The organism is Shinella agrisoli (assembly GCF_046557955.1).
GTDB lineage: Bacteria > Pseudomonadota > Alphaproteobacteria > Rhizobiales > Rhizobiaceae > Shinella.
Genome location: NZ_JBJIEP010000014.1, coordinates 1 through 56767, shown reverse-complemented (window position 1 = coordinate 56767; position 56767 = coordinate 1). Strand labels below are relative to the sequence as shown.

Below are 56767 nucleotides of genomic sequence, written 5' to 3'. Positions count from 1 at the left end.
GACCAAAACGACCTTGGCGCCGCGCCCGGCCGCCGAGATCGCCGCCCAGGCACCCGCCGGGCCTCCCCCGATCACGAGAACGTCTGCTTCGAGATCGAGCGAAGCGTGCGGTACCTGCGTTGCGCTGAACGGAATTGCCGAAACCATGGGACCCTCCTTTGAGAGGGTTCAATAGTTCCATCTGATGTCTACATATTCTATAGAAAATATTTTTTTATTGCCCGGCCTTTTGAAATGGCTCACTCCTACGAGAGAAATCGCCGGAAAACCTTTGCGTGCCGCCTCGTCTCCATCGTGAACCGGCTATGGACCAAATCTCTTGCCACTCGCCACCAGCGCGGGCCAGGGACGAGCAAAAGCAGCGGCAACGGCATGCCTTCGTTAGTGTCATACATAGCTATAAGCGGAACCCAAATCCGCGGCCAACCCGTTGGCAGAGACCAGACGACCGTCTCACACCGGTATCTCCTTATAGGGCCGGCTTTCCTCTTGAAGCCATTTGATCAGCGATTTGATGACGGGAAGGTTCTTCCGCTCATTCTTCACGACCAGGTAATGGCCGTCCTTGCTTGGCATCGTGTGAGGCAGGAACCGGACCAACTGTCCCGCGGCGATCCTGTCGCTGACATGCGACTGCCAGCCCATGAGGATGCCGTGGCCGGCGATCGCAGCCACCAGCGCGTCAGTGTAATACGTATAATGATGCGCGATGTTCAGCCGCTCGCCGTGGACGCCGTGATAGGCCATGAACTGCGGCCAGTCCGGCCATTCACCATGGTTGTCGCAGTCGATGATCTTGTGGCGCCAGAGATCCTCCAGCCGGATTTCGCCACCGCACCTGCGCAGATAATCGGGGCTGCAGACCGGGAACAGCCGGTCGTGGAAGAGGTAATGCACCTCGCCGTCCGTCCATCCGCCCTGGCCGTATCGTAGCGCGACATCCACGGAGCTCATCTGCAACTCCGCGCCACGATGCTGGCTCACCGTATGGAAGCTGACATCGGGATGATCTTCCCCGAACCTCATGATCCGCGGCACGAGCCAGAGGCTGGAGAACGAAACGTAGGACGTGATCTTGATCTCGACGGATGTCCGGCTAACGCGGAGGCGCTCGACCGCTCCGGCGATCTCCTCAAGGCTGCGTGTCAAAGTTTGTGCGAGTTCCCTGCCGCGCTCGGTGAGTTCGACCGAGCGGTGAAGCCGATTGAAAAGCGGTGCGCCGATCATGTTCTCGAAGTCGCGGATCTGCCGCGTGACGGCCGGCTGACTGACCCCCAGCTCGTTGGCGGCGCCGGTGAAACTCTTCAACCTGGCGGCGGCCTCGAAGGCGACCAGAGCGGCAAAAGGGGGCAGGCGAGTCCGGAACTTTGTCATAGGAAACTCCACCTCGCTATGTTTTCCGATAATCCACGGTTATGTCAAGGTGATGCGAATTCGCGTTGACGCTTGGCGTTGCGGGCGCTGAAATAAGCCTCACAAGCACGGCAAACATAGGCTGGCAAAGGGGAATGTGATGTCTGATCTGATGCAGCCGGCATCGGGCAATCGTCCTTCGCAGGAGATTTTCCACGTCGTTTCGAGCGAGGCTCTGTCTTGGGGTGATGGCGGCGGTGAGGGGTTCCTGGGAAAGGAACTGCTCAACGCCGAGGACGGGCGGCAAGCCTACATCATCAAGGTCGAGCCGGGCGCCTACGCCGAAAGCCATTCGCATGACCGTATGGAGCACCTCCTCGTGCTGGAGGGAGACTTCTACGACCAGAACCAGACTTACGTGAAAGGCGACTTCGTCGTCCGGGAGCCGGGAACGAACCACATTGCGGGAAGCCGTAACGGCGCGCTCATCTTCCTGATGTTCACGTAAGGCCTGCGCCGCAGGGCAGCACACTCAATTCGCTCCTCCGCCAGGAGGTATGCAAAGCCAAGCCTCGTCGCACCTTGCGCGGGCAATAGCCAAGGACGAGCCATGAACGCGTCCCCCGTCGTCAAGCTGCAAGGCATCTGTAAGAGCTACGGCAGCCATGCCGTGTTGAAAAACGTCGATCTGGAGGTCCGGGCCGGCGAGGTTCTGGCGATCATCGGACCCAGCGGGTCCGGCAAGTCCACGCTCCTGCGCTGCATCAACTACCTGGAAAAGCCGGACTCGGGCATCGTCGCGGTGAACGGGCTCGCCGTGCAAGGCGGTACCGAGCCCAGGCGGCACGAGCTTTTCCAGTTGCGCCGCAGCCTGGGCATGGTCTTCCAGTCCTTCAACCTTTTCCCGCATATGAGCGTGCTGCAGAATGTCAGCCTGCCGCAGCAGCGGGTGCTCCGCCGGCCCCGCACCGAAGCCGACAAGGTTTCGATGCAGCTTCTGGATCGCGTCGGCCTGGCCGACAAGGCGCAGCAGTATCCGGGCCGATGTTCGGGCGGCCAGCAGCAGCGCATCGCCATCGCCCGGGCGCTCGCGCTCGATCCGAAGGTCATGCTCTTTGACGAGCCGACATCGGCGCTCGACCCGGAACTCGGCCTGGAAGTGCTGGCAGTCATGCGCCAGCTCGCCGAAAGCGGCATGACGATGATCGTCGTAACACACGAGATGGGCTTTGCCGAGAACGTATCGGACCACGCGATGATCATGGCCGACGGCCAGGTCATCGAATATGGGCCGAGCCGCGACGTCATCCGGTCGCCGAGATCGGAGCGCGCCATCCGCTTCCTGCGCGCGGTCAACGAACGATGACCTTCGACACCGCGCTCTATGTCCTTGCCGGACTGCCGATTACCATAGCGGTGACGGGGCTGGCGCTTCTCTTCGGGGCGATTATCGGCTTTCCGCTGATGCTCGCCGCGCAGTCGGCCTTTGCGCCGCTTCGTCTCCTGACGGTCGGCATCATCAGCTTCGTGCGGTCGGTCCCGCCGATCCTCTGGCTCTTCCTGATCTTCTTCGGCCTCGGTTCCGGGGTCATCACGCTCAGCGCATTCTCGGCCGCGGTCGTGGCATTCGGCCTCATCGCCGCCGTCAACATGGCTGAGATCTACCGCGGCGGCATGGTCGCGATTCATCACGGACAGTACGAGGCCGCGACCGCGCTCAACTTCAGCACATACCGCCTCTACCACGACATCCTGATCCCGCAGATGGTGCGCGTTTCGATTCCCTCTGCCGCGACCTATGCGATCGGTCTGATGAAGGACTCCGCGATCGCCTCGACGATCGGCGTGGCCGAGCTTGCCTTTCGCGGCAACCAGATCTCGCAGCAAACCTATCGGGGCCTCGAAGTCTACGCGGTTGTCGGCCTCCTCTACATCCTTCTGAGCCTGCCGGTTGCCGCCCTGTCGCGTGAGGCCGAGCGCCACCTTCGTGCAAAGGTATCTCGCTGATGGACGCTTTGCTCATGGGTGTGACCTGGGAAGATGTCCGTAGCTGGCTTCCCTCCTTCTGGAACGGTTTCCTGATCAGCGTGCGCATCACGCTGGTGTCGCTCGCGATCGGCATTCCGCTGGGCTTCCTGTTCGCTCTGGGCGTGCAGGTGAAGAACCGGGCGATCCGCTATCTCTGTCTGGCGCTGGTCGAGATCGGCCGCGGCGCCCCGGCGCTGGTGCTGCTGCAGTTCGTCTATTTCGGCCTGCCCAATGCCGGCCTGTCGGTCGGCGCCTTCGTCGCGGCCTGCATCGCCATCAGTTTCAACACCGGCGCTTATACGAGCGAGATCATCCGTTCGGGCCTGGAAGCGGTACCGGCGGGCCAGAGCGAGGCTGTGATGGCGCTCGGCATGACCCGCTGGGACGGCTTGCGCTTCGTCATCATACCGCAGGGTGTCCGCGTCGCGATCCCGGCGCTGCTCGGCTTCGCCATCTTGGTCTTCCAGGGCACGTCGCTCTGTTTCGCGATCGCCGTGCCTGAACTCATCAGCCGCGCCTACGACATCGGCTCGATGCAGTTCTTCTACTTTCCCGCGCTCGGCGTGGCCGGGATCTTCTACGTGGCCGTCTGTATCCCCGCCTCGTTCATCGTCTCATGGGCGGAACGCAGGGCAGGCGCGTATTCGCAACGATAGCTTCCAGAGGAACATAAAATGCATATGACCAAACTGCTTGCTTGCATACTCGCCACGACTGCCATCATGACCGTTTCGGCCTATGCGCAGGACTGTAAGCCGAAGCACGAGATCACAACGGTCGAGGCCGGCTTCATCACGGTCGGTGCCGTGACCTTTGCACCATTCTCCTACATCGATAGCTCGGGCAACGTGCAGGGCGTGGATGCCGACATCTTGGCGGAGATCGCCAAGATGGAATGCCTTCAGCTCAAGACGTTGCCGACCGATGCCGCAGCCGGCATCCAGACGGTCGTCTCGGGCCGCGCTGACGTCAGCACCGGCGCCTGGTACCGGACCAAGGAGCGCACCCGCGTCGTGAATCTGTCGGCACCGCTCTACCTTGACCAGATGGCAATCTTCTCGAAGGAGGGCCTCACCGAAGTGAGCACGCTGGAAGGCAAGACCGTTGGCTCCGTGCAGGGCAACCTCTGGGTCGCAGACCTTCAGAAGGTGTTCGGCGAGAACCTCAAGCTCTATCCGACCTCGGTCGCCATGCATCAGGATCTCGTTGCCGGCCGCCTGGCGGCTGCCTTCGACGGTTACTCGACCGGCATCAACGCCATCAAGCAGGGCACGCTGAACGGCATCCAGGTGAAGGTCATGGATGCCGACGAGCGCATCGCCGCCTCGCGTGAAGCCGGCCAGGGCACCTTTCCGATGAGCAAGAAGAATGAGGCCTTCTCGGCCGCGATCGACGCCGACATCGCCGAACTGCACAAGAGCGGCAAGATCGCCGAGATCCTCGTGAAGCACGGCCTCGAAGCCTCCGCTGCCGATACCGGCGCGCCGCGCCTCATCGAATAGCGCCCGCTTTAGCGATCAAGGCCTGCAAACGGCTCCGGCAGGCGGGAGATCATCCCGCCTGCGACATCGAACTCGCTCCTTTCTGGACAAGTCACGTGCCCGAACCCACGACAGCCATGCTCGGTATACTTGCCTTCGGCGTCCTGGTCGCCATGGTCAGGGTCGCCATGCTTGCGATGCGCTGGCAGGCGGGCGCCGGTGCCCGGGTGCCTGTTCTTGCCGGTCTCGCCAGCATGCCGCGGCGATACCTGCACGACGTGCACGAAGTCGTGGCGCGTAAGCCGGAAAACGCGCGCATGCACGCCACGCTTGCCGGCGGCCTGCTGCTGGTGCTGGTTCTCGTCGCCGCTCTCGTCTTCCTCAATGGGGCACGCGCCCTGTCCTGGATGATCCTGGCTGCCTGCGCCGTCGCACTCTACGGCCTGTTCCTTCAGGGCCGTCGCCGATTGCCTCGCCGGCCGGCCCACCTTTCCGGCGGCAAGTGGTCGCTGCTGACGCCGGCTTTCGCGCTGGTCATCGCTTCCTTCGCAACCCTTTCCGTCGCCGTGCTCCTTGAGACGCCTGCCGCCGGGACCGTATCCATCGGCATCGCTTTCGCATGCGGCCTGGCCGGTCTCGGGTGGCTGGCCTGGACCGTGGCCGACGGCCCGATGCGTCATGCCATCGCGGGTGCTCTGCACCTTGCCTTCCATCCCCGCCCGGCTCGCTTCGGAGCGAACAAGCCGGAAGCAGCCCTGCGCGCGCTCGACCTCGATGCGCCCGTTCTGGGTGCCGAGACCGCCGGAAGCTTTGCCTGGAACCGGCTGATCGGTTTCGATTCCTGTGTCCAATGCGGCCGCTGCGAAAGCGCCTGTCCGGCCTTCGCCGCCGGCATGCCGCTCAATCCCAAGCGTCTCATCCAGGATATCGCCGGTAATCTTTCCGCGCCCGGCACGCCTCTGAGCTATTCCGGAAGCCCGCATCCCCATATTGATCTGGCGCGCTTTGCCGCCGGGCCGGCCGCGCCGCTGGTTTCGGATCGAGCGGATGCGGTGCTCGGCATCGCGCCCCAAACACTCTGGGCCTGTACGACCTGCCGCGCCTGCGTCCAGGAGTGCCCGATGATGATCGAGCATGTCGACGCGGTCATCGACATCCGCCGCTTCCAGACCCTCGAGGAGGCCGCCGCTCCCGGCAAGGCGGCCGAGGTGCTCGACAATCTCGACAAGACCGACACGGCCTGCGGCCGGGCTCTATCCGAACGTCTCGACTGGGCCGCCGATCTCGCCCTGCCGGCGGCGACGCCGGACTGCGAGGTCGATGTCCTGCTCTGGCTCGGCGAAACGGCCTATGACCGCCGCAACCAGCGTACGCTGCGCGCGCTTGTCACGCTCCTGCGCCAGGCCGGCGTCGACTTCGCCGTTCTGGAAGAGGAGCGCGACTGCGGCGATCTTGCGCGGCGTCTGGGCGACGAGGCGGGCTTCATCCGGCTTGCGTCGGAGAACACGCGCATTCTCTCCGGATTGAGGTTCAGGCGCATCGTCACGATTGATCCGCATGTCCTCCATTCGCTGCGCAACGAGTATCGCCAGTTCGGCACCTCGCTACGCGTCGAGCACCACACCGAAGTGCTGATGCGTCTCGTGGAGGAAGGCAGGCTCAAGCCCGATCGCCTGGAAGACCGGCGCCTGACCTATCACGACCCTTGCTATCTCGGCCGCTACAACGGCGAGACGACCGCGCCGCGCACGCTGCTGTCCGCCATCTCGACGGATTTCGTGGAGATGGAGCGCTCGGGCATGCGCTCGCGCTGTTGCGGAGGTGGCGGCGGTGCGCCGATCACCGATATTGCGGGCGACAGGCGCATTCCCGACATGCGCATGGGCGACGCCAGGGAAACCGGCGCGCAACTCCTGATCACGGCCTGCCCGTACTGCACGCAGATGCTGGAAGGCGTCGCGCAGCCTCGGCTCGAAATCATCGACATCGCCGAGCTTTTGCTTGTGGCGGCGGGCGAGGCCCGGCCATGATGCGCATTCGCAGGCAAAGGCGCGCTCCTTCGCCCCCCGGCGCTATGCCGCGTATCGATCCGCGCCGGCATGAAGGGGATCACGAGGCTAAGGCCGCCGAGCGCTTCGGCGCCAGCGGCCTGCCGCGTCGCGATCCGCACAAGGACAAGGGCCAGCGGCTCCGCCGCGAGCTGCGCACTGGCCGCGCGACGGTCCGGATCGGCCACGCCGAGCGCCTACCCATGGCACCGCAGCGGATCGTGCTGGCGGATGACGTTCCCTGGATCGTCGTCGTCAGCCTTCCGGAAGAGCCGTGGCCGGATGCCGAACGCGAGCTGCTGGGCACGGCGCACAGGGTGGCCGATGAAATGGGCGGCGGCGTCGTCATGGTGCGCGTCGGCCTTCAGGACCCTGAGACGGACTTCGGACAGATCGGCGCCGACCGTGCCGTCGTGCTGCCGCCGGCGACCGACCCGGATGTTCTCGCAGCGCATGTCGTGGCCGTGATGGAGCGCTTCAAGGCACGGCACGTGTTCTTCGGCGAAGGCGGAGCGGATGCCGATGTCGCCCGGCGTACGGCCATCCTGCTTGGAGAGCGGCCGGCCACGTCCGTGCATCTGCTCTCGAACAAGAGAGTCACCTTCCAAGAGGCCGGAGGCCGAACCGAGGTCTCCCGGCCGCTGCCGAGGGTCGCGACGATCGCGCCGGGCCGGTTCGACGCCTACGAGAGTGGCGTTGCGCGTGAAGGCAGGCGGATCGAGATGGAACTCTGCGAGACGCTCCCCGGCGTTCGCGACCTCGGCGTCGTCACCACCCCGCAGCTCGATGCGCCGCTCGGCGAGGCGCGTTTCATCGTCAGCGCCGGCGACGGCGTCACCGACTGGGAGGCGTTTCGCAGCGTCGCGGAAGCGCTTGGCGGAACCATCGCCGGAAGCCGTCAGGTCGTCGATGCCGGGCATCTGCCCCGGCATCGCCAGGTCGGCGCCTCCGGCACGCTGGTGGAGGCGCGTTGCTATCTGGCCTTCGGCATTTCCGGTGCGCCCCAACATCTGCAGGGCGTGCAGCGTTGCCGCTATGTCATCGCCGTCAACACCGACCTGCATGCGGCGATGGTCAAGCGCGCCGATCTTGCCATCATTGCCGACGCCCAGCAGGTCATGCCGGCCTTGGCCCGGCTTGCCGGAGGGCAGACCGATGGATGATCCCAAGGTCGTCGTCCTCCTCTCGGCCGGCATCCATCCGGTCTCGGGCCGGGCACGCATGGCGCCCGGCGATGCGCGCGCACTGGAAATGGCGTTGCGCCTCAGCCCCGATCCCACCGCCCTGCATGTCGGCGATGCATCGAACATAGGCCTGCGAGACTATCTCGGCATGGGCCTTGCCACGATCGAGGTTCTCGGGAGCTGGACCGACGGCGACGACGTCGTGCCCACGCTTCTCGGGCGCCTTGCCGAACTGAATCCTGATCTGGTGCTGACCGGCATGGCCGCCGATGCCGGCGAGGCGAGCGGGATGGTGCCTTATCTCCTCGCGCACGGTCTCGGCATCAGGCACATCTCCAGCATAGCTTCGATCGATGCGATCGATGCCGGCGAGGCGATCGTGGTCCAGGCCTATCGCGGCGCGACGCGTCGCCGCCTGGCGGTCCCGCTTCCGGCGATCGTATCCGCAGGCGAGCTGGCGCCGGCGCCGCGCGCCCGCGCATTTGCCCGTTCGAGGCGCGGCACCTTGCTGGTGACCGCCGGAACTGTTGCGAAGGATCACGAGGCAGCGACCTGGACGCGGGTGCCAGCGCGCCGGAGGCCGAAGAAGATCACGGCCGGTCAGGCGGCCGGCGACAGCGTGCCCCTGGTCGGCCTGACGCCGGACGAGGCGGCGCATCGCATCCTCGGCTTTCTCAAAGACAAGAACATCATTCAGGAAAGAGGACAATGACGGTTAGCGCTTACGACGTCGTCGTCATCGGAGGCGGTATCATCGGGGCTGGCGCCGGCCAGCACCTTGCGGCTGCCGGCTACAGGACCGCGCTGCTTGAGCGTGGCGACTACGGGGCAGCCACCAGTAGTCGTACGTCACGCCTGCAGCATTGCGGTCTGACCTATTTTTCAGCAGCGAACCACTCGATATGGAACTTCATCGGCCGCCCGGCCTACGCGCTGGAATGCATGGAGCTCGCCCGGCGTGCGATGCGCGAGCGCGGCGACTTCGTGAAGACGTCGCCAGAGCGCGTGCGCAAGCTCGAATTCGTGGTTCCTTTCAATGCCCGCAGCGCGATCTCGGGCCTGCGCGCAAGGCTTGCCTTCGGCATCATGTCTCTCTTCGACAAGGGCGTGCCTCTCGACCTCAAGGTCATGTCGGCGAGGCAAGCCCGGCAACATCCCGGCCTGCAGGGCATGGCCGATCTCGACGACGTGCGGGGCGCACTTGCCTTCACCGAATATCAGTATGTCTGGCCCGAGCGGATCGTCGTGGATACGGTCATGAAGGCCCGCGACATCGGATTGGACGCCTTCAACTACGCCGAGGTCGTGGGTATCCGGCGCTCCGGAAGCCAGGGTTGGCAGGTCGATGCGCGCTTTGCCGGCGGATTGGACCGGACCTTCGAGGCAAAGGCGATCGTCAATGCCGCCGGCGCCTGGGTGGACGACGTCACCGGACTCTGCTCGAACGCGGCGCCGCGTCTCAACTCGGGCGCCAAGGGAACGAATGCCGTGGTGCGGCTCCCGGCTTCGATGCGTGGCATCGGCATGGAGACGATCACGCCCGAGGGCGCTCCCTTCTATCTCATCCCCTGGGACGACCTGCACTATGCCGGCCCATGGGACACGCCGTCGCAAGCCGATCACGCGGGTTACCGGGCCGCAGAGCCGGAGGTCGACGGCATCCTGAAGATCATGAACCAGGTCTATCCGGGCCTTCCGCTGCACCGCGACGACATCCTCTATACCTGGGCGGGCGTACGTCCGCGTACTGCCCGCGACGGCGAGCCGATGGGCTCGATGAAGGTCATGGAACACGACCTGACCGACCGGGGCATGACGAACTTCTTTGTTTTCACCGGCGGCCTTCTGATGACCCACCGCGACGCCGGACGCAGGCTGACCGCCGCCGTGGCGCGCCGTCTCCCGCCGTCGGGTCCGAAGCAGCCTCTGGATTATTCCGCCCGGTTGGTGCCGGAGGGCAACCGGGCCACGGAAGCCAGCGTGCGATATGCCGTCGAAGAGGAACAGGCCCGTTCGCTTGAGGACATATTGCGCCGCCGGCTTTCCCTGGGCTGGGACGAGGACCTCGGCCTCGCCCATGTCGAGGACGTCTCCGTCATCGCCGCACCGTTGCTTGGCTGGTCCGAGGACGAACGCCGGGCCAATGTCGCGGCATATGTCCAGGCAACGATTTCCGACTTCAACCCGCGCGACCCGAACCGCTGGACCAGACCCGCATGACCGATACCCAAGCCCTGCTCAAGCCCTTCAAGCTGAAACATCTGACCCTTCGCAACCGCATCATGTCGACGTCGCATGCACCCGGCTATGCGGAAGACGGCATGCCCAAGGACAAATACCAGCTCTACCACGCCGAGAAGGCGAAGGGCGGCATTGCACTCACCTGCTTCGGCGGCTCGTCTTCCGTGTCGAAGGACTCGCCGCTGCCCTTCAACCAGATCGATGTCAGCGACGATCGCGTCATCCCCTATTTCGAGCAGCTTGCCGACCGCGTCCACACGCATGGCGCCGCCCTTATATGTCAGATCACACATCTCGGCCGGCGCGGCTCGTGGGACTCGCGTGATTGGCTGCCGCTGATCGGCCCGAGCACCAATCGCGAGGAGATGCATGGTGCCTATGCCAAGGAGATGGAGGATTTCGACTTCCGCCGCGTGCGCCGCCATTTCGCGGAGGCGGCCGAGCGCATCCAGCGCGGCGGCATCGACGGCTGCGAACTGATCGCGACCGCGCATCACCTGCTCGACTCCTTCCTCTCGCCCGTCGTCAACAAGCGGACCGACAAATACGGCGGGTCGCGCGAGAACCGCATGCGGTTCGTGATCGAGGTCATGGAGGAAATCCGCAATGCCGTCGGCAAGGACTTCATCCTCGGCATGAAGTTCGTGGCCAACGAATTGCAGGAAGGCGGCATGGACGCCGTGGAATGCCTGCACATCACCCGGGCGCTCGCCGCGACCGGCCTGCTCGACTATATCAACGTCCATCAGGGACATGGCGACACGGTGCGCGGCCTGCAGAGCATGCTGCCGGACATGTCCTACGATTCCGGCGCATTCCTCTATCTCGCCTCGGCGGTGAAGACGGAAGTGGATATCCCGGTCTTCCACTCCTCCGCGATCCGCGACCTCGCCACCGCCGCCCGCGCCGTTTCGGAGGGCCATGTCGACATGATCGCGATGACGCGCGCGCACATCGCCGACCCGCATCTCGTTCGCAAGATGATGGAAGGCCGCGATGACGACATCCGCCAGTGCGTCGGCGCCAACTACTGCATTGATCGCGTTTCCGACGGCCACCCGGCAAGCTGTATCCAGAACGTCTCGACAGGGCGCGAGGGCCAGCTGCCGCACGAGGTGAAGAGAGCGCCCGCCCGCAAGAAGGTCGTGATCGTGGGCGGCGGACCGGGCGGCATGGAAGCCGCGCGCGTCGCGGCGCTGCGCGGCCACGAGGTGGTCCTCTTCGAGAGGGAGCCGCAGCTCGGCGGCCAGTTGCGGCTCGCCCGCACCCTGGGTTGGCGCGAGAACATGGGCGGTATCAGCCGATGGCTCGACATGCAGATCCGCAAGCTGCGCGTCGACGTGCGGACGTCGACCCTCGCCACCGCGCAGACCGTGACGGCCGAGGAGCCGGACGTCGTGATCGTCGCTACGGGCGGGCACCCGGCGATCCCCGAGATTCCGGGCCGCGAACATATCACGCCAAGCTGGGACGTCCTGTCCGGCGCCGTGAAGCCAGGCGAGAACGTGCTCCTCTACGATGTGACCGGCGACACGCAAGGCCTCACCGTGGCGGACTTCATGTCCGAGCGCGGCTCGCTGGTGGAGATCGCCGCGCCCGACCAGATGATCGGAGCCCATATGGGCGGTACGGCGCGCATCAATTTCATGAAGCGCCTGCATGAGCGCGATGTGATCATGACGCCCGGTTACTACCTGCGGTCCGTGTATATCGAGGGCAATGCGCTGATTGCGGTGTTGCGCGAGGCCTACAGCGATCGCGACCAGGAACGCGAGGTGACGCAGATCGTCTCGGAGGCGGGTGTCATGCCCATTGACGGTCTCTACCACGAATTGCGGCCCGCCTCGACGAACCTCGGCGAACTCGACCACCAGGCCTTCATCGATCTGGCGCCGCAGGCCGTGGTGAACAACGAGGCGGGACGATACCTGCTTTTCCGCATCGGCGATGCCGTCTACAGCCGCAACATCCATGCCGCCATGCTCGATGCCGCGCGGCTTCTGCGAGCCCTTTGAGGAGCATGCCATGATCCATCTCGACGCCGGACGGATCCGCGAATTGCTGGACTATCCCTATCTGGTCGAGGCGCTGAGGAGCGCCCACGCCGAACAAGGCATGCCGCTGCTCGACCGGCGCATCACCGATGCGGACAGGAACACGTTCGTCAATCTCACGGCCTGGTCTCCGGGACGGGCCATTGCCGTCAAGCTCGTCGGCGTCTTCCCCGAAAATGCCGGGCGCTCACCGCCCGAACCGTCGATCCAGGGCATCGTCGTGCTTTTCGACGGCAGGACGGGCAGGGCGCTGATGACCTCGGACGGCGCCGAGATGACCTATCGCAAGACCGCCGCGGATTCCGCGCTGGGCGCAAGCTTTCTCGCGCGCCGGGATGCACGCGTTCTCCTGGTGATCGGTGCAGGCGGCCTTGCCCCACATATGGTGCGTGCCCACCGCGCTGTGCGGCCAGGGCTCGACAGGTTCCTGATCTGGAACCGAAGCCCCGAAAAGGCGATGGCGGTTGCACGCGAACTCTCGAACGAAGGCATTGCAGTTGAAGTCCAGGCCTCGCTCCACGACGCGCTGGGCATGGCGGATATCGTCTCGTCCGTCACGATGGCGACGGCGCCGCTGATCAAAGGCGCGCTCCTGAGGCCTGGCACCCATGTCGATCTTGTGGGCTCCTATCTTCCGGACATGCTCGAGGCAGACGACGACGTGATGAGCCGCTCGGCGCTGATCTGCATGGATACCCGCGAGGGTCATGATTGCACCGGCGACATAATCCAGCCGATCAAGAGCGGCGTGATCCGCTTCGAGGATATCCGCGCCGATCTCTTCGAGCTGGCAACCGGTGCCCATACGGGGCGCGCATCCGACAGCGACATTACCGTGTTCAAGAATATCGGCGGTGGCCATCTCGATCTCTTTACCGCCATGGCGCTGCACCGGCGCGTCGCGGAGGAATAGATCCGCGGCGAGGTCGCGTTACGACGAATTCAGGCAACCACGGGCCGGCCCGTGAATGCAGCCCAAAGCCGAACAACTCGGCAAGACCCCTGGAGGAGGTAGACGAATGTCATCGAACAACCCGGCTCGGACAATATCCGAGCGCTTCTCGACCGAAGCGAAAAGCTACCGCAACTATATTGGCGGCCGCTTCGCCGAACCATCCGCCTCGCAGATCGATGTTCTCAATCCGGCCACCGGTGCCGTCGTCGGTCGTGTGCCCGAAAGCACCGCGCAGGAGGTTGACGCGGCCGTGCGGGCCGCAAAGGCGGCGCAGCCCTCGTGGGAACAACTGCCGGCGATCGAGCGTGCGGGTCATCTGCGCGCAATCAGCGCCAAGCTGCGCCGGCACCGCACGGAGCTTGCCGACATCATCGTGCGCGAGCAGGGCAAGATCCGCAGCCTCGCCCAGGTCGAGGTCGATTTCACGGCGGACTATATCGACTACATGGCCGAATGGGCGCGACGCCTCGAAGGCGAGGTGCTGACGAGCGACCGGCCGAAGGAGACGATGCTTCTGCTTCGCAAGCCGATCGGGGTCGTGGCGGGCATCCTGCCGTGGAACTTCCCGTTCTTCCTGATCGCGCGGAAGATGGCGCCGGCGCTCGTGACCGGCAATACGATCGTCATCAAGCCGAGCGAGGAGACGCCGATCAATGCCTTCGTCTTTGCCGAGCTCGTCGCCGAAACCGATCTGCCGGCCGGCGTCTTCAATCTTGTCGGCGGCAAGGGCCCTGGTGCCGGCACGGCGCTGGTCAAGCATCCGGATGTCGACCTGGTGACGTTCACCGGAAGCGTCGCCACCGGCACCCGCATCATGCAGATGGCCGCAGAGAACCTGACCCGGGTGAATCTCGAACTCGGCGGCAAGGCGCCGGCGATCGTGCTCGCCGATGCGGACCTCGACCTCGCCGCCAAGGCCATCCATGCCTCCCGCGTGATCAATACCGGTCAGGTCTGCAACTGCGCCGAGCGGCTCTATGTCGAAGAGCCGGTGCACGATGCCTTGATTGCAAAGCTGAAGGTCCTTTTCGAACAGACGCGCTGGGGCGATCCGTCCGAAACGGACGATCTCGACATGGGGCCGCTCATCAATCGCGCCGCCCTCGACAAGGTCGAGGCGGCGGTGCGCAAGGCGACCGAAGAGGGCGCCCGCATTGTGACCGGCGGCAATGTGACCGGTCAGGACAAGGGCCATCATTTCGAGCCGACGCTGATCGTTGGCGCAACCGCTGCCATGGAGATCATGCGCCGCGAGACCTTCGGCCCCGTCCTTCCGGTGCAGGCCGTGAAGAACCTGGACGAGGCAATCGCGCTTGCCAACGATACCGAGTACGGCCTGACATCGTCCATCTATACGAGCAACATCAATTCGGCGCTGCGCGCCTCCCGCGAGCTGAAGTTCGGCGAGACCTACATCAATCGTGAGAATTTCGAGGCGATGCAGGGGTTCCATGCGGGCCGCAGGAAGTCGGGCATCGGCGGTGCAGACGGCAAGCACGGCCTCTACGAGTTCACCGAGACCCATGTAATCTACATCCAGGGTCAATAACGCCCGTAACCGCAGGCCGTCGCGCGAAGCCCCGGCCTGCGGTCGCGCTGAAGGACTGATCCGCCCCGGCGACCAGCGTCGCGGACCGCTCGGAAGACGGCTTTCAGATGAGCGACGGTAGCCTTGAATGTCCGCCATGAGGCATGAATTGGACGCCCGGCGCCGCTGCCCGTGGCCGCCTCCATCGTGCCCGATGCGGGCGGGCGGTGACGGGGGCCTTGCGGCTACTTCACGATGCCCCGACTGATGAGATCGTCGATCTTCGGCTGGCTCAGGCCCAGGATCTCCTGAAGGACGTAGTCGTTGTCGGCGCCGAGGGCCGGGCTTTCGGTGAAGTCTCCCGGCCGTTTCCCTCCCTCCATCCATGGCATGCCGATCGTCCGGCGGGATGGGGACACGCGTGGGAAGACGTCGCGCGACGCGATAAGCGGATCCGCGAGAAGGTCGAGAATGTTGCGCGAGCGGGCCGCGAAAATCCCCGAACGCATCAGGAGCGACTCGGCCACATTCGCGTCCTTGTCCTGCAGCCAGTCCGCGGCAATCCGATCGAGTTCCGCCCTGGCGGCGCATCGCCCGTCCTTCGTCCGAAACGCTGGGTCTTCCGCGAGGTCCCGTCGATCGATGAGCGCGCAGAACTGCTGCCATTCGTCGTCGCTCCGGACGGAAAGCGCCAGCCATTGATCGTCCCCGCCGCACGGGAAACAGCCGGAGGGCGCCGCATCCAGCTCGTGGTTGCCCGTGGTGATGTCCCCGGTCCCGCCCAGGGCCTCGTTCAGCAGGGATTCGGGCAGGAGGGAGACCGTGCTTTCCAGCATGGACTGGTCGATATAGGCGCCTTCGCTCGTCACCTGCCGATGCGCCAGGGCCGACAATATGGCCAGGATCTCCCAGAACGCCGTCACCGGATCCGTCCAGGCCGGCAAGATTCCCATCCGCTCGAGCCGCGGATTGGGTTCGCCCAGCAGGCTTGCCCGTCCGCTATAGGCCTGCAGCAGGGTGCCATAGGCGAGCATTTCTTTCTGCGGTCCCGTGCGGCCGACACCGGAGGCGGAGACATATATTAGGTCCGGCTTGATCCGGCGCATCGACTCGTAGTCCAGTCCGTATTTGCTGAGCACCCGGCCGGAGAAATTCTCCACCACGATGTCACTGATCCTGACGAGATCGCGGATCAGTGCGCGGCCTTCCTCCGTCGTCAGGTTGATGCTGACGCTGCGTTTGGAATTGTTCAGCGCCGGGAACATATGCCCGCGATTCGTGAATTCGGGACGCAGCGAGGATTCGATCTTGATGACTTCGGCGCCCATGCCGGCGAGCATCTTGGTTGCCATCGGCCCGGCGACGACCCAGCTGAGGTCGACGATGCGGATGTTGTTTAACGCCCCACGGGTCATATAGGCAATCTCCTTACTCGACGGCATCAAGCATTCGTTTCAAGGGTTCCGGGATATTCAGGATGCGCCGCTTCTCCAGGGACCGGCCTGCCGACGTTGTCAGATGGAAGGGCAGCCCCGGCACAGGCACATCCCCTTTGTCCGCCGTCGCGATGGCATTGAAAAACCCGCGATGCGCCAGCTGTTCGTTCTTGAGCAGGTCGGATGCCGTGCTCAGGGGAAAACAGGGGACACGCCCGTCCTGTGCCAAGCGGAAGACCTCGGCCTTCGTCCGCGAGCGGGACCATTCCGAAAGGCGCTGCTGGATGTCCTCGGAGTTCTGCCGCCGCACCACCTTGTCGCCGCAAAGCGCCGCGTCGTCCGTCCAGGCCGGATGACCGATGACGTCGACCCATCGCTCCCACTGGTGCTGCTCGCGGGGGGATATCATCGCCCAGCCGTCGCTGCACTGCAGGATCCATATGAGGCCGCCGGCGACCTCGATCCCGGCAGAACTGAGCCGCTTGCGTCCGAACGCGGTTTCCCCGCGCTGTGCGGCGCAGAACGCATCAATGTTCAATTGCGCGGTGAAGTCGAACTTCGAGAAGTCGATATAGGGCGCGGCGCCCGGATCCCGGCGGGCGGCGATCAGGCCGCTGACGCAGGCGGCCGCTGCCGCGATGCCCGCCGCCAGCGGCAGTTCGCGATCGGCGCCGGCGACCGGGGGCTGGTGCGGCGGGTCCTCGACGGGCCGCGCATGCTCATAGGCGAAGCCGCCGCGATGCTGCATGACCATGTCGGACGAGAAACTGCCGATATCGGCCCGCGCATACGTCCGGCCGAAAGGCGATATCTGCGTGACGACCAGTCCCAGATGGCGTTTTCGCAGATCCTCGACGGCCTGCGCAAGCGCATCGGTCATGTCCGCCGACAGGACGAGGATATCCACGCCGGCCGCCAATCGGCGCAGCACCTCGATGTTGTTCGTCCCGCCGTCCACCGCGACGATTTGTTTTCCGGAGTTGAGGTACGAGAACAAGGCGCCCACCTGCCGGCCATCCGGCAGGGTGAGCAGGGGACCATAGGTGCGCAGCGCGTCACCGCCGGGTTCCTCCAGTTTGAGGACTTCACCGTTGAGGTCCGCCAGAAGCCTTGCGCAGAATGCCGCGGTGATGCTGCCGGAATTCCACTCGAGAATACGAACGTTCTTTAACAACATGGATCGTGTGTCTTCCGTTTACACGGCCGCCTTGCGGAGACCGGAAAGGGTCCGGATCTCCGTGTAGCGATGCCTGTCCGGCAGTGATGGATTGCGGATGTCGCCCCGGCGGATCAGATGTCGGCCATCATATCCTTGACCTGGCTCTGACCCCAGGCAAGGACGTCGCTGGCCTTTTCTCCGTTGACCAGGAAGCGCTGGAGCATGGTGGGCAGGAGCGGCCCTTCCGACAGCGCTCCGGCCTTCGGGTTGGGCTTGTGATTTGCCGATTCCTTGTAGAGGTTGCCGCCGATATCGGCCGCGTTGTATAGCGTGGCGAAGATGTCGGGATGCTCCTTGATCATCGGGAAGTCGGCGAAGAGGGGGTCGCTCGCGGCCGACTGGCGGACCGGGAGGTTGTTGCCGGGCGCCGTCAGGAGCCAGTCGATGTGACGCTTGCCGCCGGCCCGGTATTTCAGGATCCAGTCCTTCGCCGCTTCCTTGTTACGGGCGCCGGCAAAGACGAAGGCACCGCGCACGTCGGCAAAGCCGAAGGGCTTGGCCTTGTACGGAAGCCCGACCGCGCCGATGAACGGGGCGATCTCGGGATTGCGGGAGCTTGCACGCTGCAGCATGCGGCCCGAATAGATGCTGCTGGCGACAGCCCCGGTAATATAGGCCGAAAGCATTTCGCCATAGCCGTAGCCCGGGCTTCCCGGCGGGGAATACTGATAGAGTTCCCGGATGAATTCCAATGTCTCATGGTTGGCCTGGCTATCGACGGCCGGCACGAGATCTTCGTCCACGATGTTGCCGTTGTTCTGCCGGAAGAACTCGAACAGGCGCAGGCCCGAGGCGGGGTTCATGCCGCAGGGGATCGCAACGCCGTACATGCCGTCGCGGGTTGTCGCCTTGGCATAGGCCAGATAGTCGTCCCAGGTGACGGGCGGCTTCACGTTCTCCCGTTCGGCGAGATCCTTGCGATACCACAGGACGAAGCTGGTCCGTTCGACAGGAACGCCCATGACTTTTCCGTCAACGGTGTAGAGATCGAGCGTGCTCGGGAAGAAGTCGTCCTTCCCGAGTGCGTCGACGACGTCGTTCAAAGGCTCCAGAACACCGACATTCCAGAAGGAGGAGACCGCCGCGATGCCCTGTCCGCCGAAGACGTCAGGCACGTCGTTGGCGGCAAGCAAGGTGGTGATCTTCTGAAACGAGCTGGCGGAGTTGACGTAGTCGTATTGTACGCGCGTGCCGGGATGGTCTGCCTCGAAATCGGCATTGGCCTGCTTGTACCAGGCGATGTCGACCTCGTCCGTATCGGCGCCCATCACCCGCAGGACCGATTCCTGTGCCCATGCATTGTTATGGCTCAAAAGCGCGGCGGCACTGGCGCCGGCGCCGAGGGCGAGAAAGTCTCGACGTGTCGGCTGCAGAATTGCATTGCCCGTCATCTTACCCTTCATGGTCTTTCCTCCTCCAGTTTTTCGGTCTCTTGCGGTCCGCCTTGTCCTCGCGAAAACTTTGCGCCCGCACGCCGAAGGGCACAATTCCGAATAATTTGTCGATTGTGCAGATCGCGGGTGCAATGCGCCTCCAGCGGCATGGCGCTCAGGTTTCTGCACAATGCGCGAAAACTATGCGCAAGTCAGGCGGCGGAGCCTGTCGTATCGTTGTGTGGATTTCGATGATCCGCCAAAGTTGTGAGGAAAAGCCGTGGAATCTGTAACCATTGTCGATGTCAGCCCAAGAGACGGGTTCCAATCCGTCGTGCCGTTCATCCCCACGGTCCGGAAGATTGAGATCATCCAGGGTCTCGTCGATGCCGGGCTTCGCAGGATAGAGGTCGGTTCCTTCGTCAGCCGGACGGCGCTGCCGCAGATGCGTGATATAGAGGAACTGCTGGCGGGGATGTCGTCGCGCACGGATGCCGAACTCTCCGTGCTCGTCCCGAATTTCAAGGGCGCCGAGCTGGCGATGAAGGCGGGCAACGAAAACCTCGTGACCGTCTTTTCCGCCAGCGAGACCCACAACGCCAACAATGTCCGCAAGACCGTGCAGGATTCGCTCGTGGAGACGAGAAGGATACTTGAGGAACTGCAACCCAAGGGACGGATCCGCATCAATATCGCGACGGCCTTCGACTGCCCGTTTGAAGGCAGGATGCCGCTCGAGCGCGTGTTGCCGCTCGTCGAGCAGGTCATGCCCTGGGCAGGCAATGCGGAAATTGCCCTCTGCGACACGACGGGGCGGGCCTTGCCGGTCGATGTAGCAGTTGCCTTCGACCGCTGCATTGCGCTGTTCGGCCCGAGGAACTGGGCTTACCATGCGCACGATACCTACGGTCTCGGCACCGCCACCAACTGGACGGCCTACGAACATGGCGTTCGGATTTTCGATGCCTCGGCCGCCGGCCTCGGCGGTTGCCCGTTCGCGCCCGGAGCGACCGGGAATGTCGCGACCGAGGACACCGTCTTCCTATTCGAGAATTCGGGGGTCGCGACGGGTGTCGATCTGGACCGGCTGCTGAGCGTGGCGACGTCGGTGACGCAGATCGAGGGCGGCGCCGTGGGCGGCCGGGTGCGTGCCGCGATGGAGGCCCGCTCGCGCCTCGGCCTGTCGGGCGGGGCGCCTGCGAAGGTTTCCGCCAATGGATGAGGGGCGGGCGATGACATTGCTGACAGAGGAAATTCGCGGCTTCATCGGCATGGAGAGTGCCGAGGAACCGTTGAGCGAGCCCGTGGAGCCGGGTGCCGTGCGCCGCTATGTGCAGGCGATCATGGACGACGACCCGATCTACAACCCCGCGAGCGACGCCACGCGGTACGGCGGCCCCGTCGCACCGCTGCTTTTCCCGTCGTTCATGGCCCGGCGGGGTTGGGGCGATCCGGATCCTTTTGCCGGCCGCGACGCGGATTTCGACGGTTTCTCCGGCTTCGGCGGCGAGCGGCTGCCGGAACTGCCGCTGAACCTCGCGCTTCTCAACGGCGGCCTCGACGTCGAGTTTTTCCGCTACGCGAATCACGGCGAGACCGTCACGCAGAAATCTCGCTATGTCAGTATCCACGAACGCGTGTCCAAGGGGCGACCCATCCTCTTCGTCGTCACCGAAACCGAATACCGCGCCGGCGGAGGCGAACTGCTGATGCGCGTCAAGCGAACCATGATCAGGCGGTGAAGCAGATGCACAGGATTTGTTATGACGAGGTCGAGATCGGGCAATCGATCGAACCCCTCGTGAAGGGCCCGCTGACGACCGCTCATCTCATGCGCTGGTCGGCGGCGGTCGAGAACTGGCACAAGATCCATTACGATGCCGCCTTCGCCGTCGAACACGATAGGCTGCCCGGCCTGTTGATCAGCGGGTCGTTGAAGCAGCAGTTCATCGCCAATCTGCTGAAGGACTGGGTCGGCCAGTCCGGCTGGGTCTGGAAAATGAAGTTCCAGTTCCGCGCGATGAACGTCGTCGGGGAGACGTTGTCGACGTGGGCGAAGGTGACCGGCAAGCGCAAGCTCGACGCCTTCGGCCTTATCGACCTCGAAATCGGCATCCTGAACGAGAGGGGCCTGGAATCCGCGCCGGGCGTCGCCGTGGTTGCGCTGCCTTTCGCGAACGGCCCGGCGGTGCCCTATCCGTTTCCCGATCTCCACCGCATGACGCCGGACGGGAGCGTCTTTTCCGCCTGAGGGCTTGGCGGACATTGCCCGGGATCGCGAAATGCCAAAAAAGATCGGTCGCCACCTTCGGTGTTACGCCCGATCTTTTCGATTCTGCGAAACCTGCCGTCCGGCCTGTTCCTACGATGTCAGGAGATCATGTTCAGGGCGCTCGTTTGAAGACGGTGCCTTGGTCCTGATGCTCTCCGCCACGATGACGCGTTTGACGACATTGGCGAGGTGGGCGGCCGTCTTGGACAGTTTCTCGCCGCGCGGGGTCACGATGCCGATCCTGCGGATGATGTTGGGCTCGACGATCCGCAGCGCCTGCACGCTCGGCTTCAGAACGATGGGCAGGGTGTAGCAGGGAACGATCGCCGCGCCGATGCCTGCCTCGGCCATACGGATCAGGGTTTCCGTCTGCGTGAATTCATAACGACATCCGAGCGTCATGTCGTTTTTCTTCATCGCGTCCTCGACAAGGGTGCGCATGGGCGTCGACGAATTCAGCATGACCAGGGGAAGGCGCGAGACATCGGCCAGCGTGATCGTGGTGCCCTGCGTGCTGTAGAGATGGCAGGGAATGACCGCATAAGCGGAATCTTCCAGGAAGACATCGCAGTCCAGTCCCGGATCGCCCTTCGTCTCGCCGACGGCAAAGGCCGACGTTCCATTCCTGACGCCCTCGAGAATTCCCGCCGATCCGACCTCGTCGACATAGACCTCCACATTGGGGAACTGTTGCGCGAAGGTTGCAAGGATCGTCGGCACGTAATGCGCGGCGATGATCGGCGAACAGGAGAACCGTATCCGCCGCCGCCGCATTTCGACGGAATCGCGGATCTGCTTCAACCCCGACTGCAACTCGGCCATCGAGCGTTTGACATGGCCGAGAAGCTGCCGGCCTTCCGCCGTGACCGCCACGCGGCGCGTCGTGCGGTGAAACAGCTGCACACCGATCTGGCTCTCCAACTGCCGGATCTGGGCGCTGACGGCCGATTGAGACCGTCCCGTCGCATCGGCTGCCTCCTTGAAGCTGTTGCTTTCAGCCACAAGAAGAAAAGCCTGAATCAACTTAAGATTGATATTGGTAATCGCCTGTCCGGCGCCGGCATAGATCATCTCCCACCCATCCTTTGTGCAAGCTTATGACTGCTTTGCGCGAACTCCTCCGTCTCGTTCTATAGCGTAAAACGCCGGGGAATTCATGCAAATCTTCGCGAGGAGCGATCCGTCGCCGCCGGTAGCCCGCCACATCCGACGGGCCGCGAAGCCGCTCAACTTTCTGCACAATGGCTGAACTAATCGCGATTGTGCGGGCTTTGCCGCCTGCCGTATCGTGCTCCCACGGCATCTGCAGAAGGCGGATCGCGAGGAGGAGAACCCAGATGAAGATAGCATGGGAGGACGTTCCCTTGGGCGTTCAGTCCGGCGCGGTGACGTTCGTCGTCACCGACGAGATGGTCGACCAGCACTTGGAGGCGGCCGACCTCAGCTCCGATTGGCTGCCCGGCGCCAGCGACGACGAAATGAAGCCCGGCAAAGGCCGCATCGCGCCCGTCGATCTGATTTCGCGTCTGTGGGGAACCGAACTCATCTACAAGTTCCACAACAGCACGATCGGGCAAAGCGTCCGGGCCAAGCACGCCTCGACTTTCTACAAGCCGGCCCGTGTCGGCATGGAGGTCACGGGGACGGGCCACCTGAAATCGAAATACGAGAAGCGCGGCAGGAAGTTCATTACCTATGAACTCAAGTTTTCCGATGCGGACGGCACGCTACTGCTTCTGGATGAACGGGTCCTTATGGTTTTGGACGAAGGTTTCCAAGCCAAGTAGCAGAGGAGGATATCATGCAGTTTCCGATCATAGAAAAGACCATCACGCTCGAGAAGATGCGGGCCTATACCGGCATGCACAACCGGAACATCCACACCGATCCCGAGATGGCCACAGGCTTCGGGTTGGGCGGCGCCGTCGCGCAGGGAAGCCAGCTCACCACGATCCTCAACGAATTGATGGTGCGCACCTTCGGCAAGGACTATTGGGATGGCGGCAGCATTTCCGTCAGCTACATCAAGATGGTGCGGCCGGGAGACACTGTGACACCGCATGCGAAGGTCGTCGAGGCCCGCGAACTGCCTGACGGCCGAACGGCCATAGACCTCAAGGTGTGGATCGAAAACCAGGCGGGAGAGACGACGACGGCCGGAACGGCGAAGGTCACCACGCACCGGTCGGCCGCCGCCTGAAGGCCTCATGCATCGAACTTGGGAGGGGTCGGTGAATTCGACGGAAACAACGCATGAGACGGATGCGGACGGTCGACGGGCCGGGGTCTGGCGTTCGTTCCTCGTCCCGCGGCGCAATGACAATGCCCTGGGCATCGCGCTGATCGCGCCTGCGGCGCTGGTGTTCGCGATCGTCATCCTGGGGCCGATGCTCTGGGGCGTGTCCCTGGCGTTCCAGCGTGTGCAGGAAATCACCCTGAACACCCGGTTCAACGGGATCCGGAATTTTCAAACCATTCTGGAAGCCCCGACCTTTCTCAATGCGCTGATAACCAATTTCAAGTTCGCATTCGGCTCGCTGATCATCGAAACGGTTCTCGGTGTGCTGGTGGCGCTCCTGCTCAACCAGCAGTTCTACGGGCGGGCGGCCGCGCGCAGCCTTGCCATCTTCCCCTATCTCCTGCCGGTCGTCGTGGCCGCGGCGGTCTGGCGGTGGATGTTCAACGACACCTATGGGATCGTCAACCAGATCCTGATCGACATCGGGCTGCTCGAACACAGGATCGCCTGGATTTCAGACCCCAACTATGCCCTGGCCGGCGTCATCGTCGTCAATGCCTGGCGGTGTTTTCCGTTCATCGTGATCGCATCGCTCGGGCGGCTCCAGAACATTCCCCGCCAGCTCTACGAGGCTGCGCGGATCGATGGCGCCAGCCAGTGGTCGATGTTTTGGGACATCACGCTGCCGCAACTGCGATCCGTGCTCATCGTGTCGATTTTCCTTCGCTTCATCTGGGACTTCAACGATTTCAACACGATCGCGCTGATGACGGGGGGCGGGCCGGCCGGCCGGACGCAGACCATTCCCATCATGATTTACCAACTCGCCTTCGGACAGATGCAGTTGGGCGTCGCCGCGGCGGTGGCCGATCTTGGTCTGGCTGCGCTGGCGATCTTCTTCGTCATTTATTTCTGGCTGGCCAAACCGCTGGGGAAGAACGCATGAGCAGAGGCGCGAGAACAAAGAAGATCTGGTTCACCATCCTGGCCTGGAGCGTCATTCTCACGATCAACTTTCCGCTGATCTGGATGATCTCCTCCTCTTTGAAGAACGACCAGGAAAACAACAGCGTCCCGCCGACGCTCCTTCCGCAGGTGCTGGAATTCGGCAACTACGCCCGCCTGTTTAACGGCGATTTCATGATCTGGGTGCGCAACAGCCTCCTCGTCGCCGGCGGAACGGTCGTGATCGTCATCGTCCTGGGAACGCTCGCTGCCTACAGCCTGACCCGTTACCAGTATCGCGGCCGGCAGGCGATCGCGACCATCGTGCTCTTTACCTACCTGTTTCCGCCGGTTCTCATGCTCGTGCCGATCTTCCTCATCATCTCGAAGCTCGGCCTGTCGAACACACCCTTCGCCCTGATCCTGGCGACGACGACCTTCGCCCTGCCGTTCTCGATCTGGCTTCTGCGCTCCTATTTCGAGTCGGTTTCCATGGACACCGAGGAGGCGGCGATGATCGACGGGGCATCGCGTTTTACCGCCTTCATCGAGATCGTCATTCCACAGGTCAGCCCCGGGGTCATTTCCACGGCCATCTTCACCTTCATCCTGGCGTGGGACGAATATCTGTTTGCCTCGGTCCTCATCTCCTCGCCCGAGAGGAAGACCGTTCCGATCGGCATCGCGAGCTACGCGAACGAACTGACATCCGAGTGGGGTGTGCTGATGGCTGCCTCAATTTTGACGACGATCCCCATCCTCGCCTTGTTCTCCCTTCTGCAGCGAAGGCTGCTACCCGACCTGAGCGCCGGCGCCACCAAGAACTGAGCATGCGGGTATTAGAAAAAGGAATTGACGCATGAGAAAGTCGCTCCCTACCCGGGTCACCCTGTCGGCGGTGACGAAGTCCTTTCGCAAGGATGAACAATCCATCCTCATCGAGGACCTGACGATCGAGCCGGGTGAACTCCTGACCCTCGTTGGACCCAGCGGCTGCGGAAAGACCACGACGATGCGCATGATCGCCGGTCTCGAAGAGCCGTCGAGCGGCGACATCCTGTTTGGCGGGCGGAGGATCAACGACGTGCCCGTCCAGAACCGCAATGTCGCGATGGTTTTTCAGAACTATGCGCTCTATCCGCATCTGCGCGTCACCGACAATCTGCAGTACGGCCTCAAGAAGCGCGGCGTCCCCGCAAAACAGCGGCAGGAAAAGGTCGAGTGGGTTTCCAAGCTCCTGCACATCGAATCCCTGCTGGAGCGCAAGCCCCGGCAGATCTCCGGCGGCGAGCAGCAGCGCGTTGCGCTCGGCCGCGCCATTATCCGTGATCCCGACGTGCTGTTGCTCGATGAGCCGCTCAGCAATCTCGATGCAAAGCTGCGGATGATCATGCGCGCCGAGCTGGTGAAGCTTCAACGCCAGATCGGCTGCACCACGGTTTTCGTGACGCATGACCAGCTGGAAGCCATGACCATGTCTGATCGCATTGTCGTCATCGAGAAGGGGCGCGTGCAGCAGATCGGAGCGCCGGCGGAGATCTACAACGCACCCAACAGCGTGTTCGTCGCGACCTTCATGGGAAGCCCGCCGATGAACCTGCTCAAGGGAGATATCGTGATCAGCGGAAGCGAGTTGACGTTCTCCTGCACGGGGATGCGCATCAGGGTTCCGTTGGTAGGCCCGACGCCGCCGGGGGCCGACAACGGCCCCGTGACGCTGGGCGTGCGTCCAGAGCACATCACCTTCGATGCCGAAGAAGGCGACTTTCCGGCGGATGTCGTGCTTGTGGAATTCGTCGGCGCGGAGAAGTTTGTGTTCCTGCAAACGCAGGTCGGCCAGATGATCGCGAGAGTGAACGTGAACTTCCCGGTCGCGCCGAACGACAGGCTGAATTGCACGCTGGATCGCTCGAAACTCAACTTTTTCGCCGAGGAATCGGGGGCGCGACTTGCGCTCGCTGTCTAGGGTGCGTCCGGTGAGGGGCGCAATCCGGGGCGCCAGGCTGTTTGACGCGTTGCCGGTTGGCCGTCTATGCGCTGCCGTTCATGTCGGATTCCGGCTCGGCCTTCGGCGTGGGGTACGGCAAGAGGAATGGCCGGCAGCGTATCGGCCCGTTCCTTTCACTTTCTCCTCCTCCTCCTCCTCCTCCGTCGTTGACTTGGACCATATCATGGACCATCTATGGGATGAGAGATGCGGGAAGGAGCGTGAACGATGCGCGTGTCTGTAAGCGAGGCCAAAGGGCAACTCACCGAGCTGGTGAGGCGGGCCGAAGCGGGCGACGAGGTCATCCTGACCCGTCGTGGCCATGAGATCGTGCGCCTGGTCGCGATGGCGGCGGCGCCCGGTCTCAAGGGTCGGCGCGCGTTGATGGAAAAGTCAGGGCGGCGGCGGCGGCCAAGGCGCTGCCGGGACCGGGCGCCGCACGCAGCCAGGACTTTCTCTATGACGACGATGGGAGGCCTGCGTGATCGCCGTCGACACGTCGGCGCTCATGGCAATCGTTCTGGATGAGCCGCAGAGCCAAGCCTGCATGAGGGCGATCGAACAGGCCGATGGACTGTTGATCTCTGCCGGGACCGTTGCCGAAGCGTTGATCGTTGCCGCGCGGCGCAATGTCGGCGAAGAGGTCGGCGTGTTGATTGCCGGGCTCGGCTTCGAGATCGTATCGGTGACGGCCGCCTCCGCCCGCCGGATCGCCGATGCCCATGGCCGCTGGGGCAAGGGTCTTTACCCGGCCTCGCTGAACTATGGCGACTGCTTTTCGTATGAAGTCGCCATCGAGAATGACTGCCCGCTGCTGTATGTGGGCGAGGATTTCGCGCAGACGGATGTGCGATCGGCTCTATAGAACCGGAAGGCGGATTTCCCTAAAAGCCGGGTTTCGGGCTGCACTCGTCGCTCCGGCTCCCCGGCCGAATAGTATCGGCCAGGCACGGCTCCTCCGTGTGACGGTGCTTTTTCAAGACAGAGGGTCGGCGGGCTCGACGTGCGAGGGTCGAAATCCGGCCGGCTTCACCCATCCTTCGGACAAGCGTCGTCTTGCCGGCTCGGCGCGGTTCCACGGCGGCAGAATCGTTGCGACTACGCAACAGTGATTGGAAAAGCGCATTTGTGCCCGATGCGACCCGTAGAACTGTTCCCAGCCACGAAACCAATGTTTTTCATAAATAAAACATGACAATAAAACGCAAGTTTCGGCGTTCATTTTAGAGCTTGTCTAAATCGTTGCGATTGAACGGGAAATTCAAAATGATAAGCGAATGGGGAAACCAAGGCCACAGTGGCCAACATTTCAGGTTGCTTCTCCTTCATGACCGTTCGCGTGCTTGACATAACGAAGCTGTATGAAGCCGAACACGGCCGCCTTCGTTCGTTCGTGCGTCGGATTGTCGGAAATCCGACGACGGCCGAAGACGTGGTGCAGCAGGCGTTCGCAAACATACTGGACAGGCTCGACGACAATACACCGAACTCGGCCTATGTGGCGCGGGCCGTCCGCAATCTGGCGCTCAATCATCTGCGCGATGCCAGACGCCGCGCCGACATCGAAATCTCCGATGCCGATCTTTCCGAGGTCGCCGATCTGCGCCCCACGCCGGAAACGGTCGCGCTTTACCGCAGCGAACTGCGTCACCTTCTCGAGGTGGTCGCGGCCTTGCCGCCGCGGCGCAGGGAAGCCTTCGTCTTTAACAAGATCGAGGGCCTCTCCTACGATGACGTCGCCGAGCGGATGGGCATATCGCGCAATACGGTCATCACCCTGGTCGTGACCGCCATGGCGGAACTTGACCGGCGGATTTGAGAAAATTTCGCGCCTCGCTCATTAGCTGTCGTTTCCAAAGTGTCTTAATGAATAGAGGGCCTGAATCGGCGTCGCCAGCGAAGCGATGGCCAAGGAACCTTGAGGCGCGACCGGAAGCACATGAAGGAATACGAGACCGATCCGATCTACATGGAAGCGCTGGAATGGTTCGTTCGCATCAAGGACGAGAAAGCCAGCCCCGAGGACCGGCGCGCTTTCGCGCAATGGATTGCGGCCGATCCTGCCCATGCGGCCGCCTATGAGCGCGCGCAGGCGCTGTGGGATCGCTTCGACATCATCAAGCCTGAATATGAACGGCTTCGCAAAGCCGGGCGTATCGGTCGCCGCGATCTCCTTCTCGGCGGGTTGGTGGCTGCCATCGTCATGCCGGGCGCCTACGTCCTGACCCGGCCGGGCGTGTTTGCGGACCACACGACGGGTATCGGCGAACGTCGCACCTTCACGCTGGCCGATGGCAGCACGGTGGAGCTCGGGAGCTATTCGTCGCTGTCAGTGAATTTCACCGGGCGGGAAAGACGCCTCACGCTTCACAGGGGACAAGGGTTCTTCACCGTTGCGCCCGACGTGTCCCGTCCGTTCGTCGCCGAGGCCGGTGCGGGCGCTACCCGCGCCCTTGGCACGCAGTTCGATGTGAAGTCCAGCGACGACACCGTGACGGTCACGGTCGTGGAGCATTCCGTTTCGGTCGAGCTTCCTGCCGTCGATCCGGTCGAGGTCGGCGAAGGCTGGCAGGTGAGCTATTCCGCCGGCGGCATCGATCCCGTGCAGCGGACCGATCTGCGAACCGCTCAGGCGTGGCGGCAGGATCGCATCGTGTTCGAGGACGTGCCGCTGCGCACCGTCCTGCGGGAACTGGAGCGCTACCGGCGCGGCAGGATCGTGCTGATGGACGACAGCATCGGCAACATTCCGGTGACGGCCATCTTCGAGACGCAGCAGGCCGAGGCGGCGCTGAGGACCATCGCCGACACCCTGCCGATCCACGTGCTGAACCCGGACGGGATCATCGCCGTCGTCTATCGCCGCTAGGTTTGCGGATCTTCTGAAAAAAATCGCTCGGCCGATCATTAGTTGGGCGCGCTCAGGTGTCTAACAATATGAGGGCCTGTCGAAACCGGCCCTCATAGACGCAATCTTGCTCGCTCTTTGCGGGCCTGTCAGACATGGGGACCGGGCGAATGCAGGCCGAGGAAACGATCAGAAACGCACGAAACATCACAGCAATCCCGGCTGCTACGGCGTCGCCGTTCATCCTCTGCCTGATGCTGACGACCGCCCTTGTCGCGGTTAGCGCGGTATATGCGTTCCCGGCCCATGCTCAGACCGCAAACACGGCGGGACAGACCAACCGCACATCCTACAGCATTCCCTCGCAGCCTCTCTCCAGTGCCCTCGTACAGTTTTCCAACACCACCGGCTCCCAGCTCTTCTTCGATGCTAGCCTCGTGCGCGGAAAAAATTCCCCCGGTGTCAGCGGGTCGCTCACGCGCAGCGAGGCGCTCGACCGGCTTCTCACGGGTTCGGGTCTTACCTATCGCGTCAGCGGCGACACCGTGACCATCATCGACCCCGCGAACGCCAGCGCGGGCACCGTTGCGGATGACGGGTCGACAATGCTTCAGCAGATCGTCATCCAAGGGCAGGGGAATCCCAATTCCACGCTCGGCGAGCTGCCGCCTGAATACGCCGGCGGCCAGGTCGCGCGTGGTGGGCAGGTCGGCATGCTCGGCAACCGCAGCGTGCTGAACACCCCGTTCAGCCAGACCAGCTATACAAACAAGACCATCCAGGACCAGCAGGCGCGAACTCTCAACGACGTGATGGCGAATGAACCGTCCGTCATCATAGGGACCAAAGGCGGCGGAAGAAACGATTGGTGGACCTTTCGAGGATTTCCGGTCCAGACATATACGGGAAGCAATAGCCTGAACGGGCTGCCGGGCATGGCGCCCCTGAACTATCCGTCCACCGATTTCATCGAACGCGTCGAGGTGCTGCGCGGACCAAACGCGCTCCTGAAGGGCACGGCCATGAACGGGCACGGGGCTCTTGGGGGGACCGTCGATCTGGTCACCAAAAGGGCCGGCGACGAGCCCCTGACCCAACTGACCACACGATACATGTCGGACTCGCAGTTCGGCGCCCATGTCGATCTTGGGCGACGCTTCGGTGACGACAAGGAATTCGGCATCCGTTTCAACGGCTCCCTCGACGGAGGGGATACGCCGGTAGACACCCAGGAGTCGAGGTTCCGCAACGCGGCACTCAATCTCGACTATCGCGGCGAGCGCGTCCGGGTGTCAGCCGATTTAGCGCACCAGTCGTCAAGACTCAACGCGCCCAGCAGCACTCTTACGATCAATGGCGTTAGAGGGGTTCTTGCATCGCTGTCCAAGATACCGGACGCGCCAAGCAACGAGATCGCGTTTTCGCCTTCCTGGGCAGAAGGGTCGCATGAGGTCACGCTGGGAATGCTTCGAGGAGAGGTCGATATCCTCGACAATGTGACGGCTTATGCCGCCATTGGTAAGCAACGGTACGAAGGTGCGTCTACCGACGATGATCTGCTGCTGCTCGATAGTGCCGGCTCGGTCGGCATCCGGCCCGCCAGATTCCGTGACAGCGTAGACGTCTTGTCCATGCAGGGCGGTGTCAGGGCCACATTTGACACCGGCTCTGTTGGTCACGCGTTCAGCTTCGATCTGTCACGGATCGGATGGGACTACGCTTCTACCCCGCTGAGCCGGGCTGGCGCCGGGGCCGGCGATATCATTCCCGTTGGCTCTCTCTATGATCCGATTTTCCCTACGACACCCGTTTTTCCCGCGCACCAAGAAATCCTGCCGGCCGTTGAGAACACGGCTTCCAGCATCGCCATCGCGGACACGCTGTCATTCCTGGACGATCGCATCCAGTTCACTGCCGGCGTGCGCTACAATGAAATAGAAGCTCACAGTTTCCAATTTTCCTCGACCAACATCCAGACGACAGAATATAAATCGTCGGCATGGTCGCCGTCCTTCGCCTTGGTCGTCAAGCCATGGGACAACGTAGCACTATACGCCAACTATATTCAGGCGCTGGAAGTGGGATCGATTGTCGGCAGAACCTATGCCAATGCCGGCGAAGTATTTCCTCCTTATGCGAGCGAGCAGTATGAGGCGGGCGTCAAGGTGGATTGGGGTTCGGTCACGACCACCTTGGCAGTGTTCCACATCACCCAGCCGAGCACGATGTCCATTGATGACCCCGCAGGGGGGCTGCCGAGGCTGACGCTGGACGGCGAGCAAAGAAACCGCGGTGTCGAGTTGGCAGCCTATGGCGAATTGCTCGACGGCGTGAGGTTCCTTGGCGGCGTCACCTTCATGGACGCGCGCCAGACCAAAAATGACAGCGGCCGCAACGGCTGGAGAGCCGCGAACACGCCGAGAGTCCGGGCGGTGATCGGCGCCGAATGGGATACGCCGTTTATCGAGGGGCTGACATTGACGGGGCGCCTGACCCATACCGGCGATGTCGTGGCTCTTAACCGCAGGCCCGACCTTACGATCCCGGCGTGGACACAGCTCGACCTCGGTGCGCGTTACACCTTCGACTCGGCCTGGAACGATAAGCCCGTCACGATAAATTTCAATATAGATAACGTATTCAACGAAAGGTATTGGAAGTCCTCGCATCCCACGGCGGGCAACCTCATGAGAAGCGATCCTCGTACATTCCGCCTCTCAACCACCTTCAACTTCTGATGTTGAATGGCAGCGATCCATCCATGCGAAGCTCAGAATTTCGAGCTAGTTTGACAACAGGAAGGGCTGCGAAAGCTGAGCCCTTCCGCGCCTTGCCGCACTTATACTCATGCTGTTTAGCGCTGACGCTTTCGCTCTGCGCGTTCCTCGCGAGCGTTCAATTTGCATCTGCCGAGATAGTGCTGACCGATATCGAAGGCCGCGCGGTGACGATCGCGGCCCCGGCAAGGCGCATTCTCCTGGCGGCGCCGTCCTGGTATCCGGCACTCGCGATCCTCGACAAGGAGGCCGCGGAGCGGATTGTCGGCGTCGGCGGAAATCCCGCGGACGCCTTGCCCGAAGCCGAGCAGGACCTGTCCGGCAAGCCGCGTGTGGGAAGCACGTGGTCGGGCACTTTTTCGATCGAGAAGGCGCTCGGACTGGAGCCGGATATCGTCATTGCCGGACGATCATCCGGGGCCCAGTCGCAGGTCATGGAAAGCGCCTTCGCCAAGGCGGGCGTTCCCGTCGTTTATGTCGACTTCGATTCCAACCCCGTCAGGGACACCGATCGAAGCTTCGAGATTCTCGGCCGGGTCCTCGGCGCGGAGGGCAAGGCGGCCGAGTTCATCGGCTTTTATCGCCGGCATGTACGGACGATAACCGATCGCCTGACACCCGGACTTGCGCGGCCGACGTTGCTCATGATGCCGCACGGCCGCGGCGTGCCATGCTGTCTGGCATCGCCGGATAATGGCGTGACGGCCTATTTCGGGGGGCTGGGTGTGGAGAACATCGCCGGAGTCACGAAGGGTGGCCCCGTTCAGTTCAGCCTCGAATCCATTATCGAGCGCGACCCGGACGTCTTCGTCGCCATCGACCCATTCTCCGATTCCCGTTCGATGTTCGGCCGGCCGCGCAGTCCGGCGCAGGGCATGGCCTCGCTCGAAGCGCTGAAGCAGGAGCCGGGACTTCGCGAACTTGCCGCGGTCCGCAGCGGCCGCGTCCATGCGCTCGACTCGTATCTCATGAGATCCCCTTTGAGCTTCGTGACCTTCGAGGCGCTGGCGAAGTGGCTCCACCCTGAGCTTTTCGCCGATGTCGACCCGCAGGCGACGCTTGACGAGATCAACCGGCGTTTCCTGAAGACGCCGCTGGAGGGGCCGTTCTGGACAAGCCTCGACCCGGCCACGGACCGACCGCCCGGTGAACGCCAGTGACGGAGGATATCGTCAATCCGGACGATCCGGTTCCGGATCGCCGCGAGGCCGTGCTTGTTGCCTATGAGCGGCAGACCTTGCGGCGGACCGTGATGGTGCTCGGGCTCGGTATGGTCCTCGTCGCATCCTTCCTCGTCGACCTCGCCACGGGACCGTCGAGCCTCGGCGTGGCGGATACCCTGCGCGCGATCCTGTGGCCGGGGGAGGCGTCCCGTGCGGCCTCCGTCATCGTCTGGGACGTGCGCATGCCGGCGGCTGTCATGGCGGTGCTGGTCGGCGTGGCCTTGTCGCTCGCCGGCGCGGAGATGCAGACCATCCTCGACAATCCGCTGGCGAGCCCCTTCACGCTCGGCGTGTCGTCCGCCGCCTCGCTGGGCGCGGCGCTTGCCATCGTGCTCGGCATCGGCCTTCCCGGCGTGCCGGAAAGCTGGATCGTCACCGGCAACGCTTTCCTCTTCGCCTTCGCTTCCGTGCTGCTGTTGCAGAGCCTGACCGGAATGCGCGGGGCCGGCGTCGACAGCCTCGTCATGTTCGGCATCGCGCTGGTCTTCACCTTCAACGCGCTGGTGGCGCTGATCCAGTTCGTCGCCTCGGCCGATGCGCTCCAGCAGCTCGTCTTCTGGGGCATGGGCAGCCTGACGCGCGCCGACTGGGAATCCATTGCCATCCTCGGCCTCGTTGTCGTTTTGACCGTGCCGTTCTCGCTGGGCGCGTCGTGGAAGCTGACGGCGCTGCGCCTCGGCGAGGACCGCGCCCGCTCCTTCGGCGTGAACGTGACGCGGCTGCGCTTCTTCTCGCTGTTCCGGATCAGCCTGCTCGCCGCGACCGCCGTCGCCTTCGTCGGCACGATCGGCTTCATCGGCCTGGTCGGCCCGCATGTCGCGCGGCTCCTGATCGGCGAGGATCACCGCTTCTTCCTGCCGGCGAGCGCGCTGACGGGCGCGGTCGTCATGTCGCTGGCCGATATCGCCAGCAAGTCCATCGCGCCCGGTGTCATCGTCCCGATCGGCATCGTCACCTCGCTGGTCGGCCTGCCGGTGTTCTTCTCGCTGATCTTCCGCCGCCGGGAGCGCCTGTGATGAAAGACATCCGCGCGCTCACGATCTCGAACCTTTCGGCCGGCTACCGCAACCGGCCGGTGCTGCGAGGCTTGAGCCTCGCGCCGCTTGAACCCGGCAAGGTGACGGCGCTGGTCGGCCCCAACGCCGCCGGCAAGTCGACCCTGCTGCGCTCGCTGGCCGGTCTCGTTCCTGCGACAGGTTCGATCCGGCTCGGCGATCGCGATCTCAACGCACTCGGACTTGCCGAGCGGGCGCAACACGTCGCCTACATGCCGCAGACGCTGCCGCAGAACGCCGAGCTGTCGGTGCTGGAAGGCGTGATCGGCGCGCTGAAGGCCTCGCCGCTGGCGGACTTCGACGGCAGCGGTCAGCAGACGCGCCGCCGCGCCGTGGACGTGCTGGACCGGCTCGGCATCCTCGACCTGGCGATGGAGGGCATCGGCCGGCTCTCCGGCGGCCAGCGCCAGCTTGCCAGCCTCGCGCAGGCGATCGTTCGCGCCCCGCAACTGCTCCTGCTCGACGAGCCGACCAGCGCGCTCGACCTGCGCCACCAGCTCGACGTCATGACGATCGTGCGCGAGTTGGCCCGCGAAGGCCGGATCGTCGTCGTCGTGCTCCACGACCTGACGCTCGCCGCGAGCTGGGCCGACCACCTTGTCGTGCTCGACCGCGGCGCGGTGGCCGCCGAGGGATCGCCTGAAGAGGCGCTTTCCCCCTCCATCCTGTCCGCCGTCTACGGCGTTAAGGCCCGTGTCGAGCGCTGCTCGCGCGGCCGCCTGCACATCATGGTCGACGGTCCCGCAAGTCCTACGGAGTTACGCCATGCAAACCGAACCCGCTGAAGCCAGACGTCCGTTTCAAGCGCAGGCCGAGGTCGCGATAGCCGATCCCGAACGCCTCATCGCGCAAGTGTTCGAGCATTTCGCCGGGCACGATGCCGAGATCGTGCCGATCGAGCGCGGCTCCTCTGCTGTCTTCTTCCTTGGAGAGGTTTCCATGCAGGCGCGAGCGGACAATATCGTCATGAGCGTCAAGGCCGACGACGAAACCGGGCTTGCCTTCATGAAGTCGCTTGCGGCGCACCATCTGATCGAGTTCGTGCAGGGCGAGCGGCCGCGTTTCGCATGGACCGGCGACGGCGTGGGCCTGAGCCAGTTCCCGAACTTCCGCGAGATGACGGTCGAGCGAGTGGCCGACATGACGCCGCATATGCGCCGGATCACCCTGTCGGGCACCGACCTCGGGCGCTATGCGACCCATGGCCCTCACCTCATGCTGTTCGTGCCGCCCGAAGACATCGCCAGGCCGGAATGGCCGGTGCCGGGCGAGGACGGCCTGCCCGTCTGGCCCGCCGGCGACAGGCGGCCGCAGGTGCGCACCTACACCGTGCGCAGCCTCGATCTCGATGCCGGGACGATCGACGTGGATTTCGTGGTGCACGGCGATCACGGTGTCGGCTCGCGCTGGGCGCTGAATGCGCGGCCGGGGGACGTCATCGGCGTGCGCGGCCCGACCGGGCGTCGCCGGCCGGAGGCCGACTGGTATTGGCTCGTCGGTGACGAAACGGCGCTGCCGGTCATCGCGCGAACGCTCGAATCCTTGCCGGCGAGTGCGAAGGGCGTAGCGATCATCGAGGTCGCGGACGAGGGCGAGCAGCAGCCGATCCGGTACGACGCCGATATCCAACTGCGCTGGCTTCACCGCAACGGCGCGCAAGCCGGCACGACCGCGCTGCTCGTCGATGCCGTGCACGCTGTCGAGATGCCGCCGGCTGGAACCCGCATCCATGCCATGGCCGGCGTCGAATACACCGCCTTCAAGGCCATCCGCCGCTACTGGCGCGACGAACTGAAGCTCGACAGGAAGGATGTGCTGCCCGTCGCCTACTGGCGAAGGGGCCGCGCCGCAGGAGAAGCCGCCCCCGACGACGAGGACGATTGAGCCCATGGAAGGACTTCTCAAACGGTTCGACTAGCCGGTGCGCGGGGCCGTGAACGCTCTCGAAGTGCGTGGCGTTCCCGCCGATGACGCTCCAGGTTCTATCGCTCGGCCTCGGCGTCGTCTGCCAAGCCGGTTTGCGCGGTGCGTAAGTCAACGTCGGTTATGTGCAGCAGACCGGCATCTCCAGCGCCGTCCCGGTCGTATTTTTCGCTGGCGATGGCCTCGAGCAAAGCTCTATGCCGCTTGAGCAATCCGACCGGTCCAACCGGATCGGCATCGAACGATTGCAGCGTGCTGGCATAGATATAGACGTCGATGGTCTTTCCCTCGGATGTCTGCATTGGCCAGAACAGTCCGAGTTCCCTTGGCGCCGGTGCGCCATTCTTCCTGCTGAGAGGCATTTCGTTTCCTGCATGCATGTCTGTTTGACGGGAAATCCGCCGCAGCGGGAGCTGCCGGACCTCCCCGGCCCGCCCGCTTGAGACGGACGGACGGTGCTGAAGTGGAGCGCGACGACAGGAAGTCAATCATCGTCCGGCAAGGCGCGATGACTGCCGAAAAGACGAAGGGCGCTCGACCCTTTCGGGGAGCGCCCTTCTGACCCGGACGACTACGAACGCGCGACAGAGCACCATCGCTGCAGGCAGTCATCGATTACGGGCAGTGACCGACAGATGGGGCAGGGCGCTTGGAAATTCAAGACCGTCCGGATTGTCGCTCGCACGAGCGGGCAAGCCCAGGCACGCATCGCAAATGCCGCAGCCATCGTCGTCCATCGGCTGATCGGTCCGCTCGCAGCAGAGGCAGACAGCAGAGCATTGGGAGCCGGCCGTCCTTTGCTCGGGGATGATGATGTCGATCCCATCGTCCGACGCGATATCTTCGAAAACTCGTCGCATTGCATTTCTCCGCTGACACCCATCTGGGCAGCGCCCGTCTCGATCAGCGCTTCGCCGATGACCAGCGTGCCCGCCATGAAAAGAAGCAGGTTCCACTCGACGGTCTTCAACGCTGCCTTCAGCGTCACGCCGGAAAGGTCGGGCATGCAGATCGCAAGAGCTGCCGCCATGCCGACCAGCGCCATGCCGCGCTCCTCTTTCGTCAGAAACACATGAAGCAGGATAGCGCAGGCGATCAGGCATGTGGCGAGCAAAAACGGGCCGGCCAGCACCAGCCATTCGATGAAATCCGGCTGATGTCCGGTGAGGCGGGACAGGAAGCCCGCAGCGACGAGATGCGCCCCGGCACCGATCAGCGATGCACGGGCGGAGAGAAGGATCACCGTGGGAAAGAGAAGGCCGAGGGTCCGCGAGACCCTCGCATTGCCGATTGCGGCAGAGAGGCCGAGATAGACCGGCATCAGCGTCGCGGCTCTGGCCGATGTGGATGGAATGACGAAGGCCGCCAGCAGCAGCCAGCCAATGTCATTGCCCAGCGATCGGTGGAAAGATCGGCACTGCCGCGAAGGATATCGATAACGCCACGACAACCCGCTTGAGGTGCCGGACGGTTACGACGGCAGCAGGCATCGGTGTTGTCGTTGGTTCTTTTTGCGTATCCGCCACGGGCCGATGAGGCCATTTAGTCACATGACGCAATGGGAATGATAAGCGTCTGGACGCAATAGCATGCAGGACGGCGATCGATATTCTTTCAACGCCTTTTCGGATTGGCGGCGCGAAGTAGATCTCGGAAGGTCTCCACTAGAGATGGGGGGCGGTCGGGCTCTGGCAGGTCGGGAAGTATTTCGCAAAGGGCCGCGAATTCGCTCAGCCGCTCAAGCATGAACTCCAGTGAAGCATCGATGAGATTGAAGGGCCGAACTACCTTTGGCCTAAGCAACCAGATGTCGAAATGGACAGCCGGTTCGAAGCGACGGATGACTATGCCGGCGCCGCGGTTGTTATAGGCGCTCACCGGGTCGATCACCGCAATGCCCGCGCCGGCGGCGACGAAGGTGAAGGCGGTTTCCGCCTGTCCGACCTCCACGCGCAGGCGCCGCGACAGTCCCTGCTGATCGAAAATACGATCCACCATGAAGCGCGTCTGGTCCTGCGGACCAAGCGAAACGAAATTCTGATCCGCCATGTCCTTTGCCCGCACGATGTCCTGGTCCGCTAGTGCATGACCGAGCGGCAGGATGCAGACGCCGCGCAGGCTGTGCAGCAGGGTACACTCGACCTCCGGCCGATCGCTCGGCAGTACGCTGAGGCCGATGTCGATCTGCTGGGCGGCGGCCGCGTCGATCATGCCGCGCGAGCGCATGCTTTCCACGCGGATGCGCGTTTCCGGCCGGTCCTTGCAGAAACCCCACATGATGTCCGGCACGACGCGCCGGGCGATCGCCGGGAAAGCGGCGATGCTGAGCGACCCCCACGTCCGGTCGCGCAACGCGGTCGCGACGCGCGAAATTTGGCTGACGCCGGTGAACATGCGCTGCACCTCGATAAAGAGCGCTTCGGCCTCGCGGGTCGGTACGATCTTGTTACCCGTGCGCTCGAACAGTGGAAAACCGCAGCTTCGCTCGAACTGGGCGACAAGCTGGCTCACCGCCGGCTGGGAAATGCGCATGCGCTCACCGGCCCGCGTAAGGCTTCCGGTCGTCATCACGGCTTGGAAGGCTTCGATCTGCCGTGCATTCATCGGCACCCTTTCATAAGATTCAATTATGCTGAGGGCACAATAATCTATTTGAAAATGTAGGCAATCGCGGTGATGCTACCTCCGTAAAAGCGAGCGGGCAGGGAGAGCCCGTCGAAAACATCGTCAAAAAAGGGGTTCCAATGGTCACCGCAGTCACACGGATCAATGTAGCGAAATCCCGGCGGAAATGGCAGCTCGCCTCGCTCCTGTCGGTCGCCTGCGCGCTTGGCGTGACGGCAACGCCGGCCAAGGCCGACCAACTGGAGAAGGTGAAGGAGCGCGGTAAGCTCGTCGTCGGCATCAAGACGGATTACCCGCCCTTTGGCTACCTCGATGCGGACGGCCAAGTGAAGGGCTTCGAGATCGATATCGCCAAGTTCGTCGCCAAGGAACTGCTGGGCTCGGCTGACGCCATCGAACTCGTGCCGGTCGTGGCATCGAACCGTATCGAGCTTCTGAATGCCGGGCGCATCGATGCCATCTTCGCGACGCTCGGCACCAATCCGGACCGCGCCAAGATCATCGACTTCACGCACGAATATTACCAGATGGAAGGCATGGTGCTGCTGACGGCCAAGGATAACCCCGTCAAGGCGTGGGAAGAGGTCAAGGGCAAGAAGCTCTGCGGCATCCAGGGCAATCTCTACAACCGCACCCTTACCGAGAAGTTCGGCGCCGAGACAGTGCTGTTTGCCGGCACCGCGGAAATGTTCAAGGCATTCCAGGACAGCCGCTGCGAGGGCATCGCCTTCGACGGACCGATCCTCACCATGAAGGTGGCGGAAGACGGCTGGAAGGACAAGTACAAGATCGCGGTCGGCGCCTTCGCCTTCAACCCCATCGCGGGCGGCGTGCGCAAGGGCGAGCCGGCCTTCCTCGAAGCGGTCAACAAGGCAATCACGAACGCGGAAGCCGAAGGCGTGCTCATCGCTTCAGAGAAAACCTTCAACATGGGCTCGTCCGACTACGTCGCCAAGCGTGCCGAAGAGGCGAAAGCCAAGGCGAACTGACGCCGCTATCGAGAGGCCGGGTCAGGGGCATCCGTCTCCTGATCCGGTGACGATCCGGCCTTCAACCGTGACGATGCAAAGATGAATCTCGATTTCAGTTGGCTTGCCGACCCGTACTATCAGTACTGGCTGCTGCGGGGGCTCGGCACCACGATCCTCATGAGCGTGCTCGGCCTCGTGCTGATGATGGCGATCGGCATTGCCGGTGCCCTCATCATTCATCTGCGGGTGCCGGTACTGGCGACATGGACCACGCTCTTCGTGGAGATGTTCCGCAACACGCCGCCGCTCGTGCAACTGTTCTTTCTCTATTTCATGCTGTCGGAGATGGGGCTGACGCTGACCGATCCGGCCACGGGGCAGAGCATCCCGATCTTCTCGGGCTTTACCTGCGCGGTGCTGTCGCTCGGTCTTTACAACGGCGCGCTGGCGATCGAGATCATCCGGTCCGGGCTGCTGGCGGTTCCCTCGCAGACGGTCGAAGGCGCGCGCTCACTCGGCTACACCCGCGTTCAGACCTTCCGTTACATAGAGCTGCCAATCGGCCTGCGCCTTTCGATGCCGGCCATGACCAACAATGTCGTCAGTCTCATCAAGACGTCGAACCAGGCGGCTTTGGTGGCCGTGGCCGACATCATGTATACCGCCACGCAGATCATGCTGGAGAATTTCCGCAATCTCGAGGTTATGATCTTCGTCTGGGTGATCTATGTCGCCCTCTCCAGCCTTGCCGTCGTCGCCATGCGCTATATCGACCGGTTCATCCGCATCCCGGGATACGGAGCAGTCGCATGAGCATGCACATGCGTACCTTCATCCTCGGGATTATCGGCGTACCTGCCCTCCTGGCGCTGGTCTTCATCACCGTCTATGGCGAAGAGGCGGGCGCGATCATCGAGCGCATCATGCCGCGCGTGCCGATGCTCCTCACCGGCTCGGCCGATTTCAGCACCCTCGAAGGCGGCTTCGTCGCCAATATCGTGATCAGCCTGTGGTCCATGACGATTGCCATCGTCGCGGGCGCCGTCCTCGGAACCGGGCTCATTGCCCGTAGCGCCTTCGCGCGGTTGCCGTGCTCGCTGATCATGAACCTGCTGCGCAACTCGCCCTGGCTGGTCGTGCTCTTTGCGATGCTCTACCTGCTGCCGTTCGAAATCGAGATCTTCGGCTTCACCGTTTCGCTCTCGCCGGCGGTCAAGGCGGTCATCGGTCTGGCGCTTCCCGTCACCGCCAACATCGCGGAAATCTTCCGCGGCGGCGTGCAGGCCATTCCGAGCGGCCAGTGGGAGTCGGCAAGCTCGCTCGGCTACCGCCGATTGCAGATCCTGCGCCATGTCGTCATTCCTCAGGCACTGCCGCTCATGGTTCCCAACCTCATGACGATGTACTCGATGCTCTTCATCGGCACGAGCCTCGTCGTCGTGACCGGCGCCAACGACGTCCTGTCGGTGGCACGCACCATAATCGCCGTCGACGGCGATGCAGTGGCGACCGCGATCTACATCTTCGTCCTTCTTCTCTTCTTCCTGTTCTGCTTCCCGATCGCGATTTTGACGCGCCGTCTGGAGCATCGCTTAGGAACCAGCAATCCATGACCACGACCAGCACTAGCAAGCCCCTGATCGAGATGCGCGAGGTGCGCAAATCGTTCGGCACCTTCGACGTCCTCAACGGCATCGCGCTCGATGTGCGGGAAGGGGGTGTCGTCTGCATCATCGGCCCGTCCGGCTCCGGCAAGTCGACGATCCTGCGCTGCATCAACGGGCTCATCCCCATCAACAGCGGCACGATCCGCGTCGGGGACTTCGCGGTCGAGGCGATGCGGACGGACCGCGAGCTCATCGCACTGCGCCACCAGGTGGCGATGGTCTTCCAGCAGTACAATCTGTTTCCGCACCGCACCGTCATGCAGAACCTGACGATGGCGCCAATCCAGGTCCTGAAGGAAAACCCGGCGGAGGTGCGCGAGCGTGCGCTGAAGCTCCTCGCCAAGGTGCGCCTGACCGGCAAGGAAAATGCCTATCCGAGCCAGCTTTCCGGCGGCCAGCAGCAGCGCGTGGCGATCGCCCGGGCGCTCGCCATGCAGCCGCGCGTCATCCTGTTCGATGAAGTGACGGCGGCACTCGACCCGGAAATGGTAAGCGAGGTGCTGAACGTCATCCGCGATCTTGCCGGCGAAGGCATGACCTGCGTGCTCGTCACCCACGAGATGCGCTTTGCGCAGGAAGTCGCCGACGAGGTCTTCTTCACCGATCGCGGCGTCATCGTCGAACGCGGCCCGCCGAAACAGCTTTTCCAGTCGCCGTCCGACCCCAGACTGAAGGACTTCCTCGATAAGGTCCTGTGAACACAAGGAAGCAGTGAAATGACCCGATTCAAAGTGCTGGTGCCTGACGCGCATATCAGCGATTTGGACCTCGAACGCCGTGTTACCGGCAACCAGCTCGATTTCGTCCATTTCGACGAGACCGACTCGGCGGCGATCCCCGACGAGATGTGGCGAAGCTGCGATGCCATCTTGATCTGGCACCGGATGAAACTGACGGCCGACGTCGTCGCCAAGCTCGACCGTTGCCGCCTCGTCGTGCGCGTGGGCGTGGGCTTCGACAATGTCGACAGCAAGGCCTGCCGCGAGCGCGGCATTCCCGTTTCCAACGTGCCGAACTACGGCACGACGGAGGTCGCCGACCACGCGCTCGCCATGCTGCTGCATCTCGTGCGTGGGCTCGGCACCTACGAGAACCGACTGAAGGCCGATCTCGTCGCCGGCTTTCTGGCCGAGAACGTTCCGGTCGTGCGGCGCATCCGCGGCGCCACCTTCGGCGCCATCGGCATGGGACGCATCGGAACCGCTGTCGCACGCCGGGCTGCCGCCTTCGACATGAAGGTCATCTATTTCGACCCATTCGTCTCCGAAGGCCACGAGCTGGGTCTCGGCATCGAGCGCGTGCAGTCGCAGGAGGAGCTTCTGCAGCGCTCCGAGATCGTCAGCGTGCATGTTCCGCTTTCGGCCGAGACGCGCAACCTTATCGGCGCGGCGCAGCTTGCGGCGATGAAGCCGGGCGGTATCCTTCTCAACATCGCCCGCGGCGGTCTCGTGGATGTAGATGCGGTCTATGCGGCGCTGAAGAGCGGGCATCTGGCGGCCGCCGGCCTCGATGTCTTGCCCAATGAGCCGCCGTTCCCGCCGCCGAAGCTCATCGAGGCCTGGCAGGGCAATGCCGGCTGGCTCGCCGGCCGCCTCGTCGTGACGCCGCATGCCGCCTTCTATTCCGAGGCCGGCTACATCGACATGCGCACCTTCGCCGCGGAAATCCTGCGCGACTATCTCGTGACGGGACGGCTGCGCAACAATGTGAATCCAGGCTGGGACATGTCTGCGGCCTGACTCCCGTCATCACCCATTGCAATCTGGAACCAGAACCATGGCCCTGAAAAAGAACGATGTCACCTTCCGCCAACTGAGCGCCGACGAACTGGATGCCTGGCGCAAGATCCCGCCCGCCGTCGCATCCGACTGCATGAACCGCACGCAGGTGATGAAGGCAGCGATCAAGCCGATCTCGCAGGGCGCGACGCTCTGCGGCCAGGCGCGCACGGTCTCCACGATGGCCGGTGATTGCGTGGCGATCTGCGTTCTCATCTCCACCGCGCGGCCCGGCGAGGTCATCGTCGTCGATGCCGGTGGCGTCGAGGACACGGCGGTCTGGGGCGGCGTGATGGCCGAGGAGGCCTTCCTGCGCAAGCTTGGCGGCGCGGTCGTGGACGGCGCCATTCGTGACGTGGCCGACATGCGTAAGCGCGGCTTCGCCATGTATTGCAAGGCGATCGTTCCACGCGGGCCGCATACCGGCTTCGGCGGCAATGTGGACGACCGGATCTCGGTCGGCGGTGTTGCTATTTCCCCGGGCGACATCGTTCTCGGCGACGACGACGGAGTGGTGGTCGTGCCGCTGGAGAGAGCCGACGAGGTGCTCGCCGCCGCGCAGACGCATCTCCTGAAGGAAGAGGAGTGGATCCGCCAGTTGCATCAGGGGATTTCGGTTGCGGCCAGTCACTCGGCCCCGATGGTGAAATAAGCGATATATCGGTGGTGTCAGTGCGGCGGTAACAATCCGGCCGCAGGTATTCATAATCGCCGGTAGCAAGCGTGAGGACGTCGGGACGGGCCGTCGGCTGGGTTGACCGCGGATAAACCAAATGGGATCACTTCGTTTTTTATGAGTGTCTCGGGAGAACCACGTGTTCGAGCTCAGCCAATTAAGGTGCTTTGTCGCTGTTGCCCGCGAGCTCAATTTCCGGCGCGCTGCCGAGCACCTGCACATGACGCAGCCGCCGCTCAGCCGGCAGATCCAGCTCTTGGAAGACGACCTCAATGTGAAACTGTTCGAGCGCACGAGCCGGTCGGTGCGCCTGACGGCTGCGGGGAGATCGTTTTTCGTCGAGGCGCAGGATTTGCTGAAACGCGCCGAGGCGGCCTCCCTGACCGCGCGCCAGGCCGAGGCCGGCCAGCACGGCAGCATCTCCTTCGGGTTCATTCCCGTTGCCGCCTTCGACATCATGCCGCGCATCATCAAGGCCATCGGCGCCAGGGCGCCCCGCGTGAACCTGCTGCTGCACGAAATGCTGACGATCGAGCAGATCGAGGCGCTCACCGCCGGGCGGACGGACCTCGGCGTGATCCGCCTGCCGCGCGAGAAGGAGCGGCTGGAGCTGCAATGTATCCAGCGGGAGCGCTTCGTCCTTGCCCTGCATGCGGGCCATCCGCTGGAGCACAAGGAGACGGTCGGGATCGAGGATCTCGATGGGCAGCCTTTCGTGATGTATTCGCCGGCGGACGGCTGGTACACCTACGAGATCCTTGCGCCGCTCTTCACCTATGCGCAGGTGCGTCCGAAGTTCGTGCAGTATCTCGGCCAGACCCACACCATTCTCGCGCTCGTGAGCGCCGGTGTCGGCTGCGCGCTCGTGCCGCGCTCTTCCCAGGTCATCCGCCTGCCCAACATCGTCTTCCGGCCGGTCGATCTTCCCGAGGAGGCATGCGTCGAGGTCTTCCTTGCCTGGCGCCGCGGCGACGACAGCCCCGTCGTCGAAATGGCGAGAAACATCATCGCCGAGAATGCGGCGATCGACGTTTAGAACTTGCCGCGGGTTAGCGTTGATCTGATACAAGTTGGGTATCGATCAATCCTCGAATGCAATTGGACGCGTATTGATCGGGATGAAATGATCCTGCGCAGTCCAGCAGCATTCCAGGGAGCGAGCATGACCAGCCACGTCAAGGAAAGCGATGTCGCCAAGGCATCTTTGACCACCGGCACGATCGACAAGATCGAGATCACCACGTTTACGGTGGATATCAAGAACTTCGCCCGCAACTACAAATCGAACGTCGTCGGCGGGTCGATGGTCTATACGCCGGGTGCCGTCTACACGCGGCCGGTGCTTCTCGTCCGGATCTTCACGTCCGACGGCCTCGTCGGCGAGTATGGGAACTTCGCGACGACCGGCACGGTGGACCAGGCCGTCGTCGCCGCCAAGGTCGCGGTGGGCAACCGCTGGCACGAGCGCGAGCTCATCTGGCGCACGGCCCGCCGTGCCGGCCGGCCGTCCAACTCCTACGGCCTCAGCTTCGTCGACAATGCGCTCTGGGACCTTGCCGGCAAGGCCTACAACGCCAGCCTGTCGCAGCTCCTCGGCGGCTTCCGCGAGGCGATCCCGGCCTATGCGTCCTGCCACAATGGCGACCGCCTCGACAACCTGCCCGACAAGGAGGCCGTCGCCGACTTCTTCATCGGCCTGAAGGAGAAGGGCTGGAAGGGCTTCAAGATGCACAGCTGGCACGAGGGCAACAAGTGGGAGGAGGCGGAGAACGTCGCCTATATGCGCGAGAAGCTCGGCGAGCGCACGGAGCTGATGCTCGACCCGGCCTGCGTCTTCGATTCCATCAGCGACGCGATCTTCGTCGGCAAGGCCTGCGAGGAGGCGGGTTTCCGCTGGTTCGAGGACCCGCTGCGTCCGCTCGGCGTCGGCATCCACCAGCACAAGGCGCTGCGCGAGGCCCTCGACATCCCGATCCTCCAGACGGAGCATGTGACAGGCCCCGAGGCGAAAGCCGACTTCCTTCTGGCCGGCGGCACGGACATCCTGCGCGCCGACGCGCATTACGATCTCGGTGTCACCGGCTGCCTGAAGACGATCCGCTTTGCCGAATCCCTCGGTGTCTCGGTCGAGATGCACGGGCCCAGCCCGGTTCACCGCCATCTCGTCGCCGCCATGCAGAGCACGACCATGTATGAATGCGCCAACGTGTCGCCCGCCATGGACGACCCCTCGCCGGAGATCTACACCTGCGGCTATAGCGACAATGTCAATTCCATCGGCAAGGACGGTACACTGACGGTGCCGAACCGGCCGGGGATCGGCGTCGAATACGATGCCGACCTGATCAGGCGGAACCATCAGGCGACTGAAACGATAACCGCGGGCTGACCGAGGTTGGCCTCCGCTCCGGCAAACGGGGCGGAGGGATCGAACGCATATGTCGCGCGGCGCGGGTCAACATCATGGCCGAGCGCACGCCGGCGGGACGGAGGAGGCGTCCATCATGAACGCAATCAGCAGGCCTTCGAGCCGGATAGCCGAACAGGCTGCGACGTCCCCGCTCGTCGAGGTCGACAACGTCACCCTTCGCTACAAGACGCAGGAGATGATGATCACGGCCACCAGGGGCGTGACCTTCAACGTCAATCGCAGCGACCGTTTTATCCTGCTCGGTCCTTCCGGCTGCGGCAAGTCCACATTGCTGAAGGCGGTCGGCGGCTATATGCAGCCGGATGAGGGCGCGATTACCATCAACGGCCGCAAGGTGACCCAGCCCGGCGCCGACCGCATGATGGTCTTCCAGGAGTTCGACCAGCTTCTTCCCTGGAAGACGGTCCTCGGCAATGTGATGTTCCCGTTGCTGAACGCCGCGAAGCTTTCCGCCCGCGAGGCGGAGGAGAAGGCACGCCACTATATCGAAAAGGTCGGTCTCAGCCGCGTCGCTGATGCCTATCCGCACACGCTTTCCGGCGGCATGAAGCAGCGCGTTGCGATTGCGCGCGGCATGGCGATGGAGCCGGACGTCCTGCTTATGGACGAGCCCTTCGCCGCACTCGACGCCCTGACCCGGAGGACCTGCCAGGACGAGTTGCTGCGGTTGTGGGACGACACGAAGTTCACGGTTCTCTTCGTCACCCACTCGATCGGCGAGGCGATCAAGATCGGCAACCGCATCCTGCTGCTGTCGCCGCATCCGGGCCGCGTGAAGGCGGAGGTCTGCGACGTCGACAAGATCAATGTCTCGGACGGTTCGGCGGCGAAACTCGAAGCCGAGATCCACGAACTTCTGTTTGCCGGGGAGGAACACTGATATGCAGCCGACCATCATCATGCGCCCGGAAATTCCCGATGCGACCGGCAAGGTCGACCTTCAGGTGCGCCTTTCCGGCCTGGAACTCTTCTGGTCGCACGGCGCCGTGCGCAAGACGTTCATCCTTCTGGCATTGGCGGTCATCTGGGAGGTCTATGCGCGTATCCTCGGAAACCCGCTGCTCTTTCCTACCCTGACGGACACGCTGGCGTCGCTCTGGTCGTCGGTTCTCAATGGCGTTCTCTTCGAGAGGACCTGGGCATCCCTGAAGATCCTCGTGCTGGGCTACGGGGTCGGCGTCGCTCTCGCGTCCGCGCTGACGATCCTCGCGATCAACACGCGCCTGGGCACCGATCTCCTGGAGACGCTGACGGCCACCTTCAATCCGCTCCCTGCGATCGCGCTTCTGCCGCTCGCCCTCATCTGGTTCGGCCTCGGGATCGGCAGCCTCGTCTTCGTGCTCGTGCACTCCGTCATGTGGGCGGTCGCGCTCAACACGCATTCGGGTTTCCGCAGCGTCTCGCCGACAATCCGCATGGTCGGGCGCAACTATGAGCTCAAAGGACTGCGCTACGTCTTCAAGATCCTGGTGCCCGCCGCCTTCCCGACGATCCTGACGGGCCTGAAGATCGGCTGGGCGTTCGCCTGGCGCACGCTCATTGCCGCCGAGCTGGTGTTCGGCGTGTCGTCCGGCCAGGGCGGGCTCGGCTGGTACATTTTCGAGAACCGCAACGTTCTCGACATCCCCGCGGTCTTCGCCGGCCTCTTGATGGTCATCGTCATCGGCCTCGTGATCGAAAACCTCATCTTCAAGACCATCGAACGCAGCACCATCCAGAAATGGGGCGTGCAGAACTGACCTGTGGGAACGAGGCAGGTCCATCAAAGGAGGAGAAAGACAATGAAGTTCACGAAAATAGGCGTTTTCATCGGCCTTTTGGCCGCAATGGGCGGTACCGCCCTGGCTCAGGATATACGCTTCGCCAAGCAGCTGCAGATGAACAACCTGCCGTCCATGGTGATGGAGGAGCAGAAGCTTTTCGAGAAGCACGCAGCGGAACTCGGCCAGCCCGACCTCAAGGCGCAGTGGATCACCTTCGCGAACGGTGGGGCGACGACCGATGCCCTGATCTCCGGCAACGTCGAGTTCGTCTCGGCGGGTCTTACCAACTTCGGCATCCTCTGGGCGCGCACGAAGGGCAACGTCAAGGGCGTGGCGGGCGTCGCCGGCATCTCGCTGCCGCTCCTGACGCGCAATCCGGATGTGAAGTCGCTGAAGGACTTCACCGAGAACGACCGCATCGCCGTGCCGACGGTGAAGGTCTCCAACCAGGCGGTGATGCTGTCCATGGCGCTCGAGAAGCTCTACGGCGAGGAGGGGCGCACGAAGCTCGACGCCCAGACGGTGCAGCTTTCCCACTCGGATTCGCTGCAGGCGCTCCTGAACCCCCAGCACGAGGTCAACACGCATTTCTCGACGCCGCCTTACTCGGTGCTGGAACTGCGCGATCCCAAGGTGCACAAGGTGTTCGACAGCGCCGAGCTGTCCGACACGCCGCTCGTCAGCAACATCATGTTCACGACCACGGCCTTCCACGACGCCAATCCGGTGGCGGTCAAGGCGCTGATCGCGGCGCTGGACGAGGCCAACGACTTCATCAACAAGGACAGGAAGGCCGCGGCCGAGCTTTATCTGCGCGTCAGCGGCGACAAGCTGAGCGTGGAGGAGGTGCTGCAGGTGTTGAACGAGAAGGGGTCGGTCTTCTCGGCGACCCCGCAGGGCACCCTGCCGGTGATCCAGTTCATGCATCGCGCCGGCATCATCCCGATCGGTCCGGAGAAATGGGAGGACCTTTATTTCCCCGAGATCACCGCGCGACAGGGCAGCTGACCGCGCTTCGACCGTGAAGCTTCACCAGGGGCGGAGAGCGATCTCCGCCCTTATTCATGCGCGCCTTCGGCTGATACAAATTCTGTATTGATCGAGTGGCTTTATGAAATGGACCTTTATCAATCGACCTCCTAGCATTCCTTTCAGTCCAGATGAAATGCAGGAAACAGGGAGGTTTGCATGGGCGTCCAATTCGATCTCGCCAAGGCTCTGACGGGCATATCGGGCATTCTCGTCACGCCGTTCGACGATAAGGATGAGGTTGCGCCTCCGCGCCTGAAGCCGATCATCGACCGGGCGATTGCGGCCGGCGTGCATATCCTTGTCTCGAACGGAAATACCGGCGAATTCTATGCACTGACCACCGACGAGGCCGAGACCATGGTCCGCGCGGCCGCCGAGCAGATCGACGGGCGTATCCCGCTCCTGGCGGGCATCGGCCGTTCGATCAAGGACGCCTGCCGCCTGGCGAAGACCTCGGCCGAGGCGGGCGCTTCGGCGCTGATGATCCACCAGCCGCCGGATCCCTTCGTCGCGCCGCGCGGCATCGTCGACTATGTCCGGCGGGTGCACGAGGCGAGCGGCGGCCTTCCGCTGGTCCTTTATCTTCGCAACGATCTCATCGGCCTCAGGGCGATCCAGGACATCTGCAATCTCGACGGCGTCGTCGGCGTCAAATGGGCGACGCCCAATCCGATGAAGCTCGCCGAGGCGATCCACAACGCGCCCTCGCACATCGTCTGGGTCGGGGGGCTTGCCGAGACCTGGGCGCCGCCGCTCTATGCCGTCGGCGCGCGGGGCTTCACCTCCGGCCTCATCAATGTCTGGCCGGAGCACTCCGTCGCCATCCACAGGGCGCTCGACGCCGGCCGCTACGACGAGGCCGGCCTCCTCATCCGGCGCATGAGCGCCTTCGAGGAGGTGCGCGCGCAGGAGATGAACGGGACCAATGTCACGGGCGTGAAGGCGGCGCTGCAAATGATGGGGCACGATTGCGGCGCGACGCGCGCCCCGTCCGCCTGGCCGCTCACGCCCGCGCAGAGCGAAATGCTCTCGTCCTTGCTGACGCGGGAAAAGCTGATCGGAACGTTCCGAAAGGCCGCATGACGCCCGCGCCCGCGCCGGGGAGGGCGCGGGCCTTAATTTCAATCCATGGGAGGAACGCATGCCGAAAGGAAAGACATATCTTGCCGCGGGCATTTCGGGGCTGCTGGCGGTCGCCGGCCTTGTCCCGCAGGCGCATGCCGCGAGCGACACCGTGACGGTGGTGCTGCCGGAGGAGCCGCCGTCGCTGGAGCCGTGCGAATCCAAGCATTCCAGCGTCGGCCGCGTGCTGATCCAGAACATCACCGAGCCGCTCACCGTCATCGACCCGCAGACTGGCGAAGTGAAGCCGGAGCTCGCGACCAGCTGGGAGCAGACGGCGCCCGACACATGGCGCTTCCAACTGCGCGAAGGCGTGACGTTCTCCGACGGCGCGCCCTTCGACGCGAAGGCCGTCGCCGCCTCGATCGACCGCCTCCAGCGCGGCGACATGACCTGCAACACCAAGCAGCAGACCCTTGGCGGCGTCGATATCCAGACGACGGTCGTCAGCGACCACGTGGTCGATTTCAAGACCAGCAAGCCGATCCCGATCTTCCCCACGATGATGACCGTGGTGCAGATGAGCTCGCCCAACATGACGCTGGAGGGTGCGAGCCGCAATCCGATCGGCACAGGCCCCTATGTCCTGACGGCCTGGAACGCCGGCACGGACATCACGGTGGAACGGCGGGAAGACTATTGGGGCGAAAAGCCAGTCGTGTCCGGGGCGCGCTATGTGTGGCGCTCGGAATCGGCGCTGCGCGCGGCCATGGTCGCGACGGGCGAAGCCGATCTCACGCCCATCATCTCCGTCGCCGATGCCGACAATCCCGAAACGGATCTCGCCTATCCGAACGGCGAGACGACGCGGCTTCGCATCAGCACGACTGTGCCGCCGCTCGACGACAGGCGCGTGCGGCTGGCGCTCAACCTCGCGATCGACCGCGAAGGTCTGAAGGTGCTGTTCGGCGAGGAGGCGAAGCTTGCCGAGCAGCTCGTCGGCCCGAACGTCAACGGGTTCAACCCGGATATCCAGCCCTTCCCCTACGATCCGGAGAAGGCCAGGCAGCTTCTCGCCGAGGCCAAGACGGACGGCGTGCCGGTCGACAAGGAGATCACGATTATCGGCCGCAACGAGATCTACGTGAATGCCGGCGAGGCGCTCGAGGCCATGCAGGCCATGTGGAGCGAGATCGGCCTCAACACGAAGATCCGCATGTTCGATACGGGCAACTGGCTGCGCTACCAGAACCGGCCCTTCCCGGAGCCGGACATGGCGAACCTCCACCAGGACCAGCACGACAATCTTCTCGGCGACGCCACCTTCACGGCCTTCAACAAGTATCATTCCGAAGGCGTCAATTCGGCGGTCTACGACAAGCGCGTCGACGACCTGATCGCCAAGGCCGAGCCGGCCACCGACGAGACCCGCACGAAAGCCTTCCAGGAGGCCTTCAGGATCCTCCACGACGACATCGTGGCCGACGTCTACATGTACCACATGATCGGCTACACGCGGGTCAATCCGCGCCTCGACTGGCGTCCGTCGCTGGCGACCAACAGCGAGATCGACCTCTCGGAAATCCGCTTCCGGGCCAGCGAATAGCACCCTCATGATGCGGCCCCGCCGGGGCCGCATCCTCACGCACCCTCCAGATCGAGGAAGAGGTCATGAGATTCTTCAAGCGTTCGCTCTTCACCCTCCTGTCGATGGCGGGCCTCCTGCTGCTCGTCTTCTTCCTGTCGCGCATGACCGGCGATCCCTCCTACCTGTTCCTGCCGCTCGACGCGTCGCCGGCCGACCGCGAGGCCTTTTCGCGGCTTCACGGCTTTGACGATCCGGTCTACGTCCAGTTCGGGCGCTATGTGGTCGATCTCCTGCATCTCGATTTCGGCAGGTCGCTCAGCCAGCAGCGCTCCGCCATGGACATCGCGCTGGAAGCCTTCCCGCACACGCTGAAGCTCGTATCGATGGCGCTCGCCATCGCCTTTGCCGGGGCGATCCTGTGCGGCTCGCTCGCCGCGCGCAGGCCCGGCGGCGTTTTCGACCGCCTGATCAGCGTGCTCTCCCTGACGGGAGCCAGCACGCCCGATTTCTGGGTGGCGATCATCCTCGTCCTGATTTTCGCCGTCAGCCTCGGTTGGCTGCCGACCTCCGGCGTCGGCGGGCCGTCCTACTGGGTCATGCCGCTCTTCGTGCTCGCGCTCCGGCCCTTCGGCCTGCTCGGGCAGGTCGTGCGCGGCTCGATGATCGGCGCGCTCTCCTCGCCCTATGTGAAGACCGCCTATGCGAAGGGCGCCAGCCAGGCCAAGATCGTCTTCGTGCATGCGCTGCGCAATTCGATGCTGCCGGTGATCACCGTTGCCGGCGACCTTGCCGCCAATCTCCTGAACGGGGCCGTCATCGTCGAGACCGTGTTCGGCTGGCCGGGCATCGGGCGGCTGATGATCGACGCGATCATGCAGCGCGATTTCGCCGTCATCCAGGCGTCGATCCTCGTCACGGCCTGCGCGATCCTCGTCCTGAACATCCTGCTCGACATCGCCTATGTCGTCCTCGATCCCCGTGTGAGGCACGCATGACCTATCTTGCCGAAGGCACCAAGACGATGGACTCCAGCCCGCGCCGTTCGGGACTTGCAACGGTCCTCTCGCTGCTGTGGGCGGACAAGTTCGCGACCCTTGCCGCGCTCTTCCTTCTCCTGCTTACGGTCACCTGCCTCGTCGGGCCGTCGCTGGTGGGGGATGCTGCGGGCGGCATCAACTTTGCCGGCCGCAACGCGCCGCCGCAGTTCGGCAAGGGCTTTCTCTACATCCTCGGCGGCGACAATCTCGGCCGCAGCCTGCTCGCCCGCATCATCGTCGGCGCGCAGGCCACGATGGGGGTCGCGGTGACCGCGGTCGTCACGTCGCTCGTCGTCGGGGCCCTGCTCGGGCTCATCGCCGGCTATCGCGGCGGGCTGGTGAGCGACGTGATCATGCGCCTCACCGACATGATCATGAGCTTTCCGTCGCTGCTGACGGCGCTCGTCGTGCTCTACGTGCTCGGGCCGAGCGTCGCCAATCTTGTCATCGTGCTCGCGATCACGCGCATTCCCGTCTACCTGCGCACGACGCGCGCCGAGGTGATGGAGGCGCGAAGCCGGGTCTTCGTCACGGCGGCCATCGCCATGGGGGCGAGCCCTGCACGCGTGCTCTTCCGCCATATCGTGCCGATCGTGCTGCCGACGCTGCTGACCATCGCCGCCGTCGACTTCGCCGCCGTCATCATCACCGAATCCGGCCTCAGCTTCCTCGGGCTCGGCATCCAGGCTCCCGATTTCACCTGGGGCTCGATGGTCGCGACGGGCCGCAACTATATCGCAAGCGCCTGGTGGCTGTCGTTCTGGCCCGGCCTTGCCATCACGCTCACCGCGCTCTCGCTGAACATCCTTGCGAGCTGGCTGCGCATCGTGACCGACCCGCAGCAGCGCTGGCGGCTGGAAGGAGGACATCGGGATGACTGAGCCGCACACCCCCTTGCTGGCGATCGAAAGCCTCAAGGTCCAGTTCTCCGGCCCGCGCGGCGTGGTGAGAGCCGTCGACGGCATCAACCTCACGGTCGAGCGCGGCGAGACGCTGGCGATCCTCGGAGAATCGGGATCGGGCAAGAGCGTCAGCGCCTCGGTGGTGATGAACATCCTCGACATGCCGCCCGGCCGCATCACCGCCGGCAGCGTGCGCTTCGAGGGCAGGGACCTGCTCGCGATGCCCCCGGCGGAGCGGCGCAAGATCAACGGTTCCGAGATCGCGATCATCTTCCAGGACCCGCTTGCCCATCTCAATCCCGTCTACAGCGTCGGCTGGCAGATCGCGGAGGTCTTCCGCATCCACGGACGGGCCCGCGACGCCGCCGACGCGAGGGAAAAGGCGATCGCCCTCATGGAGCGCGTCGGCATAGCCCAGGCCCGCTCGCGGGCGGACCAGTATCCGCACCAGTTCTCCGGCGGCCAGCGCCAGCGCGTGATGATCGCCATGGCGCTGGCGCTCTCGCCCAAGCTCATCATCGCCGACGAGCCGACGACGGCGCTAGACGTCACCGTGCAGCGCCAGATCCTCGACCTGCTCAAGGACCTCCAGCGCGAGATGGGCATGGGCCTCATCCTCATCACCCACGACCTCGCCGTCGCCGGCCTCATGGCCGACAGGGTCGCGATCATCAAGGACGGCACGATCGTCGAGAGCGGCGGCATCCGCGAGGCCTTCACGGCGCCGAAGGCCGCCTATACGCGCCAGCTCCTCGAAGCGATCCCGCATGTGGAAAGGACGCGGCGGAGCGGCGAGGAGGGCGAGTTGCGCCCGCCGCTTCTTGTCGCCCGCGATCTCACCAAGGAATACCAGCTTTCGAGGGGTCTCGTCGGGAGCTCGGCCGGCACGCTGCGCGCCGTCGACCGCGTCAGCTTCACCCTGCGCGAGAAGCAGACGCTCGGCATCGTCGGCGAATCCGGCTCCGGCAAGTCGACCATCGCGCGCCTGCTGATGCGCCTCACCGAACCGAGCTCCGGCTCGGTGCACTACCGCGACAGGAACCTGTTCTCGCTGCGCGGGGCCGAGCTGCTCGCCTTCCGGCGCGACGTGCAGATGGTGTTCCAGGATCCCTACGGCTCGCTCAATCCGAAGATGACGGTCGCCGAGATCATCGCCGAACCCCTGGCAATCCATCGGGACATCCTGCCACGGGCGCAGTGGCGCGACCGCGTCCGGGAGCTGCTCGGCCTCGTCGGTCTCAAGCCGGAGCATGCTGAGCGCTATCCGCATCAGTTTTCCGGCGGCCAAAGGCAGCGCATCGCCATCGCCCGGGCACTCGCCTCCGAGCCGCGCATCATCATCTGCGACGAGGCGGTGTCGGCGCTCGACGTCTCCATCCAGGCGCAGATCATCACGCTGCTCGCCGACCTCAGGGACAAGCTCGACCTGTCCTACATCTTCATAACCCACGACCTGCCGGTCGTCCGCAGCTTCGCCGACGAGATCATGGTGATGAAGGCCGGCGCCGTGGTCGAGCACGGGCGGACCGACGACCTCTTCCTGCGGCCGCGGGACGACTATACCCGCAAGCTGCTCAGCGCGGGCGAGATCCCGGCCTGGATGCAGCGGATCGAGACCGCGGGCCATCCCGGCGCCCCGCGCGCAGAGACAAGGAATGCACCATGAAAATCGTGAATGTGGAAACGGTCCGCGCCGACGTCATACGCCTGCTGGCGGCTGCCGGCCTCAGGGCGGATCTTGCCGGGGACATGAGCCATATCATGGTCGAGAGCGACCTCATGGGGCACAGGACCCATGGCCTTGCCATGCTGCCCACCTATCTGGAGCGGCTCGAAAAGGACCTCATCCGCAAGGACGGCGACATCACCGTCGTCCGGGAGACCGCCTCGACGCTCAACTGGCAGGCGCACCGTTTGCCTGGCGCGGCCATCGTGCGTCGCGCGATGCGCTCGCTGTACGACAAGGCGGAACGCGAGCCCGTCGTCACCGCGAGCATCGCCAACTGCTCCCATATCGGCAGCCTGCAAGCCTATCTGGAGGAGCCGGCGCGGCGCGGCTATCTTTGCCTGATGATGGTGACGGATCCCGGCGTCGCCTCGGTCGCGCCCTTCGGCGGGCGCGATCCGGTGCTGACCTCCAACCCGATCGCCGCGGCCATCCCGACGCAGGGCGATCCCATCCTCATCGACCAGTGCACGTCCCTCGTCTCCAACGCCCAGGTCCAGAGCGCGGACAGGAGCAGGCCGCTTCCCGGGCGCTGGGTGGTCGACAACGAAGGCCGCCCGACGGACGACCCCAATGCGCTGACGGCCGATCCGCCGGGCACGATCATGCCGCTCGGCGGCGAGGATTTCGGCTACAAGGGGTTCGGCTTCGGCATCATGGTGGAAGCCTTCGCGTTGGCGCTCTCCGGCCACGGGCGGCTGACGCCGAAGCAGCGCGGCGCCCAGGGCGTCTTCCTGCAGCTGATCGATCCGGCCGCCTTCTGCGGCGCGGAGGCATTTCTCGCCGAGACGACCGATTTCGTGCGGCGCTGCAAGGCGAGCCGTCCGGCGGAAGGGGCAAAAGGAATCCGGCTCCCCGGCGAGCGCGCCATGTCGGAGAAGCGCCGCCAGCTGCAAGGCGGTCTGGAAATCACGGACGAGCTGTTCGAGCGCCTTGTCGCATTGGCGAGCGCCCGCGGCATCGACGCCTTTGCGGACGTCCGCCTTTCCGCCTGAACATCAGCCTTTCAGCGGCCTGAAGATCATTCGAGGACCTTACATGACCATCCACCAGAACCTGATCGCCGGCGAGTGGGTCGGCACGGAGGGGGTGAAGAACATCAACCCGTCGGACACGAACGACGTGGTGGGCGAATATGCCCGCGCCTCCGTCGAGGATACCAAGGCGGCGATCGCGGCGGCCAAGGCGGCGTTCCCGTCCTGGTCGCGCTCGGGCATCCTGGAGCGCCATGCGATCCTCAGGAAGACCGCCGACGAGATCCTCGCCCGCAAGGACGAGCTCGGCCGCCTGCTCGCGCGCGAGGAGGGCAAGACGCTGGCCGAGGGCATCGGCGAGACGGT

At 63.8% G+C, this 56767-nt stretch carries 55 protein-coding genes and 1 pseudogene (1 of these 56 cut by a window edge); 47 read left to right on the top strand and 9 right to left on the bottom strand.

The window, feature by feature from the left end:
- Both ACIIOY_RS15750 and ACIIOY_RS15745 read right to left on the bottom strand, forming a co-directional pair.
- Positions 1-147: the start of an FAD-dependent oxidoreductase gene (locus ACIIOY_RS15750; RefSeq protein ID WP_411035626.1), read on the bottom strand. 1476 nt of this gene lie to the left of the window's left edge; the window shows 147 of its 1623 coding nt (coding positions 1-147); it begins with the start codon at positions 145-147; its stop codon lies beyond the left edge, outside the window.
- A gap of 306 nt (positions 148-453) precedes the next feature.
- The gene (locus tag ACIIOY_RS15745; RefSeq protein WP_411035625.1) at positions 454-1386 is read right to left on the bottom strand and encodes a LysR substrate-binding domain-containing protein; all 933 of its coding nucleotides are present in this window, start codon (positions 1384-1386) and stop codon (positions 454-456) included.
- A 127-nt stretch (positions 1387-1513) separates the two neighbouring features.
- On the opposite strand from ACIIOY_RS15745, the gene ACIIOY_RS15740 reads away from it, so the two are divergent.
- The 12 genes from ACIIOY_RS15740 (at position 1514) to aldA (ending at position 14893) form a co-directional block, all read left to right on the top strand.
- On the top strand, positions 1514-1861 hold the full coding sequence (locus ACIIOY_RS15740; protein ID WP_411035624.1) for a cupin domain-containing protein: 348 nt from the start codon (positions 1514-1516) through the stop codon (positions 1859-1861).
- A 102-nt stretch (positions 1862-1963) separates the two neighbouring features.
- Positions 1964-2719, top strand: coding sequence for an amino acid ABC transporter ATP-binding protein (locus ACIIOY_RS15735; protein WP_411035623.1), 756 nt, complete (start codon positions 1964-1966; stop codon positions 2717-2719).
- The gene (locus ACIIOY_RS15730) at positions 2716-3360 is read left to right on the top strand and encodes an amino acid ABC transporter permease (protein ID WP_411035622.1); all 645 of its coding nucleotides are present in this window, start codon (positions 2716-2718) and stop codon (positions 3358-3360) included. The genes ACIIOY_RS15735 and ACIIOY_RS15730 overlap by 4 nt, the downstream gene beginning before the upstream one ends.
- A complete protein-coding gene (locus ACIIOY_RS15725) occupies positions 3360-4037 on the top strand; it encodes an amino acid ABC transporter permease (protein WP_411035621.1) in 678 nt (225 codons plus the stop codon). The genes ACIIOY_RS15730 and ACIIOY_RS15725 overlap by 1 nt, the downstream gene beginning before the upstream one ends.
- Positions 4038-4055: 18 nt before the next feature.
- Positions 4056-4883 (top strand): substrate-binding periplasmic protein, encoded by an 828-nt coding sequence (locus ACIIOY_RS15720; protein ID WP_411035620.1) that lies wholly within the window; start codon positions 4056-4058, stop codon positions 4881-4883.
- Positions 4884-4999: 116 nt separating this feature from the next.
- Entirely contained in the window at positions 5000-6892 is a 1893-nt protein-coding gene (locus ACIIOY_RS15715; protein WP_411035730.1) for a DUF3483 domain-containing protein, read from the top strand.
- The gene (locus ACIIOY_RS15710; protein ID WP_411035619.1) at positions 6889-8073 is read left to right on the top strand and encodes an electron transfer flavoprotein subunit alpha/FixB family protein; all 1185 of its coding nucleotides are present in this window, start codon (positions 6889-6891) and stop codon (positions 8071-8073) included. Before ACIIOY_RS15715 ends, ACIIOY_RS15710 begins: the two co-directional genes overlap by 4 nt.
- Positions 8066-8806 carry an adenine nucleotide alpha hydrolase family protein gene (locus tag ACIIOY_RS15705; protein ID WP_411035618.1) on the top strand — a complete coding sequence of 247 codons (741 nt, stop codon included), beginning with the start codon at positions 8066-8068 and terminating at the stop codon, positions 8804-8806. Before ACIIOY_RS15710 ends, ACIIOY_RS15705 begins: the two co-directional genes overlap by 8 nt.
- Positions 8803-10314, top strand: a complete 1512-nt coding sequence (locus tag ACIIOY_RS15700) for an FAD-dependent oxidoreductase (protein WP_411035617.1) — start codon at positions 8803-8805, stop codon at positions 10312-10314. Before ACIIOY_RS15705 ends, ACIIOY_RS15700 begins: the two co-directional genes overlap by 4 nt.
- Positions 10311-12350 carry an oxidoreductase gene (locus tag ACIIOY_RS15695; protein WP_411035616.1) on the top strand — a complete coding sequence of 680 codons (2040 nt, stop codon included), beginning with the start codon at positions 10311-10313 and terminating at the stop codon, positions 12348-12350. Before ACIIOY_RS15700 ends, ACIIOY_RS15695 begins: the two co-directional genes overlap by 4 nt.
- Before the next feature lie 10 nt (positions 12351-12360).
- Entirely contained in the window at positions 12361-13302 is a 942-nt protein-coding gene (locus tag ACIIOY_RS15690) for an ornithine cyclodeaminase family protein (protein WP_411035615.1), read from the top strand.
- A 106-nt stretch (positions 13303-13408) separates the two neighbouring features.
- On the top strand, positions 13409-14893 hold the full coding sequence (aldA, locus tag ACIIOY_RS15685; RefSeq protein ID WP_411035614.1) for an aldehyde dehydrogenase: 1485 nt from the start codon (positions 13409-13411) through the stop codon (positions 14891-14893).
- 224 nt (positions 14894-15117) lie between these two features.
- Here the strand turns inward: aldA and ACIIOY_RS15680 are convergent, their stop codons facing one another.
- The 3 genes from ACIIOY_RS15680 to ACIIOY_RS15670 all read right to left on the bottom strand — a co-directional run bounded on the left by ACIIOY_RS15680 (position 15118) and on the right by ACIIOY_RS15670 (position 18930).
- Complete coding sequence (locus ACIIOY_RS15680) at positions 15118-16287, bottom strand: CaiB/BaiF CoA transferase family protein (RefSeq protein ID WP_411035613.1); 1170 nt, start codon at positions 16285-16287, stop codon at positions 15118-15120.
- A gap of 13 nt (positions 16288-16300) precedes the next feature.
- A complete protein-coding gene (locus ACIIOY_RS15675; RefSeq protein ID WP_411035612.1) occupies positions 16301-17485 on the bottom strand; it encodes a CoA transferase in 1185 nt (394 codons plus the stop codon).
- A 113-nt stretch (positions 17486-17598) separates the two neighbouring features.
- Positions 17599-18930, bottom strand: a complete 1332-nt coding sequence (locus tag ACIIOY_RS15670; protein WP_411035611.1) for an ABC transporter substrate-binding protein — start codon at positions 18928-18930, stop codon at positions 17599-17601.
- 250 nt (positions 18931-19180) lie between these two features.
- On the opposite strand from ACIIOY_RS15670, the gene ACIIOY_RS15665 reads away from it, so the two are divergent.
- Genes ACIIOY_RS15665 through ACIIOY_RS15655 form a run of 3 tightly spaced genes read left to right on the top strand, consistent with a single transcriptional unit; the run spans position 19181 to position 21151 of the window.
- Positions 19181-20122: a hydroxymethylglutaryl-CoA lyase gene (locus tag ACIIOY_RS15665; RefSeq protein WP_411035610.1), complete on the top strand. Its 942-nt coding sequence runs from the start codon at positions 19181-19183 to the stop codon at positions 20120-20122.
- Positions 20115-20642 (top strand): FAS1-like dehydratase domain-containing protein, encoded by a 528-nt coding sequence (locus ACIIOY_RS15660; protein WP_411035609.1) that lies wholly within the window; start codon positions 20115-20117, stop codon positions 20640-20642. Before ACIIOY_RS15665 ends, ACIIOY_RS15660 begins: the two co-directional genes overlap by 8 nt.
- Before the next feature lie 5 nt (positions 20643-20647).
- On the top strand, positions 20648-21151 hold the full coding sequence (locus ACIIOY_RS15655) for a hotdog family protein (protein WP_411035608.1): 504 nt from the start codon (positions 20648-20650) through the stop codon (positions 21149-21151).
- A gap of 111 nt (positions 21152-21262) precedes the next feature.
- Here the strand turns inward: ACIIOY_RS15655 and ACIIOY_RS15650 are convergent, their stop codons facing one another.
- Positions 21263-22243 (bottom strand): LysR family transcriptional regulator, encoded by a 981-nt coding sequence (locus ACIIOY_RS15650; protein WP_411035607.1) that lies wholly within the window; start codon positions 22241-22243, stop codon positions 21263-21265.
- A 266-nt stretch (positions 22244-22509) separates the two neighbouring features.
- Here ACIIOY_RS15650 and ACIIOY_RS15645 point away from each other — a divergent pair, with 266 nt between their 5' ends.
- The 14 genes and pseudogenes from ACIIOY_RS15645 (at position 22510) to ACIIOY_RS15580 (ending at position 36130) form a co-directional block, all read left to right on the top strand.
- The gene (locus tag ACIIOY_RS15645; RefSeq protein ID WP_411035606.1) at positions 22510-22959 is read left to right on the top strand and encodes a MaoC family dehydratase; all 450 of its coding nucleotides are present in this window, start codon (positions 22510-22512) and stop codon (positions 22957-22959) included.
- Between the two features lie 14 nt (positions 22960-22973).
- Positions 22974-23372 (top strand): MaoC family dehydratase, encoded by a 399-nt coding sequence (locus tag ACIIOY_RS15640; protein ID WP_411035605.1) that lies wholly within the window; start codon positions 22974-22976, stop codon positions 23370-23372.
- 31 nt (positions 23373-23403) lie between these two features.
- Positions 23404-24357: a carbohydrate ABC transporter permease gene (locus ACIIOY_RS15635; RefSeq protein WP_411035604.1), complete on the top strand. Its 954-nt coding sequence runs from the start codon at positions 23404-23406 to the stop codon at positions 24355-24357.
- On the top strand, positions 24354-25184 hold the full coding sequence (locus ACIIOY_RS15630) for a carbohydrate ABC transporter permease (protein ID WP_411035603.1): 831 nt from the start codon (positions 24354-24356) through the stop codon (positions 25182-25184). The genes ACIIOY_RS15635 and ACIIOY_RS15630 overlap by 4 nt, the downstream gene beginning before the upstream one ends.
- Positions 25185-25215: 31 nt before the next feature.
- Positions 25216-26322: an ABC transporter ATP-binding protein gene (locus ACIIOY_RS15625; protein ID WP_411035602.1), complete on the top strand. Its 1107-nt coding sequence runs from the start codon at positions 25216-25218 to the stop codon at positions 26320-26322.
- 249 nt (positions 26323-26571) lie between these two features.
- A pseudogene (locus tag ACIIOY_RS15620) lies at positions 26572-26828 on the top strand (type II toxin-antitoxin system Phd/YefM family antitoxin).
- Positions 26825-27208 carry a type II toxin-antitoxin system VapC family toxin gene (locus tag ACIIOY_RS15615; protein WP_411035601.1) on the top strand — a complete coding sequence of 128 codons (384 nt, stop codon included), beginning with the start codon at positions 26825-26827 and terminating at the stop codon, positions 27206-27208. The pseudogene ACIIOY_RS15620 and the gene ACIIOY_RS15615 overlap by 4 nt, the downstream one beginning before the upstream one ends.
- 432 nt (positions 27209-27640) lie before the next feature.
- Positions 27641-28162: an RNA polymerase sigma factor gene (locus ACIIOY_RS15610; protein WP_411035600.1), complete on the top strand. Its 522-nt coding sequence runs from the start codon at positions 27641-27643 to the stop codon at positions 28160-28162.
- A gap of 150 nt (positions 28163-28312) precedes the next feature.
- The gene (locus ACIIOY_RS15605) at positions 28313-29212 is read left to right on the top strand and encodes a FecR family protein (protein ID WP_411035599.1); all 900 of its coding nucleotides are present in this window, start codon (positions 28313-28315) and stop codon (positions 29210-29212) included.
- A gap of 149 nt (positions 29213-29361) precedes the next feature.
- Positions 29362-31929, top strand: coding sequence for a TonB-dependent siderophore receptor (locus tag ACIIOY_RS15600; protein WP_411035598.1), 2568 nt, complete (start codon positions 29362-29364; stop codon positions 31927-31929).
- A 23-nt stretch (positions 31930-31952) separates the two neighbouring features.
- A complete protein-coding gene (locus tag ACIIOY_RS15595) occupies positions 31953-33128 on the top strand; it encodes an ABC transporter substrate-binding protein (protein WP_411035597.1) in 1176 nt (391 codons plus the stop codon).
- On the top strand, positions 33125-34207 hold the full coding sequence (locus ACIIOY_RS15590) for a FecCD family ABC transporter permease (protein ID WP_411035596.1): 1083 nt from the start codon (positions 33125-33127) through the stop codon (positions 34205-34207). The genes ACIIOY_RS15595 and ACIIOY_RS15590 overlap by 4 nt, the downstream gene beginning before the upstream one ends.
- On the top strand, positions 34207-35031 hold the full coding sequence (locus ACIIOY_RS15585; protein ID WP_411035595.1) for an ABC transporter ATP-binding protein: 825 nt from the start codon (positions 34207-34209) through the stop codon (positions 35029-35031). The genes ACIIOY_RS15590 and ACIIOY_RS15585 overlap by 1 nt, the downstream gene beginning before the upstream one ends.
- On the top strand, positions 35012-36130 hold the full coding sequence (locus ACIIOY_RS15580) for a DUF2218 domain-containing protein (protein ID WP_411035594.1): 1119 nt from the start codon (positions 35012-35014) through the stop codon (positions 36128-36130). Before ACIIOY_RS15585 ends, ACIIOY_RS15580 begins: the two co-directional genes overlap by 20 nt.
- A 98-nt stretch (positions 36131-36228) precedes the next feature.
- On the opposite strand, the gene ACIIOY_RS15575 is transcribed toward ACIIOY_RS15580, so the two are convergent.
- The 3 genes from ACIIOY_RS15575 to ACIIOY_RS15565 all read right to left on the bottom strand — a co-directional run bounded on the left by ACIIOY_RS15575 (position 36229) and on the right by ACIIOY_RS15565 (position 38773).
- Positions 36229-36531 (bottom strand): hypothetical protein, encoded by a 303-nt coding sequence (locus ACIIOY_RS15575; protein WP_411035593.1) that lies wholly within the window; start codon positions 36529-36531, stop codon positions 36229-36231.
- Positions 36532-36740: 209 nt separating this feature from the next.
- On the bottom strand, positions 36741-37619 hold the full coding sequence (locus tag ACIIOY_RS15570; protein ID WP_411035592.1) for an SLC13 family permease: 879 nt from the start codon (positions 37617-37619) through the stop codon (positions 36741-36743).
- Positions 37620-37783: 164 nt separating this feature from the next.
- Positions 37784-38773, bottom strand: coding sequence for a LysR substrate-binding domain-containing protein (locus ACIIOY_RS15565; RefSeq protein ID WP_411035591.1), 990 nt, complete (start codon positions 38771-38773; stop codon positions 37784-37786).
- Positions 38774-38913: 140 nt separating this feature from the next.
- Here ACIIOY_RS15565 and ACIIOY_RS15560 point away from each other — a divergent pair, with 140 nt between their 5' ends.
- From ACIIOY_RS15560 to ACIIOY_RS15475, 18 genes are all read left to right on the top strand, one after another.
- Positions 38914-39783: a transporter substrate-binding domain-containing protein gene (locus ACIIOY_RS15560; RefSeq protein WP_411035590.1), complete on the top strand. Its 870-nt coding sequence runs from the start codon at positions 38914-38916 to the stop codon at positions 39781-39783.
- Positions 39784-39864: 81 nt separating this feature from the next.
- Positions 39865-40578: an amino acid ABC transporter permease gene (locus tag ACIIOY_RS15555; protein ID WP_411035589.1), complete on the top strand. Its 714-nt coding sequence runs from the start codon at positions 39865-39867 to the stop codon at positions 40576-40578.
- On the top strand, positions 40575-41378 hold the full coding sequence (locus ACIIOY_RS15550) for an amino acid ABC transporter permease (protein WP_411035588.1): 804 nt from the start codon (positions 40575-40577) through the stop codon (positions 41376-41378). Before ACIIOY_RS15555 ends, ACIIOY_RS15550 begins: the two co-directional genes overlap by 4 nt.
- Positions 41375-42130, top strand: coding sequence for an amino acid ABC transporter ATP-binding protein (locus tag ACIIOY_RS15545; protein WP_411035587.1), 756 nt, complete (start codon positions 41375-41377; stop codon positions 42128-42130). Before ACIIOY_RS15550 ends, ACIIOY_RS15545 begins: the two co-directional genes overlap by 4 nt.
- An 18-nt stretch (positions 42131-42148) precedes the next feature.
- Positions 42149-43171: a C-terminal binding protein gene (locus ACIIOY_RS15540; protein WP_411035586.1), complete on the top strand. Its 1023-nt coding sequence runs from the start codon at positions 42149-42151 to the stop codon at positions 43169-43171.
- A 37-nt stretch (positions 43172-43208) separates the two neighbouring features.
- Positions 43209-43862, top strand: a complete 654-nt coding sequence (locus ACIIOY_RS15535) for an RraA family protein (RefSeq protein ID WP_411035585.1) — start codon at positions 43209-43211, stop codon at positions 43860-43862.
- 163 nt (positions 43863-44025) lie between these two features.
- On the top strand, positions 44026-44922 hold the full coding sequence (locus tag ACIIOY_RS15530; protein ID WP_411035584.1) for a LysR family transcriptional regulator: 897 nt from the start codon (positions 44026-44028) through the stop codon (positions 44920-44922).
- Between the two features lie 126 nt (positions 44923-45048).
- Positions 45049-46275, top strand: coding sequence for an enolase C-terminal domain-like protein (locus ACIIOY_RS15525; protein WP_411035583.1), 1227 nt, complete (start codon positions 45049-45051; stop codon positions 46273-46275).
- A gap of 115 nt (positions 46276-46390) precedes the next feature.
- Positions 46391-47197 (top strand): ABC transporter ATP-binding protein, encoded by an 807-nt coding sequence (locus ACIIOY_RS15520; RefSeq protein ID WP_411035582.1) that lies wholly within the window; start codon positions 46391-46393, stop codon positions 47195-47197.
- A gap of 19 nt (positions 47198-47216) precedes the next feature.
- The gene (locus ACIIOY_RS15515; protein ID WP_411035729.1) at positions 47217-48056 is read left to right on the top strand and encodes an ABC transporter permease; all 840 of its coding nucleotides are present in this window, start codon (positions 47217-47219) and stop codon (positions 48054-48056) included.
- 42 nt (positions 48057-48098) lie between these two features.
- Positions 48099-49088: an ABC transporter substrate-binding protein gene (locus tag ACIIOY_RS15510; protein WP_411035581.1), complete on the top strand. Its 990-nt coding sequence runs from the start codon at positions 48099-48101 to the stop codon at positions 49086-49088.
- A 180-nt stretch (positions 49089-49268) separates the two neighbouring features.
- On the top strand, positions 49269-50195 hold the full coding sequence (locus tag ACIIOY_RS15505; protein WP_411035580.1) for a dihydrodipicolinate synthase family protein: 927 nt from the start codon (positions 49269-49271) through the stop codon (positions 50193-50195).
- 58 nt (positions 50196-50253) lie between these two features.
- Entirely contained in the window at positions 50254-51780 is a 1527-nt protein-coding gene (locus ACIIOY_RS15500) for an ABC transporter substrate-binding protein (RefSeq protein WP_411035579.1), read from the top strand.
- A 65-nt stretch (positions 51781-51845) separates the two neighbouring features.
- Positions 51846-52757 (top strand): ABC transporter permease, encoded by a 912-nt coding sequence (locus ACIIOY_RS15495; RefSeq protein WP_411035578.1) that lies wholly within the window; start codon positions 51846-51848, stop codon positions 52755-52757.
- A gap of 26 nt (positions 52758-52783) precedes the next feature.
- Positions 52784-53680 carry an ABC transporter permease gene (locus ACIIOY_RS15490; protein ID WP_411035728.1) on the top strand — a complete coding sequence of 299 codons (897 nt, stop codon included), beginning with the start codon at positions 52784-52786 and terminating at the stop codon, positions 53678-53680.
- Positions 53673-55367 carry an ABC transporter ATP-binding protein gene (locus tag ACIIOY_RS15485; RefSeq protein WP_411035577.1) on the top strand — a complete coding sequence of 565 codons (1695 nt, stop codon included), beginning with the start codon at positions 53673-53675 and terminating at the stop codon, positions 55365-55367. The genes ACIIOY_RS15490 and ACIIOY_RS15485 overlap by 8 nt, the downstream gene beginning before the upstream one ends.
- Entirely contained in the window at positions 55364-56422 is a 1059-nt protein-coding gene (locus ACIIOY_RS15480) for an Ldh family oxidoreductase (protein ID WP_411035576.1), read from the top strand. Before ACIIOY_RS15485 ends, ACIIOY_RS15480 begins: the two co-directional genes overlap by 4 nt.
- Before the next feature lie 43 nt (positions 56423-56465).
- Positions 56466-56767, top strand: a 302-nt coding sequence (locus ACIIOY_RS15475) for an aldehyde dehydrogenase family protein (protein WP_411035575.1), incomplete at its 3' end; no start/stop codon positions are given.

Coding starts and splice junctions, on each gene's coding strand:
- ACIIOY_RS15740 (WP_411035624.1), top strand. CDS start 1,514: ATGTCTGATCTGATGCAGCCGGCATCGGGCAATCGTCCTTCGCAGGAG.
- ACIIOY_RS15735 (WP_411035623.1), top strand. CDS start 1,964: ATGAACGCGTCCCCCGTCGTCAAGCTGCAAGGCATCTGTAAGAGCTAC.
- ACIIOY_RS15730 (WP_411035622.1), top strand. CDS start 2,716: ATGACCTTCGACACCGCGCTCTATGTCCTTGCCGGACTGCCGATTACC.
- ACIIOY_RS15725 (WP_411035621.1), top strand. CDS start 3,360: ATGGACGCTTTGCTCATGGGTGTGACCTGGGAAGATGTCCGTAGCTGG.
- ACIIOY_RS15720 (WP_411035620.1), top strand. CDS start 4,056: ATGCATATGACCAAACTGCTTGCTTGCATACTCGCCACGACTGCCATC.
- ACIIOY_RS15715 (WP_411035730.1), top strand. CDS start 5,000: ATGCTCGGTATACTTGCCTTCGGCGTCCTGGTCGCCATGGTCAGGGTC.
- ACIIOY_RS15710 (WP_411035619.1), top strand. CDS start 6,889: ATGATGCGCATTCGCAGGCAAAGGCGCGCTCCTTCGCCCCCCGGCGCT.
- ACIIOY_RS15705 (WP_411035618.1), top strand. CDS start 8,066: ATGGATGATCCCAAGGTCGTCGTCCTCCTCTCGGCCGGCATCCATCCG.
- ACIIOY_RS15700 (WP_411035617.1), top strand. CDS start 8,803: ATGACGGTTAGCGCTTACGACGTCGTCGTCATCGGAGGCGGTATCATC.
- ACIIOY_RS15695 (WP_411035616.1), top strand. CDS start 10,311: ATGACCGATACCCAAGCCCTGCTCAAGCCCTTCAAGCTGAAACATCTG.
- ACIIOY_RS15690 (WP_411035615.1), top strand. CDS start 12,361: ATGATCCATCTCGACGCCGGACGGATCCGCGAATTGCTGGACTATCCC.
- aldA (WP_411035614.1), top strand. CDS start 13,409: ATGTCATCGAACAACCCGGCTCGGACAATATCCGAGCGCTTCTCGACC.
- ACIIOY_RS15680 (WP_411035613.1), bottom strand. CDS start 16,287: ATGACCCGTGGGGCGTTAAACAACATCCGCATCGTCGACCTCAGCTGG.
- ACIIOY_RS15675 (WP_411035612.1), bottom strand. CDS start 17,485: ATGTTGTTAAAGAACGTTCGTATTCTCGAGTGGAATTCCGGCAGCATC.
- ACIIOY_RS15670 (WP_411035611.1), bottom strand. CDS start 18,930: ATGAAGGGTAAGATGACGGGCAATGCAATTCTGCAGCCGACACGTCGA.
- ACIIOY_RS15660 (WP_411035609.1), top strand. CDS start 20,115: ATGGATGAGGGGCGGGCGATGACATTGCTGACAGAGGAAATTCGCGGC.
- ACIIOY_RS15655 (WP_411035608.1), top strand. CDS start 20,648: ATGCACAGGATTTGTTATGACGAGGTCGAGATCGGGCAATCGATCGAA.
- ACIIOY_RS15650 (WP_411035607.1), bottom strand. CDS start 22,243: ATGATCTATGCCGGCGCCGGACAGGCGATTACCAATATCAATCTTAAG.
- ACIIOY_RS15645 (WP_411035606.1), top strand. CDS start 22,510: ATGAAGATAGCATGGGAGGACGTTCCCTTGGGCGTTCAGTCCGGCGCG.
- ACIIOY_RS15640 (WP_411035605.1), top strand. CDS start 22,974: ATGCAGTTTCCGATCATAGAAAAGACCATCACGCTCGAGAAGATGCGG.
- ACIIOY_RS15630 (WP_411035603.1), top strand. CDS start 24,354: ATGAGCAGAGGCGCGAGAACAAAGAAGATCTGGTTCACCATCCTGGCC.
- ACIIOY_RS15625 (WP_411035602.1), top strand. CDS start 25,216: ATGAGAAAGTCGCTCCCTACCCGGGTCACCCTGTCGGCGGTGACGAAG.
- ACIIOY_RS15605 (WP_411035599.1), top strand. CDS start 28,313: ATGGAAGCGCTGGAATGGTTCGTTCGCATCAAGGACGAGAAAGCCAGC.
- ACIIOY_RS15600 (WP_411035598.1), top strand. CDS start 29,362: ATGCAGGCCGAGGAAACGATCAGAAACGCACGAAACATCACAGCAATC.
- ACIIOY_RS15595 (WP_411035597.1), top strand. CDS start 31,953: ATGCGAAGCTCAGAATTTCGAGCTAGTTTGACAACAGGAAGGGCTGCG.
- ACIIOY_RS15585 (WP_411035595.1), top strand. CDS start 34,207: ATGAAAGACATCCGCGCGCTCACGATCTCGAACCTTTCGGCCGGCTAC.
- ACIIOY_RS15580 (WP_411035594.1), top strand. CDS start 35,012: ATGCAAACCGAACCCGCTGAAGCCAGACGTCCGTTTCAAGCGCAGGCC.
- ACIIOY_RS15575 (WP_411035593.1), bottom strand. CDS start 36,531: ATGCCTCTCAGCAGGAAGAATGGCGCACCGGCGCCAAGGGAACTCGGA.
- ACIIOY_RS15565 (WP_411035591.1), bottom strand. CDS start 38,773: ATGAATGCACGGCAGATCGAAGCCTTCCAAGCCGTGATGACGACCGGA.
- ACIIOY_RS15560 (WP_411035590.1), top strand. CDS start 38,914: ATGGTCACCGCAGTCACACGGATCAATGTAGCGAAATCCCGGCGGAAA.
- ACIIOY_RS15555 (WP_411035589.1), top strand. CDS start 39,865: ATGAATCTCGATTTCAGTTGGCTTGCCGACCCGTACTATCAGTACTGG.
- ACIIOY_RS15550 (WP_411035588.1), top strand. CDS start 40,575: ATGAGCATGCACATGCGTACCTTCATCCTCGGGATTATCGGCGTACCT.
- ACIIOY_RS15545 (WP_411035587.1), top strand. CDS start 41,375: ATGACCACGACCAGCACTAGCAAGCCCCTGATCGAGATGCGCGAGGTG.
- ACIIOY_RS15540 (WP_411035586.1), top strand. CDS start 42,149: ATGACCCGATTCAAAGTGCTGGTGCCTGACGCGCATATCAGCGATTTG.
- ACIIOY_RS15535 (WP_411035585.1), top strand. CDS start 43,209: ATGGCCCTGAAAAAGAACGATGTCACCTTCCGCCAACTGAGCGCCGAC.
- ACIIOY_RS15525 (WP_411035583.1), top strand. CDS start 45,049: ATGACCAGCCACGTCAAGGAAAGCGATGTCGCCAAGGCATCTTTGACC.
- ACIIOY_RS15520 (WP_411035582.1), top strand. CDS start 46,391: ATGAACGCAATCAGCAGGCCTTCGAGCCGGATAGCCGAACAGGCTGCG.
- ACIIOY_RS15515 (WP_411035729.1), top strand. CDS start 47,217: ATGCGCCCGGAAATTCCCGATGCGACCGGCAAGGTCGACCTTCAGGTG.
- ACIIOY_RS15510 (WP_411035581.1), top strand. CDS start 48,099: ATGAAGTTCACGAAAATAGGCGTTTTCATCGGCCTTTTGGCCGCAATG.
- ACIIOY_RS15505 (WP_411035580.1), top strand. CDS start 49,269: ATGGGCGTCCAATTCGATCTCGCCAAGGCTCTGACGGGCATATCGGGC.
- ACIIOY_RS15500 (WP_411035579.1), top strand. CDS start 50,254: ATGCCGAAAGGAAAGACATATCTTGCCGCGGGCATTTCGGGGCTGCTG.
- ACIIOY_RS15495 (WP_411035578.1), top strand. CDS start 51,846: ATGAGATTCTTCAAGCGTTCGCTCTTCACCCTCCTGTCGATGGCGGGC.
- ACIIOY_RS15490 (WP_411035728.1), top strand. CDS start 52,784: ATGGACTCCAGCCCGCGCCGTTCGGGACTTGCAACGGTCCTCTCGCTG.
- ACIIOY_RS15485 (WP_411035577.1), top strand. CDS start 53,673: ATGACTGAGCCGCACACCCCCTTGCTGGCGATCGAAAGCCTCAAGGTC.
- ACIIOY_RS15480 (WP_411035576.1), top strand. CDS start 55,364: ATGAAAATCGTGAATGTGGAAACGGTCCGCGCCGACGTCATACGCCTG.